The organism is Spirosoma migulaei (assembly GCF_054776855.1).
In genome coordinates this window covers 448,816-503,864 of sequence record NZ_BAAHBG010000010.1, presented here as the reverse complement: position 1 = coordinate 503,864, position 55,049 = coordinate 448,816, and the positions used below count along the sequence as shown (strand labels likewise).

Here is a 55,049-nt window from a genome sequence, read left to right as displayed (position 1 = left end):
CGATTCAATTGGGCGATGGTGGCGTTGGAGTAAGCCTGGAACTTCAGGGCTACGCGTCGATCACAAAAACATTGACGGCTTATGCAAATGGCTTCTACCTGTTCAATCCGCGCGAAACCAATGGGGTGTTGCGGAATCCTACCGCTACTTCAATTGATCTGGTTACGGGTACCTTTTCGGTAGCCGACCAGTTTGCCGCTCGTATTGGTCTTAGCCAGTCGATAAAAGCAATTCCTGGTTTGGCAGTTATGTTGGGTGGTCGCGTTGAGGGTGTTCCAGCCATTGATGCCTTTGGCGGCAGCTCAGGTTTCCGTCGGCCGGGGTACATCGTATCGGTTGAGCCGGGTTTGTCGTACATGCGCCACAAAACCTCAATTGCGGCTTCGGTACCGGTGGCTATTTATCGCAACCGGATCAAGAGCTACGCCGACCGGCTGGACCCACTGGGTGTAAAACAGGGCGACGCGGCCTTCGCCGACTATCTGGTTTCAGTTAGTTTATCGCGTTGGTTTTAAGCCGATCCGGGCACTTTGTAGCACCAGGCTAGCTTCCGTCGATTCTTTGGATTCTTTTGTCTGCACATGATCAGCAAGAGAATCTAAAGAATCGACAGAATCAAAAGAAGCTAATTGGGAAGACTGCTAGTAAGTGTAAATCCCTCTCCAGTCGTCTTATAGGTTGTCTCCGGTCGCGAGATGCCTTATCACGCTGTTTTTAACTCAATTATGAAACGTATTCAATCAGTGCTATGCATGATCGGTTTAACTCTGGGCCTGGCTGGGAATCTGGTTGCCCAAACGCTAAACCAGAAAACAACTTCCAAACAGCAGTTGGTCGACTCGCTGCCAACGCAAACGCTGAATCAGGTAACGGTAAAAGGGGCTCGTTCGGTTATTGTTGAGTCGTTGCCCAACGTATATGGTACGTATCTGATGGGTGGTAAGCGTAGTGAAGCGATTCGATTGTCGGAGATTGATGCCAATGTGGCGGAGAAAACGCCCCGGCAAGTATTTGCTCGAATTCCTGGCGTATTTGTCTATGATATGGATGGTACAGGCAACCAGATCAACATTGCTACCCGTGGGCTTGATCCGCACCGGTCGTGGGAAAACAACATCCGGCAAAATAGCGTCATTACCAATTCGGATATGTACGGGTATCCGGCCAGCCATTACTCACCTCCTATGGAAAGCATCGATCGGGTTGAGCTGGTGCGTGGCACGGCTTCGTTACAATATGGTGCCCAGTTTGGCGGGATGCTCAACTACGTCACCAAACAGGCCGATACCACCCGCAAGTTTGGTTTCGAGACGGTTAACTCGGTAGGAGGGTATGGCTTACGAAGTACCTACAATGCTATTGGTGGTCGGCTGGGTAAGTGGACCTACTATGCCTACTATTATCGTCGGCATTCGGATGGATATCGGGAAAATAGTAATTCAAATGCCGAAGCTCAGTTTGGACGCCTACAGTACCAGGCGACCCAACGATTGAGCTTTACCGCTGAATTTGGCCGGTCAACCTATACATATCAGATCCCTGGTCCGCTCACCGATGCTATGTTTGCTCAGGACCCGCGCCAATCGACCCGAAGCCGCAACTATTTCAACCCGGATATTTACATTCCATCGCTGAAGGCGGACTGGCAACTATCGGATCGGACGCGTTTGCTCTGGACGGTTTCGGCTGTGTTAGGCGCGCGGAATAGTGTACAGCTCGATGCGTTTGCGACCGTTCCCGATACTATCAATCAGGTAACGGGACAGTACAAAGCCCGTCAGGTGGATATTGACAACTTCAATAGCTATACCTCCGAAACCCGCTTACTGCATCGCTATAAACTGGGTAGCATTGGGGGCGCTCTGGCAGCGGGTATCCAACTGATCAGCACCGATTTACACCGCCGTCAGTTGGGCGTTGGCACCACCGCCAGCGATTACGACCTCACTCTGACCAGCCCGTTTAAGCGTGACCTACATTTTCGGACGAACAACATTGCCATTTTTGTCGAGAATCAGTTTCACCTGACCGATCGGTTGATGGTGTCGCCGGGTATTCGGATTGAAAATGGCAAGACCGAAATGCGGGGTACTATTTCGTATTACGATCCAGGTAATCTCCCAACGGATATTAGCCACCATTTTGCGCTGCTGGGCATTAATGGTCAGTTTCGCATTAATGATGCGGTGAAAATCTATGGTGGTTGGTCGCAGGCGTATCGTCCGGTTGTCTTTAAGGACATCATTCCAACATCGGTGTACGAACGGATTGACAAAAGCCTGAAAGATGCGTATGGCTACAATGCGGAGATCGGGGTGGATGGGCACTGGCAGGGTGTACATGTAAACGTTACGGTGTTCGATCTGCTGTACCGAAATCGGCTGGGAACGCTGCTGTTGACCAATTCGGATGGGTCGAACTACGTTTTTCGCACCAACATTGGCGACAGCCGGAGCACGGGGGTAGAAGCCTTAATTGAAACTCAGATTCTGCGGACGGAGAAATTCCTGTTGAGCGGTTTCAGTTCGACGGCCTTCAACAATGCCCGTTATATCAATGGCGTTGTTGCGGCCGGAACGGAGAATCGGAACGTGACGGGGCATCAGGTTGAGTCGGCACCGCGCTGGACTACCCGAAACGGCCTGACAGCTCGTTACGGAACCGCCAGCCTGACGCTACAATACAGCTACGTAAGCCAAACCTTCTCCGACGCGCTTAACACGGCTGTTCCTTCGGCCAATGGTGCTATTGGGCCAGTACCCGCCTATAGCCTGTGGGATCTGAACGGCACCTGGCGAATTAAAAAGTCGCTGACCATCCGGGGCAGTGTCAATAACCTATTGAACCAGCAGTACTTCACCAAACGCCCTACATTTTACCCCGGTCCGGGTGTGTGGCCATCTGATGGCCGAAGCGCCGTGCTGACAGTGGGCCTTACTATTTAAATGTCCATCGTACCAATCTATTTTATAATTAACCAATGAAAACAAGTTTAAAATGCCTGCTCATCGTGTCTCTGCTGTCGCCGTTTGCGGCCCAGGCACAGATGCCGAATGATGCGATCTACATGGGTAAAAACCAGCTATGTACCGCCGTCATGTACGGCCATAGTTCCTGGAATCAGTATTGGGAGAATACGTTGAAGCGTGAGAATTTTAACATTGGCACGCAAACAACGCAGAGTGTCATGATTATGCCTGCCTTTGGGATTAGCAAGCGGGTCAATGTGATTATGAGTCTGCCCTATATCTGGACAAGCAACAGTGCGGGTAATCTGATGGGGCAGCAGGGCATTCAGGACGTATCGGCCTGGCTGAAAGTAAAAGCTGTACAGGCTGGAGGGTTCTCGGTGAATGCCATTGTGGGTGGGTCGATTCCAGTAGGCAACTACGTGGCCAGTTTTATGCCAATGTCTATCGGTATGCAATGCCGCACGTTCACAGGACGGTTACTGGCCAATTATAAAGAGAAAAGAACGGGTCTGTACCTGACAGCCTATGGCAGCTACGGCTGGCGGAGCAATAGTACAATAGACCAGGACGCCTATCAGGCCGACGACCGGGTGTACAACACCAACCAGGTTAAGGTACCTAACACGTACGATGCTGCGATTAAGTTAGGTGTATTGCGTAAGGGATGGCAAACCGAAGTATGGGCCGAGCGTGTAGCCTGCCTGAGTGGCGATAATATTCGCCGGAACGATATGCCTTACCTAACGAACAACATGCAGGCTACGTCGGTGGGTTGGTATGGTAAATTTCAGCCTCACAACATTGGCGTAAATGCACGCGTCGGCTACGTTGTTGATGGGCTAAATGTTGGCCAAAGCACCAGCTATACAGTAGGTGTACTTTATCAGATTAATTTCAAAAAATAGCCGTAACGTCATGAAAAAATACAATCGAATTCTTGCACTTGGTAGTATTGTCGCTGGTCTGACCGTTGCCTTGGTTTCGTGTGATAAAAGCATTTCTGAACCACAACGCGTTGGTTATACGCCCGCGAGTGTCGATGATAAAGCGGGTACCTGGAAAACCTACGTGCTGACCGCGCCTACCGATGTAACAGTGGCTATACCAGCCTCAACATCGTCGGCAGCGTATCAGGCTGAACTAACTGACCTCAAATCGAAATCGGCGAGTTTAACGCAGGATCAGCAGGAAGCCGTTGTGTATTGGGGCACGGGTGCCGTGTATCGCTGGAATGAGATTGCCCGCGAATTATGCGCCCGTTATAACATACCGCCCGCGTCAAACGCCGATGGTAAATACCCGGTACCTGATGCCGCTAACCCACTGGCTGATCCCAAATTCCCGTTTGCGAACCCACCCTATGCCTCCCGTGCGCTCGCTTACCTAAGCGTGGCTCAATACGATGCGCTGGTAGCGGCCTGGAGTTACAAATACAAGTTTAACCGGGTAGCTCCATCGAAAGTAGATGCTACTGTTCGGGTTGCGCTGCCGACGTCTTCGCTGCCTGCTTATCCGTCGGAAGATGCCGTTGTGGCAGCCGCTTCGGCTGTGGTTTTAAAAGCAATGTTCCCCGGCGAAGTTCCCTTCATAGATGCTAAACTGGCTGAACATCAGAACAGCCGCTTATGGGCGGGAATGAATGTAGCGAGCGATCTCAGTGCGGGTGTTGATTTAGGTAATCAGGCTGCTGCTAAAGTAATGGCGCGCGCTAAAACGGATGGTATGAGTGCCGCTAATAACCAGGCCGTAACGGCGGGTATGATTCAGGCTGCTAAAGAACGTGGCCTTACCGAAGTCTGGGTGAGTCAGGAAAGTCCAGCGCGCCCACCAATGTTACCGAATTTTGGTGCCGTATCGACCTGGAATTTTGATAAAGCAACCTTAGTTCAATTGCGCCCCGGTCCGCCACCCGCGCTCAATGATGCTACTTATCAGAAAGACATGGATGAGCTGAAACAAATCAACAAAAGCCAAAGTCGCGAACAGGCCCGTGTTGCCAATTATTGGTCCGATGGCGCTGGTAGCTATACACCACCCGGACACTGGCATCGCACGGCGGCCAATGCTGCCAATGAAGCTAAATACAGCGAGGTGCGCATGGCCCGGACGCTGGCGCTGGTAGGCACTGCCCTGGAGGATGCCGCCGTTGGTTGCTGGGACGCCAAGTACTACTACTACTATCCACGTCCACAACAGTTTGGGATGAAAACATCCGTTGGGTTACCAAATTTCCCGTCTTACCCGTCAGGGCACTCCACTTTTTCAGCCGCAGCCGCTACGGTACTCAGTACTATTTTCCCGGATAAAGCAGCTGATTTTGACGCACAAGCGTCGGAAGCCTCTACCTCAAGGGTATATGGTCTGATTCACTATCGCTTCGACTCGAATGGTGGACTGGAGCATGGCAAGAAGATCGGTGCCTATGCTATCGCACGCGCTAAAGCTGATGGGTCGGGACTATAATTTAATGGTTAATGAATAATGAACAATGGATAATGTAAAATAACCTGTCCCAGCCACTCTACATTATCCATTATTCATTAACCATTGTTCATTATCTATTCAAACTATGCCACATATCCCATTACCAGAGCAGTTACCGGGTATTACAGGTCTGCTCGAATATCGGTTAGATACTGCTGCGCCCATTCGTGAACTCACGCAGATCTTGTTGCGGGGTGAGTCAACGCTGTCGCAGGGCGAACGGGAACTGATTGCTGCCTTGGTATCGTCGCGGAACTGTACCAACTTCTGCGAGGCAGCCCATACGAAAGCGGCAGATATATTATTAGGTGACGATGAAACGGCTCGTGCAGTGAAATACGACATTGAAACGGCACCCGTCAGCGAGAAAATGAAGGCACTCCTCCAGATTGCCGTGCTTACGCAGCAAAATGGCAGAGACGTATCGCCCGAAGCAGTTGCCCGTGCTCGCGAAGCCAGTGCCACTGATCGCGAGATTCACGATACGGTGCTGATTGCTGCCTTGTTCTGCTTATACAATAAGTATGTGGATGGGATGGCAACCGTAGCGCCCACCGATCCGGCATTTTACCAGATGCTGGGCGAGCGAATTACAGGACGAGGGTATGTTCGTCCACCGGGCGGGTATCAAACGCAAACACATTAACCGGCTGACAGGGATTTAATCCATTGATCGTGAGGCTCAAGTGGCCAAACAGCGCATCGAGAAACAAACCAATTTCACCGACTTACGGGAATTTAATTCACCGACTGAAAACAAGCGTTTTTTGGTCGGCCTACCTCATCATTTGCTTTTTTTCTGAACAGATATGAAACTAAGACAACTCATTGCCCTATTCGCAATGATATTTTTAACCGCTCTGACCGTTCAGGCGCAATCGCGCCGGATATCGGGTACGATACGGGATGCTGAAACAGGGCAGCCGCTCACCGGAGCGAGTGTGCTTGTAAAAGGTCAACTGACGGGTACGGTTGCCAACACCAATGGTGGCTTCTCGTTAACAACGAATCAGCGCGGACCTGTTACACTGATGATTTCGATGGTTGGGCACGAAGCGCAGACGGTTGTCTTACCCGATGCGAATCAGGCTATTGACGTAAAGCTCCGGCTGGCTACCAACTCCTTGCAGGATGTTGTTGTGGCTGCCTCGCGGGTGGAAGAAAGCTTACTGCGCGCTCCGGTAACGGTCGAGAAAATGGATTCCAGAGCCATTCGCGAAACACCATCGGCTACATTTTATGAAGGTCTCAATAACCTGAAAGGGGTTGATATGGTCACGAGTGGCCTGACCTACAAGCAGATCAATACACGGGGGTTTGCCAGCACGGGCAACAGCCGGTTTCTGCAATTGATTGATGGCATTGACAATCAACCGGCTGGCTTTGGATTCGCGATGGGCAACCTGTTTGGCCTGAGTGATTTAGATGCCGAAAGTGCCGAATTAGTAGCGGGAGCCGCTTCGGCATTGTACGGTCCTGCTGCCTTCAACGGGGCTTTGTTGATGACCAGTAAAGACCCGTTCCGGTATCAGGGATTGAGTGTTCAGGCCAAATTGGGTGTGAATCACATCAACGATTCGAACACGGGAGTGGCTCTGTATCAGGACTATGGCTTTCGGTATGCCAAAGCGTTCAATAATAAACTGGCGTTCAAACTGGTGGCCTCGTATATGAAAGGACTCGACTGGTTCGCAACGGATTATACGGATGTCGATGCAACTACCTCGCCCGAAAAACGGGGGCCGTCGAATCCAGCTTACAATGGCCTGAATGTCTATGGCGATGAGATAAACCGAACCATTACGGATATTGGCAAAGTGTCTCGCACCGGTTATCAGGAAAAATACCTGACCGATTATAATGTCTATAGCCTGAAACTGAATGGTGCCCTTCATTATCGCATCACGCCAAACCTGGAAGCAATTTACTCGTATAACTTCGCGAAAGGAACGACCAACTATACCGGTAGTAACCGGTTCTCTGTCAATGGCTTTTCTCTTTTGCAGCATCGTATTGAGCTGCGTGGGACGAACTTCTTTGTTCGGGGTTACACTAATCAGGAAGATTCGCATGATTCGTACAATACCCGTTCGCTGGGCCAGCAAATTGACCGGACCTGGGTTCGCGATTTAAATGGGAATGTAGTAGCGCCCAATGTAGCCGATCAAACCTGGTTCGACCGGTATACGGCTGCTTATCAGGGGAAAGTGCAGGGCGTAACGGCCAGCGACCAGGCTACTGCCCGCTCATTTGCCGATCAGGGACGTTTGCTGCCTGGCTCTGCCGAATATGAGCAGCAGAAGGCGCGATTGATTGGTATTCAGGGCTTAGCGGGCGCTGGTATTCTGAGTCAAACCAACATGTACCATGCGGATGCGCAGTATAACCTGACATCGGCCCTGGCAGCGGCCGGACTTACCGGGACGGAGTTGTTGGTAGGTGGTAATTTCCGGCAGTATAGTCTGTTTACAAACGGAACCTTATTTGATGATAAAGGCGGACGAATCCTGTACAGTGAGTTTGGTACGTTTGCCCAACTTAGCAAATCGTTGCTGGCCGACAAGCTGAAACTAACCGTATCGGGTCGGTACGATAAGAACCAGAATTTTGCAGGTTATTTTACGCCCCGTGCTTCGGCCGTGTTTTCTCCTACTGACCGTCACCATTTTCGGGCCTCGTTCCAATCCGGCTTCCGGAATCCTACCCCCAGCGATCAGTTTATTAAACTCAACGTTGGTCCAATCACGATTCTGGGTGGTGCACCGAGTAATAGTGCTGGTATGAACGTCTACGAAAACTCGTTCAATTCTACCAGCATTGGGGGCTTTGTAAACGGCTTCCTGGCCGATGTGAATAAGGTTGGCCCGCAGCAGGCCGTTCTGAATAACAAAGCAAAACTGGTGAAATCGAACGTGCCCTACATTGCGCCTGAGCGGGTACAGAGTTTCGAAGTTGGTTATCGTACACTACTTACGAGCCGCCTGTCGCTCGATGCCAATTATTACTATGGGGCGTACCGCAATTTCATCCTGAACACTGTAGTCATTCGGCCAAACAGTCCCGTGCTGGCTGCCGATGGAAGCATCAACCCCGCTGCTGCACAGGATATTCTGAATTCGACTTATCAGGCATTTCAATTATATACTAACGCCCCCGACCGCGTTACGGCACAAGGAGCCACACTTGGATTGACCTACAGTACACTTGGCGGCTATAACCTAACAGGTAACGGAACTTGGTCGGCCTTCAATTTGCAAAACGCCGATCCAAACAATATTCCGGCTTTCAATACGCCCCGTTTCAAAACGAACGTAACGTTTGGGCATCGGAACATTCTCCCAAATGTTGGCTTCAACATAGCCTGGCATTGGCAGGAAGCCTTCGATTGGGTTGGGTCGTTCAATGACCTGCGACCAGGCCACATCCAGGCGTATAGTCTTCTCGATGCTCAGGTAGCCTTGAAGCTGCCTGCTTACAAAACCCTGTTGAAAATTGGCGCATCGAACCTGACGAATCAGTACGTCGTGCAGGCTTACGGTTCGCCAGCAGTAGGTGGCTTATACTATATATCGCTCACGTTTGATCAGGGGATGTTACGCTAATTCTAACCAAAATAAGCCATGGAAACAATTCAATTGCCTGTGGATCAGGAACAACGTCTAAAGCTACCCTGGGGGAGTTTTATCCTCTGTATAGTGGCCTATCTATTCGGAGGGACGGCCAGTACACTCATGGCAACTTATTTGCCGGTAGCCATTCCTCAACTGCTTGGCGGAACAGCGTCGCCTGATGAGTTGGGCAAAGTTGGTTCGTGGGTCAGTGCCGCGTTTTTGTATGGCTGGATGATTGGCGGATTCCTGTTCGGCCCATTGGCCGATCGCTTCGGCCGAGTTCGGGCCTTGGTTTTTGCAACAGCCCTGTGCGGTGGTGCTATGCTGGCAACAACTACCGTTCCCAATGAGTATGTATTATTCCTGCTTCGGGCGTTGACAGGCGCTGGTGTAGGTGGAATTCTGCTCGTGTCGACCGTGTATATATCGGAGGTATGGCCTGTGCGGTCACGGCCTGTTGTGTTGGGTGTACTGGCAACGGCCTTCCCGGTTGGTATTGTGGCTACGGGTGGACTGGCAAGTGGGTTTAGCGACTGGCGACTGGCTTTCGGGATCGGTTTGGTTCCTCTGTTAGTGGCTGTCCTGATCTGGATACTACTGCCCGAATCGGTTATGTGGCAACAGGGGCGTCCCCAAACTCAGGTACGCCCAGCCAGTTTGTTTAGCGCTGAAAACAAATCCAACGTTATTAGTGGCGCCATCATTTTTGGGTCGGTGCTGATTGGTCTTTGGGGGATTTTCTCGTGGATACCAACCTGGGTGCAATCGTTGCTGCCCTTGGGCCAGACTGGTCAGGCTGAACGGGGCATTACCATGATGCTACTGGGAATGGGGGGCATTTTAGGAGGTATTGCATCAGGCTTTCTGGTGGCCCAGTTTGGTGCTCGCCAAACCTTACTGTTCACCTTTGCGGGTTGTATTCTGGCCTGCAGCTTGCTTTTTCTGACGAATCAGTCTTTTTCGCCCGTCATTTATGGCGAACTGGCGCTCGTATCCCTATTTTTTGGGATTAGTCAGGGGTCATTGTCCAGCTATGTGCCTACCTTATTTTCAGCCTCAATTCGGGCTACGGCCACTGGATTCTGCTTTAATATTGGACGACTGTTTACGGCCACATTAGTGCTATTTGTTGGTTCGTTGACAACCGCCTTGGGCGGTATTGGTAATGCGTTGGTCTTATTCTCAACTGCTTTTCTGATTGCATTTGTTGCGGTTTATCTAAAGAGCGAACGAGCGAAAGAGTGAATGAGTGGGGCCATCCGGTTACTATACACCCTTTCGCTCTTTCACTCTTTCACTCATTTTTCTATGCCACATATCACACTTCCTGATGGCATTCCAGGTATTCGGAGTCTCGTCATGTACCGCCCGGATACCGGTCAACATCTTTACGATCTGGCACAAGCTCTGTTGCGTGCCGGTTCGCCCGATAGTACGCTCACCAATGCCGAACGGGAACTGATTGCTGCGTTCGTTTCGAAGCAGAATCGCACTGATTTTTGTATGAACAGTCACGCGGCTGCGTCCCGGTACCTCTATGCCGATCAGCGCGCACTGGTTGATCAGACCTTACTTAATCCAGACACTGCGCCAATCTCAGCCAAATTGAAAGCCCTGCTCACCATTGCTGATCACGTACAAGCCGACGCGCGTACCGTTTCAGACGATCTGGTAACAGCCGCTCGTGCTGAAGGGGCAACCGATGGAGACATTCACGATACCGTACTAATTGCGGCTTCATTCTGCATGTATAATCGCTATGTAGATGGACTCGCTACGCTGACACCTACCGATCCCACGGCTTATGAAGCAATGGGGGAACGGATGGGAACTGTAGGCTACCAATTACCAAAGGCTGGCCATGTCGCCAGTTCTTCTACTTCTTTATGATAGGTTGGTATAGTCCCTGGCTACTTTGTAGCTGGGGCACTATTGTTGCTAGTATGTTACTATGGAATACATGATAATTGAAGAGAGTTAAATGGGGTAAATAGTTACTTCATATACGTTGCCACCGATACTTAACCCATAGTGTATAAGAAATGGTATGCCGCCAAGTACTCACTATTTTTTACACTAACTATAAAGACAACCATGAATTTTTTTACACATAAGTTAACATGGAAAACCAGTATAACCAGCCGTAACTACAGTATTCGTTACACCTTACTTATTGCTTTTGTGTGGATGTTGGCGGCTTGCCAGCCCAAAACGGATGATGTTGCGCCGGTCCTGACCGCATCTACCACAGATGCCTCAGTGGCAACGCAGTGGATGGATTTATTTCTGAAAGTAGAGCGCTATGCGCCCGGCTATAGGCCCCCGGTGGCGGCTCGGGCTTTAGGCTATATCGGGCTGGCCGCTTACGAAACCGTTGTGCCTGGTTCGGCGAAGTATCAGTCGGTGGCGTCGAAATTTTCGGGCCTCGTGATCCCGAAAGCAGAATCGGGCAAGGTGTATCGCTGGGATGTAGCTGTGAACGAGACCTATTACCTGATGATGAAAGGCTTTTTCCCACACGTCGTTGATGCCGATAAAGCCAAAATCGATAGTTTACATACAAAACTGGCTACGGCTGTCGGATCGACTGATGAGCTGGATCGGTCAAAAAAGTTTGGTCAGGATGTGGCCGCGGCTGTATTCGCGTATTCGAAAACAGATGCCGCTGGTGATGCCGCTTACCTCCGCAACCAACCTGCCGACTATGTGCCACCAACGGGCGTCGGTAAATGGCAGCCAACAGCACCCGACTTCAGCCGGGCACTGTTGCCTTACTGGGGCAAAGTCAGAACGTTTGTAGCCAGCGAAGCTGATAAACTAGCGAAGGCTCCTTTAGACTACAGCACTAATGTGAAATCGACCTTGTTTGCGCAGGGGCTGGAAGTTTATTCCAATACAACTCCGCTATCGAAAGAGCAACAATGGATTGGTGAATTCTGGAGTGATGATATCTACAAACTAACATTCGAACCCGCTGGTCGTTGGCTGGCTGTTGCTCAACAAGTCGTTATCAAAGAAAAGGTAGCGTTAGATAAAGCCGTTTATACGTATACTAAAATCGGCATTGGCCTGAGCGACATTGGCGTAGCGTGCTGGAACTCTAAATACATCTACAACATCGAGCGCCCTATTACGTATATCCGCAAAACGATTGATCCAACCTGGGTTACCCGATTGAACAATCCAATTAGTGTTGCGGTAGGGGTTACACCACCGTTTCCAGCTTATCCGTCCGGGCATTCCTGTTTCGGAGCAGTAGCGGCTGAAGTTCTGACGAATATTTACGGCGCTGAGTACGCTATGACCGACCGCTGCCACGAGGGACGAACCGAGTTTAATGGTACACCCCGGAGCTTCAATAGCTTCTACGAGATGGCCCAGGAAAATGCGTATTCCCGGGTTGTGCTGGGCGTTCATTACCGCATGGATTGTGAAGAAGGATTACGCATGGGATACGCCATCGGACGTAAGGTAAACCAGTTAGCCTGGGAGAAATGACGAGATCCATTAGATTCTATGGATTCTATTGATTTTGACGATACATCTCGAAATTCCAACAGAATCCATAGAATCAAAATGACCAGCTATATATACCTAACCATAATAACCTATGCCACATATCGAACTACCCGCCGGGTTGCCCGGCATCCGGGGGCCAATGGCGTTCAGCCCTGAAACCGCCCGTCCGCTCAACGATTTGGTCAATGTATTACTTCGGACGAATGCAAGCCGACCCGAGTCGGGTTTGTCGGAAGGGGAACGGGAACTCATTGCGACCTATGTGTCATCGCTGAATGATTGCTTTTTCTGTCAGACTATTCACGGAGCAGTTGCCAGCCATCATCTCGGCGATGAAGACTGGAGTCTCGTTCAATCGGTCAAGTGCGATCCCGCAACTGCCGATATCAGCCCTAAACTAAAGGCCCTGCTGGTGATTGCCGGGAGCGTTCAGCAGGGAGGCAAGGCTGTAACACCAGAACAGATAGATGCTGCCCGTGCCGAAGGCGCTACAGATCATGATATTCATGACACGGTGCTGATTGCTGCCGCGTTTTGCATGTTCAATCGCTATGTTGATGGGTTAGCGACCTGGGCCCCCCAAGACCCAGGTCTGTACCGATACCGCGCTCAGAAAGTAGCCGAGTATGGGTACACACACGAAGACCATTATATGCCTCCATCCAAGTTAACTGCCTGACCCCTAATTCGATGAAGCGCTCCCTGTTGCTCTTTCTGATTCCGATTCTCCTGCTGATTGTTCTTGAGGTACTGAGTGTTTATTTCATTATGCCCTTCCCCGGCAGTCAGCTTGGTCTTACTGAGTCCGAAACGGGGCAGGCCGCACTCGGCCGTGTTGAACTGGCGTATTGGTTGCACCAAAACATCACCTGGCTTCGAATAGTTGGGTTGCTGCTATTGGCTTACCCTGCCTTTTTGATCATCATGAAGCCCCGTCGAGTATGGCATCGGTATGTCGCAGGTGGGCTCGTATTATTGTACGGCGTAGTGTTGTATGAGGTCAATAGGGAGATGATGGCCGACCAGATGTTTAAGCAACCTATTCAAAAGCGGGTGGTGCCGATGAGTGAGAATAAAATTCCGCTAAACAAACTCGTGGTCGGTTTTGAGTCGATGGGACAGGCTACGGCTTATCCATTGCAATTGATTGGTTATCACCATCAGGTGCGCGACACAGTGGGTGGCCAGCCCGTTATGATTACCTATTGTACCGTTTGCCGAACAGGTCGCGTATTTAGCCCGATCGTAAAAGGGCAGGCTGATGAATTTCGGCTGGTAGGGATGGACCATTTCAATGCCATGTTCGAGGACAAACGTACCAGTTCCTGGTGGCGGCAGGCAACAGGAGAGGCTATCGTTGGCCCACTCAAGGGACAAAGCCTAAGCGAACTGCCAGGCCGGCAGATGACCATGGGCGAGTGGGCTGCGGAACATCCCAATACGCGTGTGTTGCAGGCAGATCCAGCTTTTGCTGATGAGTTTGAGAATATGGAAAAATACGACCGGGGCCTGTCGAAGGGGAAACTCACCCACCGTGACTCCGCTTCGTGGAAACCCAAATCGTGGGTTATTGGTGTGGAGAAAGCAGGGTTTAGCAAAGCCTACGATTGGAATAAACTGGAAACGAAGCGTATCCTGAGCGACGTAGTAGGCGGGGAACCTATGCTGCTAGCCATGGCTCCCGACAGTATGTCGTTTGGCGTATGGAGCCGACGGGTTGGTGTACAAACGCTCAACTTTCAGTACGCCAATCGCCAACTCACCGACCAGGAAACCAAGTCGGTCTGGACTTGGCGGGGACATTGCGTAGCGGGTCCCTTGCTTGGAAAGCGACTTGCCGCCATCCCCAAAGCGCATCAGGAGTTCTGGCATTCGTGGCGCACATTTCACCCCGATACCAGGCGGGATGATGCTCCATAAGCATGCAAAGCCGGACCGCCAGTCCGGCTTTTTTGGTGACCACTCACGAGGAAAACGTCAATAAATACCAGATGCTGGCGTTGAACCTCTACTTTTGTACCACCTACCATAAGTTTATGCGATTAGTAGCCTACATTGTCAGCATTGGTTTTTTACTGGGTTTGGCCCAGAAAACCCGTGCTCAGGGATCAATTGACGGCTTCATGCGAGGGCAACGAAAGGCCAGTCTGGCCATCTTTGGCGCGCAGGAAACCTACGATACGTATTATATCAACACGACAGAAACAAAGAACCCCAATCTGGGTACGGTTACTACCCAGACCCTAACGGTCGTTGGCACCTACGGCTTAGGCTACGACCTCGATTTGATTGTGTCTGCTCCTTATGTTCGTACCCAGGCCAGCGCGGGTTATTTTCCTAAGCAGGAGGGCTTTCAGGATGTATCGGGTACACTGCGCTGGGAAGCGTACGACTATAAGTTTGGGAAGACCAAGCTCTCCTGGGAATTCGCCGTTGGGTATTCTATGCCCATGCAGAATTATGTCAACGACGCACTCGTAGCTATTGGCCGTGGGTCGCAGAATCTGGATGGCCGAACGTTGCTGCATTTTAAAGCGCCTAACTTTTTCATCACCGGTCAGTACGGCTACATTCGGCGCGGACAGGTCAAGCTTGATCACATCGTGAATACCTACGACCCCAGCCAACTGAATCCAAACAGTGGCTTAAAAGTCAATGTGCCCGATGTTACGGAACTCATTGTCCGGGCGGGCATTGTCACAAAAGTGTTCAATATAGATGCCTGGTTCCAACGTCAAACACCGCATAGCGACGGTACCAACATCGGTCCGGGCATTCCGTTTCCGACCAATGCCGTTGGGTTTACACGAGTTGGAGCAACGGCCTACCTGCGGCTGTTAAAGCAGTTCGGGCTGACGGCAGGCTATAACACGACACTCGATGGCCGGAATATCGGCAAAAGCACACAACTCAATGCAGGCGTAGTCATTGGTCACTGGACCGCAAATAACTAGTTGCCTGCTATATGGAACCATTCATGCTTTTTAAGCACTCCAGGGCATGAAAAAGCCCCTTTTCTAAACTAGGAGAGGGGTTGGGGTGAGGTTTATCTACATGAAAGCGCGTAGTTTTTCGATCCTTTTAAGTGCATTACTGCTGTGGACAGTAGGCTGCAAAGAGCCTATTATCGACGAGGGTGTACTGCCTTTTATTGTCCCTACATCAGTCGATGCCGATGGCGGTACCTGGCGGACCATTATCCTGAAATCGGCCATAGATATAACGATTCCTCAACCCGTAGCCAGTACATCAGATACCTATAAGCAGGAGTTTTCTGATGTGAAAAACGGTGTGCTGGCGGCTACGCCCGAACAGAATACGGCTGTTAATTACTGGGCTGCCGGGGGCGTTATTCGCTGGAACCAGATTGCCCGGCAATTGGTGGCAAAATATAATATAGCGCCGGGTTACGATTACTTAACCGGGCAGACAACATCAGCCGATGCCGGTAATCCATATGCAGGTCCGCCGTTTGCTGCCCGAGTCTATGCGCTGTTAAGTGTGGCTCAATATGATGCACTGGTGGTGGCCTGGCGGGCTAAGTATCAGTACAACCGGCCATCGCTGGAACAACAGGGTATTGTGGCCCGAGTGCCCATACTCAATGTGCCATCCTATCCATCAGAAGATGCAGCCATTGCCGAAGCATCGTGCCAGATGCTGGCCTACTTTTTTCCGAATGAAGCCAGCTGGCTGAAAGCAAAAGCGACCGAACACAAACAAAGCCGATTATGGGCCGGAGGCAATGTACCCAGCGACCTGAAAGCCGGTGAAGACCTGGGGGCTGCATTGGTCACTAAAGTGATTGATCGTGCCAAAAACGACCGCTTTACTGCTGCTACTGACCCAACAAACAGTTGGCAAACAGCGCTGTCTAAAGCACCCTACGACCAGAAATGGAAAAGCATTGAACTGCCAGAGCGAGCGCCTATACTGCCACTGGCGGGTAAGGTAAAAACCTGGTACGACTCAACGGCTATTATCGGGGCATCGCCCGCCATTCCGCCCGCTACCACATCCGCCGAGTTTCAAAAAGCCCTGAGTGAGGTTCGTGATCTGGCTAATGCCCGCACCCGCGATCAGTGGCGAATTGCCAGTTATTGGGATAATGGCCCCAGTACGTACTCGCTGTCTGGACTTTGGAATTTTCTGGTCGAAGATCTTATTCGGCAGGAGGGACAGAATGAACTACGAACAGCCCGGACCTATGCGCTGTTGAATCGGGCGATGCAGGATGCAACAACAGCCAGCTGGCGAACGATGTATACGTATTTTGTGCCGCGCCCGTCGCAAATTGACCCGACTATAAAAACGGCCACGCCTATTCCAAACGCCCCTGGTTACGTAGCTGACCGGGCTGCCGTTTCGACTGCTGCCGTTGCTGTGCTGGCCTATTTGTTTCCTGATGAGGCTACTCGTTTAAACGCACAGGCAACGGAAGCTGCGCTATCGGGGCTGTATAGCGGTACCCACTTTCGGTTCGATGCCGACGCAGGAACGAAGCTAGGTACCGTTATAGGGCAATTGGCGGTTACCGGGGCAAAGGCCGACGGGGCAAAATAAACCTTACTTTAATCCTTTTGGCAAGATTCGCCGGGTTTGATAATCCGGCTTTTTTGTAACATTGCCCTGTTATTCACGATTTATCAATCAAACCTTGATTGCATGAGCGTTCCCTCGACTATTTCCGGTCAATCGCGCGTCGTTATTGAGCGCGTATCGCCAGAACTTGATGGCGGTAAATTTCCTATAAAAGCTATCCCCGGTGATGTGGTGGCGGTTGAAGCCGATATCTTCGCGGATGGTCACGATTATCTGGCGGTCGTTCTAGTGTATAAACATGCTGATGACACCGCCTGGACCGAAACCGGAATGGCACTTCTTGGTAACGATCGATGGGGGGCATCCTTTATCGCCGAAAAGCAAGGCCGATATACCTACACCTTTGAAGCCTGGATAGATCACCCAGCCTCCTGGCAGCACGAAGTTCATTTGAAAGTAGCCGATGGCCAGCGGATCACGAGTGAACTGTTGGCGGGTGCGAATTATGTGGATGGCATGCTCATCCGGGCAGGAGGGAAGATAACCACGGGCACCAAAGCAAAGGGTAAAAAGAAGGCAGAACCGGCTGAAGAACCCGCTGATGTAAAGGTGCTCCGGGAAATGGCAGCCCTATTTCGGGACGAAAGTCGATACGACGAAGCCGTATCTGTTGCCGAAAGCGATCAGTTTACGTTTTACGCTGCCCGCTATCCTGAGCGGCAACACGCAACCCGTTACCACGAGTTAGGCGTAGAGGTAGACCGCGCCCGCGCCGGTTTCAGCACCTGGTATTGCCTGTTCCCCCGTTCGGCGGCACGTGAAGAGGGAAAGCATGGAACATTTAAAGATGTAGAAGCCTTGTTGCCGCGCATTTCGGGTATGGGTTTCGATGTGTTATATCTGCCACCTATTCACCCCATTGGTACCGCTCATCGGAAGGGTAAAAACAATTCGGTGATCTGCCAACCGGGCGAGCCGGGTGTTCCGTACGGAATCGGTTCAGCAGAAGGTGGGCATGATGCCATTCATCCTGAACTCGGCACTGTCGATGATTTCAAACACCTGATTGCCATTGCAGCCAACTACGATATGGAGGTGGCAATGGACCTGGCTATTCAGTGTTCGCCCGACCATCCGTGGGCGAAAGATCACCCCGAGTGGTTCAGGAAACGGCCTGATGGCACGATTCAATACGCCGAAAATCCGCCTAAGAAATACCAGGATATTTACCCGGTTTATTTCGAAACAGAAGATTGGCAAAATCTCTGGGAAGAACTAAAGCGCGTTTTACTGGTGTGGGCATCCTGGGGTGTTCGCATAGTGCGGGTCGATAACCCACACACCAAACCGTTTGCGTTTTGGGAGTGGGTCATTGCCGAAGTCAAAAAGGAGTTTCCAGATATGTTGTTTCTGGCCGAAGCCTTCACCAAGCCTAAAGTGATGCAGGAACTGGCGAAAGGAGGCTTTGCGCATTCATACACCTACTACACCTGGCGCCATACAAAGCAGGAACTGGAAGAGTATATGACTGAGTTAACAAAGGGGGAAATGAGGTATTATTTCCGCCCGAACTTCTGGCCAACCACGCACGACATTAATCCGTACAGCCTACAGGGCGGACACGAACCACAATTCCTGATTCGCTATTTTATGGCGGCCACGCTATCGAGCAACTATGGTATTTATGGCCCCTCGTTCGAGTTAATGGAGCATGTTCCATTCCCCAATAAAGAAGAGTACCTGAACTCCGAGAAGTATGAAATCCGCTATTGGGACTGGGAGAAGACCAATAAGCTGACCTACCTGATTACGCTCGTCAATCGGATTCGACGGGAAAACGTAGCTTTGCAAACGACCAATAATCTGACGTTCTGTGCAGTCAACGACGACGCCATTATGGCTTACCTGAAGATTTCTGGGACGAACAGGCTATTGACTGTGGTCAATACGGATGCGTACAGTCGACGGGCGGGTATCGTGCAAGTGCCCATCTGGCAGTTAGGGATTGCTCCTGATCAGGCCTACACCGTTCATGACTTGTTGACGGGAGCTTATTATACCTGGCAGGGCGAACAGAACTACGTAGAGCTTGACCCCTATGTGCTGCCTATGCACCTGTTCCGCATTGAAGTATAACAGATTGAGAAAAGCCTAGTGTTGTGGCGTTAGCGGACCCGCCCCCGCCACAACACTAGGCTTTTATGAAATAGTCTAGTTTCAACACCAGCATGGATGACCCAAAGCGTATTGTTCAACAGGGATATGACCAGTTGGGCAGTGCCTATCGGTTGCATTATGAAGGAGCAAATCCGAACCGGTATAGCGACTGGCTGACTACGTTGGTTGAGTTACTTCCAGCTAACGGGCGTGTGCTGGAACTGGGATGCGCGGATGGTATTCCTACCGCCCGGTATCTTAGTGAATATGTTCATTATGTAGGGATAGATCTTTCACCTATTCAGATTGAGCAGGCCCGATGTAATGTTCCGCAAGCGCAGTTTGACGTAGCGGATATGACCACACTGGTTTTTCCAGACAGCTCATTTGATGGTGTTATTGCCCTGTACTCGATTATTCACCTTCCGGTAGCGGAACAACATGGTTTATTGACTGCTATACATGGGTGGCTTAAACCAGCTGGCTATTTCCTGTGCGTTGTGGGGGCGGGTAGCTGGACAGGTACCGACGAAGACTGGATCAGTCCTGGTATCCGCATGTATTGGAGTCATGCAGATGCGGCTATATACCAGGCCTGGTTTACCGAACTGGGCTTCACAATTCTTGATAGCCATTTTGTGGCAGAAGGCGAGGCAGGGCATACGTTCTTTCTGCTGAGAAAGTGAGCGACCAGCTTACTTGACTAAGTTGGTGGGTACGCAGAATACGGATTAGACTTTTTTAAACTTTATAAGGGTTACGCCCATTTGTCCAGCGGGCGTGTAATAGTAATACATCACGTTTTTTTCACTACAGGTCATTTTTAGAAGATCTGTCGTTTTTTGGGGAGATAAGTAAATAGCATAACTAATACAGCCTACACTAATTGCGGTTGCCCCCAAAAAAAGTGAACTGTCGAAATTCTGTTCTACAGCTACTTTCTGGTACGTCAAACTGTCCACAGCTTGCCCATTAAGGCTGGAACGCAGTACAATACCAACCGTATTATTGGTTACGGATTGTATGGTTAATGTAAGGTTGTCGCCCTGAATTGGAAGTCTAGCATTCGTAGTCAGGAGCTGGTACGTACCCGCTATAGTTGGTGCTGGTTCTGGTATGTTTAAGTTATTTTTAGTGCAGGATACACTCCCTACCATAACTAAAAGAAAAAGTCTCCCCAATAGTCTAACGTTAGCCATGTTTTTGATGAGTTCGTTTTCTTCTGAAACGAGCAACAGGCCGAATTTGCTACATATTTATAATAAAAAAAACAGGACTATAGTTTACTGAAAAAAGCCAGTGATTATCTCACTGGCTTTTTGGTTTTTTATACTAAAAGATTGAACCTCAGCTAGAGGATTAGCAATCCTCATCGAACTACAACCACCCGGCTCTGTACCCCTGCTGCTGTTTCTACCGTAACCGTATACCGACCCGCCGACAGGCCGCGCAGGCTCAATGTTCGGCTATAATTGCCGGGTGTCAGATTCGACTCATTATTGGCCTTCAACTGTTGACCAAGCAAATTTGCCAGCGCCACTGTAACGGGGCCTGTTGCAGAAACCGAAAAATCAACCATCAGTGTTTCGGTGGTTGGATTTGGATAGATTCGTAAAGCTACTGGAGATGGGTCTTCAACACCCGTTACTAAGTTCGTTGTGGTCGATTCGATGGTTTTTAGAATCCAGTTATTTGGGTCGATAACTACATTGGTAATAGCTCCACGACCGGGTACTGTGAAGGTCTGATCCGCGCGGTCATTGAAGACTGTTACCGTTGTATCGCCCGCAGCCGATTGAACCAGCATTTGCACGGGCATCGTGAACGACGCTGGATTTGTCGACTTCGTGTTGCTCTGTTGCAATCGTACCGTAGCGAATTTACCACCACCCGTGACCGTTGCTTTATAGGTTGGATAGCCTTCGCCGTAAATCCATTGTTTAAAGAAATAAGCCAGATCCTTGCCGGAAACCTGTTGGGCTACGGCCTGGAAATCCTCGGTAACGGCTGTATTATAAGCTAAGGCTGGAGTAGCTACATAGGTACGTAACGTGCGAAAGAACGCACTATCACCCACTACACCCCGGAGCATGTGTAAGACGGTTGCCCCTTTGGCATAACTACGATTGCTGTCAAAAATATTGTTGAAATTACTGATGTTCTGGACATAGACACTCCCAACAGCAAGGCGAGCACTGCTCATGAAATTATTCATATAGGACCGATACCCAGTTTGTCCACCTATGGACTCGGTGTATACGGCTTCGCCATACGAGGCAAAACCTTCGTTGAGCCAGATATTCTGCCAGTCACGGCAGGTAATTTTGTCACCGAACCATTGGTGGGCAAGCTCATGAGCAATCACCGTTGGGGTTAACGACGAAACACCCATTGACGTTATTGTCTGGTGTTCCATCCCCCCATTATTCCGGGCAAACTGAGCATGCCCATATTTCTCCCGCAGAAACGGATAAGGCCCAAATCGATTGGTAAATAGCTGAAGCATGCTGGGAGTCAGGGCCAGATTGGCCTGAACCTGAGGCAAAATTTCAGGATAGATATAGTGGGTTACGGGCATTGTCTGGTTGCCATACGTAAAGGGCGTATCGTACTGGGCGTAGTTTGAGACGGCTATCGAAATCAGGTACTGGGCAATCGGGTAGCTATTTTTCCACAGGTACGTTTTCGTGCCGTCACTATTGGTCGTTGTGCTAATGAGCTTGCCATTGGAAACCGACACAAACTGCGCCGGGGCAGTAATACGTACTGACGATGAATCGGCTTTGTCGGCGGGTGTATCCCGGCATGGAAACCAATCGGGAGCACCGTAAGGCTCGCTTAAACTCCAGATGACAGGATCGTTTGTGGTCTCATGCCGGTCAAATTTGAAACTGCCCTGGGCACTGCTATTGGGTATGCCCTGGTAAAATACCGTTAAGGTTAAGGCTTGCCCGTTGGCCAGGGGTTGAGGAGGTGTAATGGTTAGCTTGTTCTGTGCATGCTGAAAGGTCAGCTTTTGAGCACCCGCTTTTACCGAATCAACCCGTAATCCTTCACCTGTAGTGGCAGAGGTTGAATTAAGATCCAGAAAAAAGCTAGTGAGGGTAGTAGAGGCTGTACTTTTCAAACTAATGGTGGCTGCTCCACGAAGGCTGGCTGGCGTTGCGGTTAGTCGCAGATCCAGACCGTAATACGTAACATCAATAGAGGCATCGCCGGGGTAAGCCAACCGCGCTTTCGGGTTATCGGCCAATTGTCCAAAATAACGTACTTTGCCCGCCTGGCAAACTTGCCAGCCTTCCGTTTCGAGCTGGGCGTAGGAAACGAGCGGGAAGAAAAGAAGGAGGTAGATAGAAAAGTTTTTCATGGAGTTGTCGTCATTAATGACTTAACCGCAAAGTGGCCAATTAGTTAAATGTCATCATCTTCATCTACTTCGGGTGTCAGAAAGGCAGGCAGTTTAGGCGCTTCCTCTGCTTTTGCTTTTATAGCCTCCAGCTTTTTCTGTTCTGCTTCGGGTAGTTGAAGCTGCCAGCCCATTGAACTCGCCAGTTGGTACATCATGTACTGAATCTGGTTGTTGGCAATTTTAGGTAAGTCACTCTGCATGGCCCGTTCATTCATGGCCTGCTTAGCTTCTTCCAGAATTTGTGTATAATCGGCCCCGCTGAAGTGATTAAGAATGCCCGCCTGAATGTCGTAAAACTTGTAATCGGTATCGATTGATAGAATTTCAGGTTGAGGAAAAGACTCAATAATTAACTTTTTGGAATCATTGTCGGGCGCCCGAAACCGAACTTTAGCAAAATCAAAGCCAACCAGCACTTTCGATTTGGCAATGACCATCGCTTTTTTAGGGTCATTCAGGAGGTATAAAATCTTTTTCTGATCCTGATAATTATAAATCTCTGAGAAATAACCTTCGGCCATTACCACCTTGAATACCTTTTCGATGCGTTCAAGCAAGAGTACAGAGTCCCGCTGAACATCAGTAGTGCCAGTTCGTTTACGCAGGGTATTGGCCAGGGCAACGCCCCCGCCCGCGCCGACGAGTAAAAGTAAAACGGTGGTTAAGAAATCCATGTAGCTATTTAGTGCATTACAGCTTGTACAGTAACTGTTTTGGGTGCCCTGCTAATTAAATCAGCTAACTGCTGAATGTAATCTTTTTTTAGATGCTCATATTGCCGGACACTTAGACTATCGCTCACTTGTTGAGAACGCTCAATAGCATCATCAGCATCGCTAATCAACCGAAGAAGGTGGTCGAAAGCTTTCATATAGTTTTGCGTTAGTTCCTGTTCATTCATTGTATTTGAATCATTAGGAAACCTTTCGAATATTGCCTAAAGGTCTCATCTGGTTTAGTCAATGAGTAACGTGTGATCCATAGCTCCGAGTTTCGCTTTGTTTCATGAGTGAAAGCCGGATGATTATCAGGATATACTTTCACAAAATAAGCATCAAGGCCTTCTCGCTCCCACTTATCAGCCCACAGATTATCCAAAACCCGATAATGACGCTCGTAAATTTGATAAGGTATAAAACTGACTAGATCAATGTCTTTTGGGTTTTGTTTTAGAGTTACAAAACTTCCATTCACCCACTGAACAAAGTCCTGACCAATTTCGCTTCGTAGTAACTGGTTATATTTTATCCATTCATTAAAAAGAACAGCGCGAGTTTTTGACGTAGAAAAAGCTTCTACAAACCGATCATAGAAAATGGACGTACTAACTTCTATCGCTTCGTTGGGAGTTAGTAAGCCTCGGTTGGTGAAATTCAGTACTGTTTGCATAAATGCACAAGAAGGTGCCTGACCTTGGCACCTTCTTGACATTAAAACCAATATAAAGTAACTTACTTCGCGTAAGCCACCGCTCGCATCTCCCGAATAACGGTCACTTTAATCTGGCCGGGATACTGCATTTCTTTCTCAATCTTCTGCGAAATTTCGTATGATAACACGCCTGCCCGTTCGTCGGAAACATGATCGGCGTCGACCATAATTCGTAGTTCACGACCGGCCTGAATGGCGTAGCACTTGGTTACACCGGGGAAGTTACCCGCTAATTCTTCAAGTTCTTTTAGGCGTTTAATATACGACTCCATCATTTCGCGACGGGCACCAGGACGTGAACCGGAAACTGCATCACAAACCTGAACAATCGGCGAAATCATACTGGTCATCTCGATTTCGTCATGGTGAGCGCCAATCGCATTGATAACTTCGGGATTCTCCTTATACTTTTTCGCCAGTTCCATGCCCAAAATGGCGTGGGGTAACTCGGCTTCTTCGGGCCATACTTTACCAATATCGTGGAGCAGACCGGCCCGTTTGGCTAACTTAGCGTTCAGACCTAGTTCTGCGGCCATTGTGGCACACAGCTTAGCCACTTCGCGTGAGTGCTGGAGGAGGTTCTGTCCATAACTGGACCGGAAACGCATCCGCCCAACCATTTTAATCAGTTCGGGATGCAGGCCGTGGATACCCAAATCGATAACGGTACGCTCACCAATTTCCACAATTTCGTCCTCAATATTCTTGCGGGTTTTGGCCACGATCTCTTCAATCCGGGCTGGGTGAATACGACCATCCTGCACAAGCCGGTGTAACGACAACCGGGCAATCTCACGACGAACCGGGTCGAACCCTGAAATAATGATGGCTTCCGGGGTATCATCTACAATGATTTCAACACCGGTTGCAGCTTCCAGCGCCCGGATGTTACGCCCTTCCCGACCTATCACTTTGCCCTTAACGTCATCGGATTCAATATTGAAAACGGACACGCAGTTCTCAATAGCATGCTCGGTAGCTGTCCGTTGAATGGTCTCGATTACTACCTTCTTGGCTTCCTTAGTGGCGGTTAATTTGGCTTCTTCAACGATATTTTTGATGTAGGAAGACGCACGGGTTTCAGCTTCAGCTTTCAGTGTCTCGACCAGTTGATCTCTAGCCTGATCGGCAGATAGGCCCGCGATTTTTTCAAGTTGTGCAACCTGATCGGCCAGCATCCGATCGGCTTCCTGTTGCCGTCGGTCTACATCTTCCCGACGTTTATTGAGCGCGTCAATTTGCTGCGAGAGACTGTTTTTCTGTTGATTAATTTCGTTACGCTGCTGATTTAACTCGCCTTCGCGATTGCGTTGTTGATCGGCCTGTTGAGCAAGTTGCTGTTCCCGTTGCTTGAGTTTTGTCTCGTTTTGTAGAAGTAGATTTCGTTTCTGATTCGTTGTTTCTTCAAATTCTGTTTTCAGCCTCAGATATTTCTCTTTAGCCTCCAGCATCCGCTCTTTCTTAATCGTTTCGGCCTGTAGTTCAGCATTTTTTAAAATGGATGCTGCTTTCTCTTCCGCTTCTTTTTCGTGCTTCCCACGAACGCTCGCCATCATCTGGCGGCCAATTACTATGCCAATACCACCCCCTACGAGGGTAGCAAGAATCGTTAACCAAATGTCCATTGGACTATATCGTTAGGGTTGAACAAATATACCATCAACCTGCTGCGATACGAGTGCCCTGAACGCGAACTCGGAGTAATGCGGGGTGGACAGCCCGCCGGTTTTCTATGTTGTAATGGCCGGCGTGACGACCTGATCTAATTGAGTTATTTTGTCAAACACCATTTGTTGTAATCTCTGCATCTGTCGTTCTCCTCTGAGCTTGGTGACCAAGCAGTCGAAGGCTATCATTGCCAGGGCTTCCTGCGTTTCGGCAAAGCCCTTTTCCCGGTATTGCTTCAGTTCTTCCTGAATCAGCTTGGCGGCTTCGCGCACAACGGCTTCCGCATCCGGCTCTACATACAATTTGTAGACACGGTCGGCGATTTTTACGCGAATTGGCAGTTCTTCCATCGCTGCAGTCGGCTCAGATGGGGACTAATCCCCGGAGCCAATTTGGGTTTATGACAAACTACTCAAATGAGCTATGCACCGTTCTAATTCCCGGATATACTCGTCGAGTTGTTGTTTTAATTCAGCATTCGTATCTTTATCAGACGGGTTGTCTTTTACAATTATACCACTATCTTTTGAATTTGGTGTATTTTTTTCTGGGATAGTTGTTTTTTTACGTAGTTCAATCACTAATTTCTGCTCCTCTTTCAGGCTTTCCTGAAGCGCATCGTTTTCCCGCTCTAGCTGCTCTATCTGCTTTTTGGCCTCCGTATACAGGCCAGTGAGCGATACGAGTTTGTGCTCGAATCGCTCCACCAACGCAACGATTTGTTTTTCGCTAACCACGGTTTTAATGAGTGAATGAGCGAATGAGTGAATGAGTGAATCAATGAATGCAGATTGTTTGCTATTCACTAATTCGCTCATTCACTCATTCACTCATTATTTACGGATTACGGCGCCTAGTTCCTGCTCGAAAGCACTCATGAGTCGCTGCATGGTTTTGTCAATAGCTGAGTCGTTAAGGGTTTGCGCTGCGTCCTGTAACATAAAACTTACAGAATAAGCTTTTTTATCCGTACCCAGATTTTCGCCCTCATACACATCAAAAACATTTATAGAACGCAATAACTTCCGCTCCGTTTGGCGTGCCAGTCGGCTAATTTGCTCGAAGCTAACCCCTTTGTCGATAACCAGCGATAAATCGCGCCGGACTTCGGGGAATCGAACCACTTCTTCATACCTAGCCTTACTGGTAGCCAGTTTCAGGAGGGCCTGCCAATCAAAATCAGCGTAAAAAACAGGCTGTTTCAGATCAACCAACTTGGTAAGTTTGGGTTGTACGAGCCCTAAACTGACAATTGGTTTCTTATTCACTAGGTAGGTCAATCCATACTGGAATAAGGTTGAATCGGCAGTTTGCGTCTCGAACGATTTAATCCGGAACAGGTTCAACACGCGTTGCACAGCGGTTGCCAGATCATGGTAAACCACTGTCTGGTTTTTCTGAAGCCAGCTTTCAGGCTGTTGATTACCACTGATGGCTAAACTTAGACGCATACGTTCGATATACTTAGTCGAGCCATCTTCAAGTTTTACTTTATGATAGACCTTGCCAAATTCAAACGTCTTTAAATCCTTTTGCCGACGGTTCAGGTTGTATACCAATGTTTCCAGGGAGGAAAACAGGAGGGTTTGCCGCATTACAGACAGCTCGTCGCTCAGTGGGTTCAGCAAGGTTACATCGGTACCCGGCAATGATGCCCGGATGGCCTCATGATACGCTGGACGCGTGAGCGACAAGGTAAGAATTTCATAAAATCCGTTAGCCGCCATGAGTTGCCCTACGCGACCTTGCCATTGATCAGGATCCGTTTTAGGGAATTCTGATAGTGAATCGGCTGCTAGATGAACTGACAATGGGACGTTGTCCAACCCATAAATCCGAAGGATTTCTTCAATAACATCGGCCTCGCGCGTAACATCAACGCGGTAGGGGGGGACTACAGCCACAAATCCTTCGGTACTGATCGCTTCAGCCTGAATATCCAGTGCTTCCAGAATTCGATGGATTTCAGTATGATCAATCTGAATGCCAATTAACCGGTCAATGTTCCGGTAGCGGACAGATACCTGAAACGGTTCAATAGGATTCGGGTATCTGTCTGTAATCTCGGAACTAATTGTTCCTCCAGCCACCTCTTGAATGAGTAGTACAGCCCGTTTCAGGGCAAATACTGGCATGTTAGGATCGGTCCCCCGCTCGAATCGGAACGAAGCATCGGTTTTCAGGCCATGATGCTGAGCCGTCTTCCGAACGGAAGCAGGAGAGAAGTAAGCGGATTCCAGAAAGATGCTAGTGGTTTGGGCCGACACGCCCGAATACTGACCACCAAATACACCCGCAATACACATAGGCTTTTCAGCATCGCAGATCATCAGATCAGTAGCGCTGAGTTTGCGTTCTACACCATCGAGTGTCACAAAGGGTGTACCTTCGGGTAAGGTTTTTACAATGACTTGCCCCCCAGTAATTTTAGCCGCATCGAACGCATGAAGGGGTTGGCCGAGATCATGGCAAACGAAATTCGTGATGTCAACAATGTTGTTGATCGGATTCAGTCCAATACTCAATAGCCGTTGTTTTAGCCAATCAGGAGATTCGCCTACAGTGAGGCCCGTGATCGTTACGCCTGCATAACGTGGGCAGGCGGCTTCATCTTCGACCCGCACATCGAGGGTTAGATTGGCGTTATCAACCTTGAACGCTTCTACTGAAGGTAACCGCAAAGGCCGATTCAAAACAGCTTTCAAATCCCGGGCTGTGCCAAAGTGGGAGGCCGCATCAATCCGATTGGGGGTTAGACCAATGGCAATCTGGTAATCGGCTTCGAGGTTAAAATAACAGGCAGCGGGCGTGCCATTTGGTAGATCGGTACTAAGTACCATAATACCAGCATGCGACGTTCCAAGTCCAATTTCATCCTCGGCGCAGATCATACCTTCGGAGGCTGCTCCACGAATTTTGGCTTTTTTAATCTGAAAGGGTTGGCCAGAGCTGGGGTGCAACGTGGCTCCTACTAAGGCTACTACTACCTTCTGGCCAGCGGCTACATTGGGAGCTCCGCAAACAATGGGAAGGGGTTGGCCCGTGCCAACATCTACCGTTGTCAGGCTTAGTTTGTCGGCGTCGGGGTGTTTGGCGCAGGTGAGTACTTCACCAATGACAACACCTTCCAAGCCACCTGGTATGGCCTCAATTTTTTCGACTCCTTCCACTTCCAGACCCGTTGACGTTAGCAATTTGCCAACTTCTTCGGGTGACTCAGGCAATTCAATAAACTCTTGTAACCATTTATAGGAAACTTCCATACAGAGGCAATGCAGATAATTACCACAAAGGTAAGGAGAAAGTGATGTAAGTGGAGTGCGTGGAGTCAGTGAAATAGGTGGCGTAAGTAGAACTGAATAGTTACGCCACCTATTTCACTGACTCCACGCACTCCACATAGCCCTACTCATGGGCTATGTATTTCTCTCCTGCTTTAACGGCTATAGGTAGTGTATTTTCGGGTGGAGGAAGGGGACATGAGTACCCTGAATTGTAGACACAGTAAGGGTTATAGGCGGTATTAAAATCCAGGATAGCCCGATTAGTGGTTAGTTTGTCTGGATCAAGTTCCAGGTAACGACCTCCTCCATAAGTTTCTTTTCCTGAAGTTGCATCACGGAACAGAATGGAATAGGTGTTTTCGAGCTTTACAACTAATAATCGGCAGGTCTCTCCATTCAGGCTAAATACCGCATGAGCAAACTTGTCATACACCTCTTCATTACCATCACTCATGCGCACGACAAGTTTCTGGGTTTTATCGGCAAAGGGTTCCAGGCGGGCTATGACACGATAAGCTGGATCGGGAGAAAAATAGCGTAGTCCAGCAAAGGTTGCTTTATCCTTGATGGGTGATTCACTATCGGTTCGAAAAAACTGATCTTTCTTAGTCCGTGCGGCATCTAGCTGCTGGCGGTAGGTTACTGGGTTGACCGACTCGTCCAGACCGTCGGCTGATGTCATATTGCCTCCATCGAAAAAGCTGTAGTACAACACTACTAGGACAATTAAAAATAGACCTGTAAGTAAAAACTTATTTTTTTGCATAACTCCTGTAAGTAAACAATTTGTAAATCCATATCCAGCCAACAGCCAATGGTGATAAGATGAGGATTTCGTAATGGATCAACTATTATAATGTATTTTTGAGCGCTGACGAAATAATTTACATCAAAGGGGATTTTTTGCTTGCCATACAATCTTATTTTGTCGGTAAAGTTGTACGATTTTAGCATATCCTTAGAAGTATAGATAAGTAGCTTTTTAGATACTTCTTACTTTAATGGTATTTTAATATATTTAAGGCCTTAAATGACCTTTCTGGTTTCAAACGTAACTTACTTTGTAAATGGCACAACTTTACGAATTAAAAACATTTACATCGGGCAATGGTAATCTAACCGTTTTTGAAGATATCATTCCGGGTGTAATTCAGCGTGTCTTTTATATTTATGAAGCTGGGAAGGCAGCTCGGGCTGGGCATCGGCACCACAAGGCCTGGAATGCCCTCATTTGCCTGAATGGTAGTTGCCATGTATATTCTCACAATGGGCGTGAAGAACAAACATTTGAGTTGACAAATCCACGCCAATGCCTGGTACTGGAGCCTGAAGACTGGCACCTCATGGATGAGTTTTCAAGCAACGCTATCTTGCTGGTTGTTTCGAACGAACTCTACGACAAAGACGATTACATCTACGAACCTTATCCAAATAGTCGGCGGATTGGTGAGCCGATTATGGCTGATTCAGAATGATTTCCTTTCTGGATCTGAAGCGTGTGAACGAGCCGCATGAAGTAGCTATTCGTACTGCTGTTGAGCGTGTTATTGAGTCTGGATGGTACATTCTTGGTCGAGAAGTTGACGCGTTCGAACAGCAATTTGCCAACTACTGTCAGACGAAACACTGCATTGGGGTTGCCAATGGTCTCGATGCACTGACATTGGTCTTAAAAGCATGGGACTTTCCAATTGGCAGTGAAGTCATCGTAGCGTCAAATGCCTATATAGCATCGGTGTTAAGTATTACTCATGCGGGCCTGACTCCGGTTTTGGTTGAGCCAGATCCTAGAACTTACCTACTAGATACAGCCCGAATTGAGCCTGCCATTACAGAACGTACAAGAGCTATTTTGCCCGTTCATCTCTACGGCCGCTGTTGTGATATGGATCCTATTCATACACTGGCGCAACGTTATAAGCTAAACATACTTGAAGATGCGGCCCAGGCCCATGGAGCGGTTTATGGCGAAAAGCGAGCGGGTAATTTGGGCGATGCCGCAGGCTGGAGTTTTTATCCAAGTAAAAATCTGGGTGCACTAGGAGATGCAGGTGCTATTACGACCAATGATGATGCCTTGGCTAATCAACTTCGGGCGTTGCGAAACTATGGTTCAGCGCAGAAATACATCACTGATTATCGGGGCCATAATTGCCGACTAGATGAGTTACAAGCGGCTATATTAGCCGCGAAATTACCAGCGCTTAACTCAGAAAACAGTCGTAGGCGTGCGCTTGCCCGGATGTATTTAGCAGGTATTCGACATTCTGACGTGACCCTACCGCCAGGCGATCAGATTGAGCAAGATGTCTGGCATTTGTTTGTGATCCGCCATCCCCGGCGCGATGACCTAAAAATTTATTTACGTGAACGGGGCATCGGTACCGATATACATTACCCTATTCCACCCCATCATCAGCGAGCTTACGCATCCTTTGCACATCTTTCGCTACCAATTTCGGAGCAAATACATCGGGAAGTGCTTAGTTTGCCACTCAATCCGTCAATGACAGATGAAGAAGTGGCCTATGTTATTGATACAGTTAATGGGTTTAGTGAGTAGTGAAAGTAAGTGAAAGTGGTTGAGTAAGTGAACTAAGCACCACCATACTCACTCCACCTACTTTCACTTACTTCTACCATTTCACTAACTCCACTTACTTTCACACTATGAATCTGTCTGTTGTCATTCCTGTCTATAATAGTGAACGAACGATCGGTCCGTTGGTTGAACGATTGCAGACGTGTCTGACCGGACGGTCGTTTGAGATTGTTCTGGTGAATGATGGTAGCGCCGACCAATCGGAAGCGGTTTGTCTGCAATTGGAAAGTGAGTTTTCGACTGTTCAGTTTATAGCGCTGCGTCGAAATTTTGGCGAATTCAACGCCGTACTATGCGGCCTTAATCATACGTCTGGCGACTATGTAGTTATTATCGACGATGATTTTCAGAATCCGCCTGAGGCTATCCTAACACTCATCAAGCATGCAGAAACGGGGCAGTATGACGTTGTTTATAGCCGATACGCTCAGAAACAACATCATTGGTTTCGGAATCTGGGGAGCTGGTTGGTCAATACATTGACGACCTACTCAATTGGAAAACCCCGCGATTTATATTTATCAAGCTTCAAACTGATTCGGCGCGAGGTTGTTGAGGAGATTATCCGTTACCGAGGGCCGTATCCATATATCGATGGGCTAATTTTCCGGGTAACGCGAACTGTTGGTAGTGTGGAGGTGCCACATAATAGTCGCGCTGAAGGTCGATCAAACTATACCGCTCGAAAGCTAATAGGCCTGGTCCTGAATGTATTTATTGGGTACTCTCTTTGGCCAATTCGGGTATTTACTATACTTGGTGCAGGCCTGTTCGGGCTAGGCTTACTGATTGGAATTTTGTTAATAATAGGTTGGTTAACCGGACTATTTTTTAGTCCAGGCTGGGGTATTGTACTCTGGGCCATTGGAACGGGTCTAGGATTACAAATGCTCTTTCTAGGTGTTTTAGGCGAATATCTTGGTAAGTTATTCATGGCATACAGTGGTTTGCCAGCGTATGTGGAAAAAAAGGCAGGGAGCGCGGAGCAGGGAGCAGGGGAAGGTTAACTTACTATGTTCATTCGAGTAGAGCAGTCTTCCCTGCTCCGCCCCCCATCCTCTTTACTTCTATACTATGATCGGTCGTTCGGAAGAATATGCGAAAATGTTTCAGTTGGAAGGCCAGCTATGGTGGTATCGTAGTTTGCACGAACGGGTCGAGCAGGCTCTGCAAACTCAGTTTGGCAGTCGACGCGACATTCGAATTTTAGACGCAGGTTGTGGTACCGGTGGTATGCTGGATTTTCTACGTCATAGGGGCTATACGATCCTTCAGGGAATTGATGGATCTGCTGATGCCGTGGAGTTTTGCCACGAACGCGGTTTTTCGGTTACGCTATTGGATTTGACAAAACTCGCTAGCTTTGAACCAGACGTCCAATATGATGTAATTATCTGTAATGATGTGTTCTGTTATTTTACCGAGGCTGATTTGCCACCACTCTTATCTGCTTTGAGGCATCGGTTAAAACCCAATGGTATTTTAGTAAGCAACAATAATGCGTTCAGCGTATTTGAAGGACAACACGATATTGCTGTTGGCATTATTAGGCGGTTTGTTCTGGCTGATTTTGAGCACCTACTACCACAGGCTGGCTTGACTATAAACTACGCCACATATTGGAGTTTTGTTCTTTCGCCCGTGATTTTGCTAATTCGCCAATGGCAACGATTACAATTGAAACTTGGCTGGCAAAAGCCTGAAGATGCGAAGTCAGATGTCTACCTCCCGAGTGCCTGGATCAATGAAACCCTCTATCATATTGCTAAGACTGAACAAAAACTTCTGAGCCGAACCCCGTTCGGCAGTTCTCTGTTTATAATAGTCGGTAAGTCATGACTTACCGACCGCACGGGCGGCCCCGTTATTAACTTATTGACTATTTTATGTTTACTGGTATTGTTGAAACAACTGGCCGGGTATCGGCAATTGAATCAGAAGGAACCAACCTGACGTTTCGGATCGATTCATCGTTGGCTTCTGAGTTGAAAATTGATCAAAGTGTGAGTCATAATGGGGTTTGCCTAACGATTACCAGTGTGAGCGATGGAAGCTACACCGTGACGGCCGTGGATGAAACACTCAAAAAAACCAACCTGGGAAACGTAAAACCTGGGGATCGGATTAACCTTGAGCGCTGTATGCCCGCGAATGGCCGGTTCGATGGCCACATTGTGCAGGGGCATGTTGACCAGACTGGTATTTGTACAGCTATTCAGGATTTAAATGGTAGCTGGTTATTCGATTTTCAGTATCAACCCGATACTTCCGGCAATGTGACCGTCGAAAAAGGGTCTATTTGTATCAATGGCGTCAGTTTAACCGTTTTTAATTCACAAACTGATCGTTTTCGGGTAACTATTATTCCGTATACGTATGAGCACACCACATTTAGCGATCTCAACGTTGGTGATACGGTCAACCTGGAGTTCGATATTATTGGGAAGTATATCAAAAAAATGCTCGGTGGCTATCAATAACCGATTTACTTTGTATTTGGTGGAGTGAGTTGATTATGTGGAGTAAGTAACTAGGTCAATTTGTGAGTTGAGTTTAACCGATTTACTTTTACACTGACTACACCTACTTCACTAACTACCCTTACTCCACCACAAAACTATTTCACCAATTCCGAATGACTAAAATCAGCACCCGCTCCTTTTCTGACCTGCTGATTAATATTGGCATTATCTTAGCCCTGGTGGCTGTTCTATTTCTGGCCTTTTTCTTTGTTTACCTGCCCTTTACAACCAATCACGGGCAGACGATCACTGTACCCGATGTAACAAAGCTTAGTTTCGATGAGATGCAGAATCTTCTGGATGATCGCGACCTTCGGTATGAGGTCAGTGATTGTACGTTTGTAGCTGGAGCACAGCCGCTAACGGTTATTCAGCAGTATCCACGGGCTAATGCGAAAGTGAAAGAAGGTCGTAAAATATATTTGACCATTACAAAACGAGTAGCGCCAATGGTGCCAATGCCTAAGCTCGTGGACCTGACACTTCGTAGTGCCGAGTTAAACCTGAAGTCCTTGGGGCTGGAAATAGGAGAGCCAATTTACGTGCCTGATGTAGCCAAAAATTCGGTGCTTCGGCAGCTTTATAACGGCAAAGAAATTGCCCCTGGAACCCCCGTTCCCAAAGGAGCAAAGATTGATCTGGAAATTGGGGATGGCCTCGGAAGTACGATGTTTGAGATTCCGAACGTTGTAGGATTACCCCTCGACGAAGCCGAAGCCGCTATTCGTGGTTCTAATTTGAAAGTTGGCACGAAAATTTCCGTTGATGACCCGGAGAAGGAAGTCGGCACCGTGACCAAGCAACGACCCGAAGCCAAGTCTGGTGAACGTATTCGCGTTGGCGAAACAATGGATTTGTGGATCGTGGGGCCAATTGAGCCGAACCAATAAAAACACTTTCGGCACGACTGCCAAATGGGAATTGATTTACTTACTCAGCCGTCTACACCTGTTATCCGACGATTTTTGCGCGGCTTATTGTTGATTGTAGGTAGCCTATGGGCTTCGATAGCTGTGGCACAGACATCGTTGCAACTACCATTTTTCGATGATTTTGCTACAGCAGCAGCCCGTGCTGGATCCACTCAGCCCGACCCGGCTCGTTGGGTGACGGGCAGTGGTGTGTACATTAATAACACGATGGCCATCAACCAGCCCACCATCAATGTGGCTACGTTTGATGGACTCCAGGCCAATGGGCGGCCTTACGTAAGCAATAATCCGTTAGAGCAGGGATATACTGATGTGCTTGAGTCGAGGCCAATTAATCTGATTGGTTTATCGGCCGGTAGTGGTGTTTATCTCAGTTTTTATTGGCAGACCAAAGGCCTCGGCGAATTGCCTGATCCTGGCGATACCTTGTCGGCTCCACAGGGAAGTCCCCCCATTCTTCAGGCTGGTGATTCATTAACGCTACAGTTTAAGGATGTAACCGGTATTTGGAAAACTGTGTGGGGGAAAGCCGGTGGTCAGGCAGACAGTACGTTTAATCAGGCGTTTGTTCAGGTTTCCGATGCCCGCTATTTCTATGATGGGTTTGCCTTTCGGTTTCGCGCGTTTGGCCGACGTTCTGGTCCGTTTGATACCTGGCATATTGATTATGTTTATCTGAACAAAGGCCGATCTGCGACGGATAAGTATATGATTGACATAGCTACGCAACGAGCGCTTAGCCCGCTTTTGAAACGTTATACTGCTATGCCGATGTCGCAGTATAAAATAAAAGGAGCCGCTGAACTGGCTGATTCGGTTAGCACGGTTGTTAAGAATTTGATTAATAACCCAAATCCAGTCTCTTCTCGTTTCAGAGTTCAGAATGATGTAACCGGGCTCTCGTTGCAGAATGACGTGACTGGTGATATATACGTAAATGGGTCCCAGCGGAGGAGTGTGAAACCGAATGCGTATGTCTTCGATAATACGGCTACCAAAGCTTTGTTGCGTTACGAAATCGACTTGCAAACAAGTGATAATCAAAACTCGATTTTTCAGCGTGATCCGTCTACTTTACTCAGAAATGATACAATTTCGGCAGTAGCTGCGCTTGATAATTATTACGCTTATGACGATGGTTCCTGGGAATATGCCCAGCAAATAAGGCAGCGAGAGCAAATTGCTGTGCGATTTATTCTGAACAAACCCGATACGATTGGGAGTGTTCGGGCCTGTATTGTGCCCTTTACAACTGACCAGACAGGCCAACCCTTTGTGATTACAGTCTATGCGAATCAAAATGGTAAACCGGGTATAGCGCTTTACCAGCAGTCATTTCCAATGCAATATCCAGATACACGCAACGGGTTTGTTGATTATAAATTTACCCGAAGCGTAATTGTGAAGGATACATTTTACATTGGCTATCAGCAGATTAGTAGCAGCGACACTACCTTTTTACGGTTGGGGTTTGATAAAAATAGCCCCTTTGGCGAGAATATTTTCTACAATGGGGGGACTAATTGGGAACAGAATCTCCAAAAGGGAACGGGAGGGAATTCCGCTCCTCTATTACAGATACAGGGTGCATTTATGCTGAGACCGGTAATGGGTGGTAAACTGGCCGTTGTAACGGCCACAACGGAACCGGACCCAGTAGTCCCGCTTCGAACGTATCCTAATCCAACATCGGGCCGAATTCAGTGGGACGATCCACGCCTAACCCGATTGGAGGTGATAAGCAGTACGGGCAGGTTAGTGCATACAATTGAACCAGAACGCGGCCAGCAAACGTTAGACTTGAGTTATCTGCCCGACGGCTTATATATAATCCGACTTTTTGCTAATCAGCAGACAACCGTACAGAAATTAATCATTCAACATTAGAGTTGGTAAGTCGTGAAATGGGTGGAGTAAGTCTTTAAGTTCCATTTACATATTCCACCCATTCACTACGTACTGACTACCAACTAACACCATGGATATTACCGTACAGGAGCTCAAAGAGCGAATCGACAAAGGCGAGAAACTGAATCTGTTTGACGTTCGCGAACCCGACGAGTACGAAGCCGACAACATCGGCGCAACGCTTATCCCACTTGGCGATTTGTCGTATCGTTTAGATGAACTCGATGGGCTGCAGGATGAAGAAGTAATTGTGCATTGCCGGTCAGGTAAACGCAGCGGTATGGCTCAGCAAATTCTGGAGCAGAATGGATTTAATAACGTCCGCAATGTACTTGGCGGAATGCTGGCCTACAGAGCGCAGTAAAGATGTAGGATATATGATGTAGGATGTATGCCTTTCGCTAGACAATATAGCCTACATCATATATCTAAATACATTGAATAATTCCTTCTACATCGTGCGGACTCACCCACGTATAATTTCCCTGATTGCGGAACCAGGTTAGCTGCCGCTTAGCGTAACGTCGGGAGTTACGTTTCAATAGACGCACCATCTCGTCATAGTCATACAGACCATCCAAATACGGAAAAACTTCCTGATAACCAACTGTTTGAAGAGCTGGTAAATGCCGATAGGGAAGTAGCGACTGGACCTCATCGACCAGGCCTGCCGAGAGCATATCATCCATGCGCGTATCAATCCGGGCGTATAATTCCTCGCGTGGGCGGTCGAGCGCAACCAGCACCGATCGAAAAGGCCGCTCGGCAGATTGCTGCTTACGAAATGACGAGTAAGGCAGCCCCGTTGTCAAACATACTTCCAAGGCTCTGGTTACACGAATAGGATTTTGTAAATCTGCGGACTGAGCATACACAGGGTCTACTTTTCTCAATTCGGCCTGAAGTACAGCTAAGCCTTCCTGCTGAAGTCGGGCAAATAAATGTTCACGAAGTGATGGCTCGACCGATGGGATATCGTCGAGGCCAAAGCAAACCGCATTGATATATAAACCCGTTCCACCCGATAGAATTACTATATCATTTTTCTGGAATAATTCGTTTAACAAATCAAGACATTCCCGCTCGTAGCGCCCAGCATTAACTGGGTCATTTATTGAGTGCGAACTAATGAAATGATGCTGTACACCCTCCATCTCGGCGGGTGTGGGTTTGGCCGTGCCAATACTAAGTTCACGGTATAGTTGTCGCGAATCTGCCGACACTACAGCTGTTTGTAAGATTTGAGCTAGTTGAACGCCTATTGCTGTTTTGCCAACAGCAGTAGGACCGGCAACCACAAGCAATGTTTTCAAAAGCTGACTAGACTAAATTAGAAACTCTGCAAAAGTAAATTATAGCTGGTTGCCCAAAAGCTACTTTATGCAACCAATGCTACAAATTATTTTAATGGAAAGTAGTATGGCACTGAGTTAATTATTGGGTGGTAACGTTGATGAAAGTGCCATTTATGTAAAAATAAGTCACTTACTACTTCACGATTTGAGATTCATAAGTGCCAACAAGTAGTAGGGCAATACTATTCCTAAACGAGCTGTTTTGAATACGTTTTTTTTGGGATTGATTAGCAGATAGTTACGCTGATTTTTTTTATTTGTTTGGTTCGTGAAAATAGTTTGTGTTATAGATTAATCACAAATATCTATATTTGCTCATATTGTTGCAAGTGCCTTTTAATCAATGTGTTACCTACCAAAAGGTTAGTGAAAAACCTCCTCATGAATAAACAATTGACTAGTCAAAAAAACACCGATGCTACGCAATTAGCCCTTAAAAAAACCTTAGATATTATTTGTGGAAAGTGGCGATTATACATTATTTATCAACTAGGTACTGAAGCTCGGCGGTATGGTGAATTAAGACGCATGATCCCTGAAGTAAGTGAAAAAGTTTTAATTCAAGAGCTTAAAGCATTGGTTAACTTAGGTGTTATAGAAAAGAAATCCTATAATGAGGTACCGCCCCGGGTTGAATATAGTCTGACAGTTAAAGGAAATAAAGTGTTGCCTACGTTGCTCAAACTTACGTCAATTGGCGAAACCTTCCTGGAGCCGTAGTTGAATCAACTTTTTTTGATTCCGTGTCGTTAGGTATTGACATACAAAGTAAGCGGAGTCAATGAGTACAAAGGTGTATTGTTTGGTCATGGGCATGCTCGGGTACCTCCAGTTAGTCGAGCCACGCTTGGCTAAGGGGAGCCGACAGTCCACGGATATACATAACCGGATAGCTCAACAATTACGCACCAAATTACCATGGGGTTCTGGACAAGTAGCTCCACACTATTCAAAGGCGTTGCGATTCAATGTGTATAGCTTTAGTGTACTGGCTGCTGACACTGGACGCGTACGCGAGGTGATTGTTAAAGCCTACCGAGGTGAGTTGCTTCTGACCAATTTTCGTGTTCGAATTGATGGCGCTGTTGTAGGCGCTGAAGTGGCCGACTTAGATAACAATCGCTTTCCTGAATTATATGTGTACAGCACCAGCGATGGCAGTGGTTCATTTGGTCATGTACATGCCTGGCAGTTTCTGCCAGAACGAAAAGCTGATATTACAGTACCGAACTGGCGTGTGACCCTTCCGGAAGGCTATATGGGTCATGATAGCCTATGGGTGGAACGAGATATATTCTGCCGCAAATACCCGATTTATCGATCTGGCGATGCCAATGCGGAACCTTCAGGGGGCTTCCAGATGGTGCGCTACCGGCTTAAGCCAGCTGGAGCAGGATTTACGCTTGCGGCAGAATAATAAAAGTCGTTAGCTAACAGACAATAGTACTAGCGCCTGTTAGCTAACGACTCATTAACGATTCCTTAAAACACTTTAAAACCAAGTGAAAGGGTAGCAATACCAAGAAAACCTTTGATGCCCGTGTCTTTATAAACACCACCAACGGGAGCCGCATAGCGTAGATCAACATCTAAAAAGGGAACCGGTGTATAGCCTACTCCCACTTCCAGCGCATAGGTGAAATCTTTAACTTCTAAATTTTGCGCTTCATACTTGTTCAGCAAGTTGGTCTTGCCCGTAGTAGCCGGAATATCCGTTTTTGGAAAAGCAACGCTGGAATTAGCGTTCAGTACACCTGAAGTAGTACGGGTAGCTTCGGCTTTCTGAATAAAAATGAAGTTTGGGCCAGCATACCCACGAAGTTTTCCACCCATCCAGCGTTTCCCAAACAGAACGGGGACATCAACAGCCTCCAAGACAGACTCCGAAACAACATTTAGCGTGGCATTTAGTATACCCGGCTGTACACTAACGGGTAAGGCATTGGCTAGAGCTGCATTCGCATTGACATCGACCGTAATAATGCCTACCTGATTCAGAACAAAGCGATTATAAGTGACTTCTGCCTGAATAAAAAAGTTGCTGAAGTTTTTCCGTGCCCACAAACCGCCTGAGTATCCATACCCAATTCCATTGTTTTTATTTTCCAGGTTGGGAACCTGAACGCTGCCTACTGCCTGGCCTGGAATGGTCGTATAGCCATGGGTAAATGTGCCACCGCCTTTAATACCAAATTCAACAGTTCGGATCGTATTCTGAGCTATAGCTGCCGACGTACTCACCAGGAGTAGCACGGCAAATGAAAGTTGACTAAGTTTCATAAATGAGTTTATTGTTGCAGCAAAACACGACGATAGTTAGCAGGATTAACCTGCGGAATGGTCGCACTATATTTTGCATTGATTCCTTTAATGATTTCGTTGGCCATCAGTGCGTAACCAGCAGGAGTTAGATGAATACCATCGAGGCTGAATACACCCCCCTGAATAAAGCTGGATGTATAGGTAATGCCACCCTGAGAAATCCCCCCCGCTGTGGCTGCCTGATTTAAAACCGTATTCGGATCAACATAAGCTACCCCTTTGGCATCGGCCTGTGCTTTCATAACCCCATCATAAGCTGTAATAGCAGCATTCAACGCAGTTACTTCATCGGCATCCAACACATACTGGGTTGGCAATGGATTTGTTGCGCTTAATCCATAAGGCCCCGCCTTCGTTCCAACTGCGGTACTGCCAATTTTAGCATATTCCAGCGCATTCGGAATCATAAGTAAATCTCCTGTCTTCGTAGCGCGTACTCCCTGCGCTGTTTGAATAACCAGGGCGGTTATTGCGGGCGTAGGATTGTTAAGCGCTAAGTTGATTTGGGCTACAGCCAGCGGTACAGTTAGTGTTGCGAAGTATGGCGTTGTTGTGATATTGGGAATGCCAATGACAACGCCTTTGCGACCGCCTTCTGTCAGTTTGTTCATTGCCGCCGTAAAGTTTGTCGTGAACAGCTCAATAGGTGTAAGTGGTACTGTTCCTCCATTTGTGGCATAACCAAGTGCATCGTTGTTCCCTAACCAGCACGAGAAGAATGTCGCTCCATTCAGGTTATCACTCATGTACTGAAAGTAGGTTGTGGCTGGGTTAGCCACTAACCGTTCGAAGTATTGATTTCCCTGAGTGGAGCCATACCCTACTGTTAATATATCGGATACCCGAATGCCGGGAACGCCTAAATTCTGATTGGCATCTGTAAATTTGGTTAATAAGGGTGAACCGCTGGCTGTAGTTCCTCCTCGGGCGGCCCCTGGAGCTACTTGTGCAATAGACGTAATCAGGCTGGTAGGATCAGCGAGCGAGGGTACGCGGATAAGCTTGAGATAACCCGCACCAGCCGCCTGTGTTTCGGTAAATAAAGGTTGCACAAAGCTACCGCCACCAACGGTGGTGAACTGGCCTGCCAGAATACTGGGATACGAGTTAAGCTGGCTGTCTCGGTAAAGACCGCCGTCGGCATACCCAGCCGTTAGGGAGTTGCCCACTGCCACGTATTTTGTAAAGTCGGCACTGCCTTTGGTTGGCACAACGGTAGTGGTACCCGCATTGGGATCAATGTCATTGTTCGTGCAGGCATTCAGCCCAACCAATATGGTCAGCGCGAATCCCCACCGAAACCTATTCTTGACTTGCATTCGAATGTATAGGTTGGTTGAAAGAAAGATAAAATTGTAAAAAAAGAACGCAAAAGTAAGGTCTTTCTGTTACCCGGCGGCCAATTAATCGTCAAATCCATACCAGAAAGCCGGAAGGAATTAAACAAAGCTTGAACGCAATCTGTTGTTTGTCACATATGAGTTGGCGTTATTGCCAGCCATTATTACATGTTTCATTAAAACTATACTAAGCCAATGGGTCTTTTATCATTTTTTAAGGGAGTAGGCGAAAAGATTTTTCACAAAGACGAGGTAGCTCCCCAACCAGCAGAAGCTGAGAAAGTTGAACCCGTTCGGGCACAGGCGTTACTTGACCATGTGAAACAACTGGGGCTTGCCTACAATAGTTTGACTGTTAAAACAAAAGGAGATACTGTTACCATATCAGGTTCGGTAAAGTCGCAGGAAGATTCTGAGAAAATTGCTCTGGCTGTAGGTAATGTTGAAGGTGTATCAGCCGTAGATAACCAATTGGTTGTTGATGAACCAACACCAGAAGGTAAATATTATACCGTAAAATCGGGTGATTCGCTATCGAAAATTGCTAAAGAGGTATATGGTGACCCCATGAAATATGGCGTTATTTTTGAAGCCAATAAGCCTATGCTGAAAGATCCCGATTTGATCTATCCTGATCAGGTATTACGGATTCCGCAGCTGTAGTTTCGAACAAGAAAGGATAAAGGAATAGGTCTATAGATACATAAAGTTGGCTGGCATATCTCACCAACTTTATGTATCTATAGACCTATTCCTTTATAACCCGAGAGAGAATAATATTAAAACGAACATTCAGGCACAAGGACGGTTTTATTGATCTCAACTCAATGAAAAACTCATGGCCGCTCATTTATTATCATACCTGAAAGAACAGTTCACCCCTGCTGTAGTTGACCAACTTAGCAGCGATCTAAACGAATCATCGGCTACTACTTTAAAAGCCATTAACGGCTCGCTACCGACTCTACTGGGAGGACTTACACGTCATATCCAGAATTCAGGCGGAGCCTCATCACTTATTTCGTTTTTAGATAAAGAAAACTACGGTGCAACGCCTTTAGATGTGAGCCAGTCGATAGGTGAGCACTCGGTTACTAGCGAAACAATTACTGCTGGCCGTGATTTCCTGGATCATATTTTTGGCGATAAACTTACCCGGGTTCTCGAGCTCATTGGCTTGTATAGCGGTGCAAAGCCACAATCGGTACAGGCAATCCTAATACAGGTTGGGTCTGTCTTGATGGGTGTTTTGGGCCGCCAGGAACAGGAAAACGGGTTAACGGCCGAAAGTTTAAAAACCTTGCTATTGGGTCAGGCAACAGAGTTTAGGCAGGCATTGCCTAGTGGGCTGGATGGCGTGGCGAGTTTATTAGGTTTCAATGATCTTGTAACGCCCACTGGCCCGCTGACCGAAGTACAGGCCACCGATAACCTCAGCGGGAACGTTATTAATCCCAATATTCCAAAAAGCGCAGAAGGAGATCGTCGCCATGAAAATGTACGCTGGCTTCGTTGGGCTATGATTGCCATAGCTGTACTGGTATTTGCCCTGCTTGTGCAGAAGTGCAGCGAAAACCAGAATGGGGTTGATGGCATTAGTACCGACTCGACCGCCCGAGTTGAACCAAATTCCGTAGAAGATACGTCGGCTGCAACAAAAGAAAGCGTTCGGGAAGCTCATGGGCAAGCGGCTGATTCAACGGCACCCGGTCCACTTGGTATCCGTGATTCATCTAAGGTTAATCGGTAAGTGTGTTGAGATTGGTTAACTTGCAGCCTTACTTACCTCACTAACCTGCCGACGTTTTATGTTTGTTGACGCCATTGAACGCGTTGATTTGTTTACCAGACCTTTACATTCGATTGTCAGACTCTACGGGCATGATGGAATTGTGCCTGGAACTGCCACTCTATTTTTTGTGAATCAGGAAGGCTATGCCATTACCTGTAAACACGTTGCTGACCTCGTTGCCCAGGCTGACACCATTTATCGTAATTATCAGGAATTTCAGGGGGCACGCCGAAATGTGCTGAAGGAAAAAAATGCGGCTTATCTGGTAAGCCAATTGGAAACGAAGTTTAAATTAGGAATTGACACCATTATTCGGATACGGAATAATTTTGTTGGATGCGTTGACCAATTTCAGCAATTACATATCGAACGTCACCCGACTCAGGATTTGGCTTTGCTACGATTTGAAGGCTATAGCCGTCTACTCTACCGATCGCATGCTACGTTCCTGGGCGATACAACCCGCATCAAGCCGGGTCGTAGTTTATGCCGTTTAGGGTATCCCTTTCCCGAGTTTACTAATTTTCGCTATAATCCTTCGATCGACGATATTGAATGGAATACTGTAGGACGCACTAGTTCACCATCGTTTCCAATTGATGGGATTGTAACTCGTTTATCGGGTGATGCAACTGGCGTTACGGGTATTGAAATGAGTACCCCTGGGTTGCGGGGCCAAAGTGGCGGCCCCCTGTTCGATAGTAATGGACTTATTTACGGAATGCAATCGGCCACGAGTCATTTACATCTTGGCTTTGATATTGAGGATCATGAAGTACTCGTAAATGGTCGTAAAAGGCGAGTTTCGAATTATCCTTTTCTGAACGTTGGAAAGTGTGTTCATGTCGATGTAATTAAAGCCTTTTTACGGGAAAAAGGAGTATCGTTTTATGAAGGATAGTGAGTTAGCCTGAAAGCCGAATAAGTAAAGACTTTGGCGCGTTGGCTGTATCTTTGAGCGGCCAACGCTTTATTTATGTCTCAACTAGACGAACAATCAACGCAAATCGCCCTTACTACTGATGCATTTGCGTTGCTAAAACGCCTGATTTCGATACCATCATTCAGTCGGCAGGAAGAGCAAACCGCAACGCAAATCGAATCGTTTTTTCAGAAAAAGCAAATTCCGTTTAAGCGGCTTAAAAATAATGTCTGGGCACAGAATAAGCACTTCGATTCGTCTAAACCAACACTGTTGCTGAATTCGCATCATGACACCGTTAAGCCAAATCCGTCCTGGACACTTGATCCGTTTGAGCCTCTTGAGCGTGACGATAAATTGTACGGACTGGGTAGTAATGATGCAGGGGGCTGTCTGGTGTCGTTACTAGCCACATTTGCCTATTTCTACGACCGGCCCAACATGGCCTATAATATGGTTATGGCAGCTACTGCCGAAGAAGAAATTTCGGGTCGCGATGGGCTGGAGCTGCTTTTACCCGAATTGCCACCCCTTAGTTTTGCTATTGTAGGCGAACCTACCGAAATGCAGTTGGCCATTGCCGAAAAAGGATTACTTGTACTTGACTGTACGGCCCATGGTGTGAGTGGCCATGCCGCCCGCGATGAGGGCGATAATGCCATTTACAAGGCTATTCGGGATATAAACTGGCTTACAACGTATCAATTCCCAAAGGTGTCGCCAACCCTTGGTCCCATAAAACTTTCCGTAACCATTATTAATGCAGGTACTCAACATAACGTTGTGCCAGATACCTGTACATTCACAATCGATGTGCGGGTCACGGAACAGTACACGCTCGAAGAAGTCATTGATACGATCCAGGCAAATATCAACGCCACGGTAAAGCCCCGATCCATTCGGCTCAAACCATCCTCTATTCCAATCAATCATCCAATTGTGCAGGCTGGTCTGGCACTGGGCCGTTATACATATGGCTCCCCCACAACCTCAGATCAGGCTGTACTGAACTGCCCGTCGCTCAAATGCGGACCGGGCCATTCGGCCCGGTCGCACTCGGCAGACGAGTTTATTTATAGCAAAGAGATAGCTGAGGGTATAACGGGCTATATCCAGATGCTGGAACAAATAATTTGATTAGTTATCATACACAGTGGTACACATAGTCTGAAGCTTATCACGAGTTCGTAATAATCTCATCTTAATAGCGCTTTCCGACAAGTGAAACTGCTCACTAATTGCTTTAATCGATAAGCCCTGCTCATATTTGAGCCGTAACAGTGTTACTTCCTGAGCTGGTAAATCATTCATCATACACTCCATAATATGCCATTGACTTGCGGTAGACTGATCTGATTCTGCTACTGAATTTATTGTTGAATCGGAGAGTAGCTCTACTTGCATCCGTTTGCGCAGCCTAAGTTGGTCGAGACAGTGATTATGCGCAACGGAGTAAAGCCAGGTAGAAAATGATGAGCGATTTTGGAAGGTCTTTAACTTGACAAATACTTTGATAAAAATATCCTGGGTAAAATCTTTAGATGTTTCAGGATCTTTAGTCATTGAAAGACATTTCTGGTAAACTTTACCAACATAGCGATTGTAAATGGCTTCGAAACTGTTTTTGTCCTTTGTGCTCTGACAAAAAGTAGTGACTTTGTTGTCAGCTGAATAAGCTTTTTCCATGATGTAGTGGATGGTTTTAAGTAGCGCAAGAGAGCATCAGCTCGCTGGTAGTCGATTTGCTCATTTGCTTTTAAGTTACGGTAGATGGTAAACGCACTGCGGGTACTGAAAAAGGACTTTAATGCATAAGTTAGATTTGTTAATTTAGGATTGTCAATAAAGATATAATGAACACTCAAAGGTCACTTACCTATTTAACAAATGCGGGTAGTTTTGTATCAAAAACCGGTACTTACATCCCAAGTAACTGATTTTTACCTACTATGTATATTATTGTATTCTATAAGTATACATAAAAGTGGTTGATGGCTAATTGTTTCGGGAAAAGGTAGAGGGGGGCATTTGATACACTTTCCGGAAAGAACGGGCAAAATAAGAGGGATCTTCGAAGCCGACCAGATAAGCTGTTTCGGATACAGAATGGCCTTGGCGTAGAAACTGGGCCGCTCGTTTTAATCGATAATTACGGATGAATTCGCCTGTTGATGTATCGGCCAGTGCTCTCAACTTCCGGTGTAAATTCATTCGACTCATGCCACTGGCTACCGTGAGTTCTTCGGCACCGAACGTTGCTTCGTCAAGATGGTCTTCTACTATCTGACACAATTTTTCAATGAGTGGATCCGTAGGAACAGGGGTATGGACTGGAGGGTCGGCACTCGTGATACTGGCCAATACCCATTGTTGCAATTGACGACGCTGCTCCAACAGATTGCGTATCCGTAATTGAAGTTCCTGAATATGGAATGGCTTGGCAATATAATCGTCGGCTCCTAATGATAGGCCTTCCAGTCGGTCATCGACAGATGCTCTGGCTGTCAATAAAACAACCGGGATATGGCTGGTACGTAGATCTTCTTTTAACTTTTGGCAAAGTGTATAACCATCCATAACAGGCATCATAACATCACTGATCACTAAGTCTGGAATCAGGTTGATGGCTTGGTGCCAGCCTTCAGATCCGTTCTTAGCTTGATGGACTGTATACAAATCCGATAAATTTTCGAAGATAAACTCACGTAAAATTTCGTTATCTTCAACAAGTAATATCAACGAGGTTTTGTCAGATCGGTTTTCGTTCTGGCTAACCACGGGTATAGTTGCCGGTTCGATAGCTATGCCTGAGTGAGGGGCTGAAACGCTAGTAGCTGGGCGATAGGGTAAATAAATGGTAAAAGTGGTTCCTAGACCTGCCTTGCTGGTCACCAGAATTGTTCCTGATTGAATTTCTACCAGTTCTTTAACTAAGGCTAACCTGATTCCTGGACTTTCCTGTTCAATGGGTTGACTATTTTCTCCCTGATAAAACCGGTCGAAGATGCGAGGGAGTTCCTCTGGCCTAATGCCAGCACCATTGTCAGAAACGGTTATCTGTATCCAGGAACTGTGAGCAGGATGTTTACCAGTTGATTTATTGGATTCAGGAGCGGAGACATTTAAACCGACATTGACTTTTCCGCCTATGGGTGAAAATTTCAGCGCATGAACGATCAGATTAGTTATAATCTTTGCCAGTTTTTCTGAGTCGAACCAATACTGCGTATGCAGAGTGCCTGCCTGAAAAATTAATTGGATGTTTTTTGTTTTTGCCTGGTAATCAAATGAGTATACTAGTTTTTTGATAAATGTCTTCAGGTCTCCCAAGCTTTCATTTAGCCGAAGTACATTGGTTTCTGCTTTCGACAGATCTATTAATTGATTGACCAACTCCAGAATTTGAGCTGCATTTGTATTGATTAAGTTCAGTTGATACTGGTCCTCATTACTATGTAAGCGTTTCTTCAATGTTTCTACCGGCCCTAAAATTAAGGTTAATGGAGTTCTGAATTCATGGGCAATATTGGTGAAGAAACGCACTTTCATGGCATCAACTTCCTTGAGTTGCCTGGCTTCTTGCTGGTGTAGGTAGGAACGAACCAATATATACCCTACTGCCAACAGGCCAACGAGATAGATGAGAATAGCCCACCAGGTAGCCCACCAAGGCGGGCTAATCACTAAAGTTAGCACCCGGATATTCTTGCTCCAGATCCCCGATGTATTCGATGCATTTAACTTCAGGCTATAGCGTCCCCACCGCAAATCGGTATATTGTACAATAGGTTCATTGCTTTCAACCCATTGCTGATTTAAACCAACCAATTGATAACGATACCGGGTTTTTCCCTGCCGATTGTATTGCAAAGCAGCGTACCTAATGGTTATAAAATTTTGGTTATAGGGTAGGTCCAGATGGCTTATAGCCTGAACAGGTAGCGAGTCGGTGAGTGGGCCGGGTAAAATTGACTGGTTATTGAGTTGAATATCGGTGATTTGTGTGCGTGGCTGATAGGTATCATCCTGTAACTGATTGGGATAAAAAGATGTAATTCCTTCCAATCCTCCCAGTAGAATACGGTCATCAGGCAGATGTAGAAAATGAAAATGATTGAATTCATCTTCCAAAAGCCCATCGTCATGTGTATAAGTGCGAGTCTGAAAAGACCGGCGATCCATACGGCAAAGTCCCTGATTGGTGCCGATCCACAAAAAGCCCTGTTTGTCGGGAATAGCGGAGTAGATTACATTATTGGGTAAACCTGTTTTGGTAGAAAATCGACGACAGGTACCGGTTCGTTTATCAAAACGACACAGGCCATTGCCGAATGTACCCACCCACAAGATGGTTTGGTCAAGGGGATCATCGAATACACAAAATAATTGGTTGCTACTCAGCGAAGCCGGATTCTTGGGCTGATTTTTATAGGAGCGAATCTGTCCAGTACGACGATCTATCCGATAAAGCCCCTGTGTTCGTGTTGCCAGCCATAAAGCCTGATTATCAACTACGAAATGAAGTATCTGCCCATCTACACCGGTTGGCAACGGAGCGTTTGATTTAAATCCATCCAATCGCTTTTTTGCCCGGATCGGATATTGAAAGCGACGCCATTCACCATCTTCGTACCACGTTGCCACCGAATCTGTTACGACCCACACGTGACCTGTAGGATCGGTTGCCATCGGCGCAATTGGGTAAGTCCAGCTATGTTGAGCAAGTAAAGAAACAGGGAAGGGAATTGGCGTAATTTTCTTTGTGTTCAGATCAACCTGATAAAAGTGCTTGTCGCCCATATTGAACCAAAGTTTCCCGAACTTATCGAGCGTATGCCTGAAAATATAGGGCGATGCGTTTGCTGCTCCAGCAGGTACCTGATTAGCAGGTATCCCCAATTCCCGTTTGAATAGATCATTGTAGAAGTTGCGCTCGTAGGGCACAGCCTTAAACATACTGGGTTTGAGATTGTATTTAAGAATGCCCGTTTTGTTGGTGCCTGCCCACAGCACATCTGAACGGTCGATAAGCAAGCTGCGAAATACTGACTCTCCAGTCAATGTCGCCAGTACGCTTATTCCTTTTGATTCACTGAACCGACACAGCGTGTTGTATTGATTAAAGTACACATCGCCCTGAGTAGCCACCACCATACAAGCCTGATTCCATTGCCCAGTAGGGCTAGTATGGACAGGTAATGCAAATGACCGAATACGGCCAGACTGGGGAGCCAACATCATGATAGAGTTGCTTAATAGGATAAACATCTCACCATCTGGCCGCAATTTGATCCCTCTTATATCATTATACGGAAGAACATACTGATTGAAACGGGCCGTTCGCGGGTCTAAACGATATAGTCCGGTTCTATTCGACATCCAGATAGTTCCTTGTTTGTCTTTAACGAAAGTGCCGAATTCTGAAAAAGAATCTGGGCTAGCCTGATACGTATAGTGTCGTAAGTGATAGGTATCTGGATCGATACTGGCAACCCTGTTTGAAATAAAACTAAGCCATAAACGGCCCTGTCCATCGAAGTAATGTGCATGGACGATATCCCGACCGAACTGTCGTTTGAAGACAGGTTGCCTGGAAATATTGATGAATTTTTCCGTTACCGGGTCTATAATATCAATGTCATTGTATTCACTGAATACCCATATTCGCCCCCGCTTATCAAGACTCAAACCAGAAAGGCTTAATGATGAAATACCTGGATTACCATCTGTAGTTGGCTGAAACACTTTAAAATGGTTGCCGTCATAGCGGCATAGGCCATCACGAGTAGCCATCCAGATAAAACCCTGACGATCCTGCACAATGGCGGGCACAAAGGCCTGAGGTAAACCTTGTTTGCCGGTAATAAGCTCAGGTTGTGGTAAGGCAACAATCTGGCCATATACTGATAGTCCGCTTATAGGAATAAACGTCAGTAAAAATAGAATTGATAATAAGACTATTTGCCGATAATAAATCAAAACCGGATGCATTTGTCAGATCTGGCAAAAAATATCAAGTATCTGGCTGGGAATTATCCAGTAAAGCAACCAGATAGCTCTAACTTGTTGATAAGTTGATTAGCTTCTCAATAAGGGTATGCAATATAAACATAATCTAAAAATCAGTTTACTATATTTTAGCAGTCTTTAACGGCTTGACTCTTAGACCAATAATGATACACATTCGTCTGATAAGAATAGCTAATTTTCGTATTAACATTTGGCATTTGCTGTAGAGGTATACTAAATAAAATTTTATATTATGTTTAATGATTTGATAATCAATCTGTTGAAGATACTTTTAGTTGCGGGAAGGTGGCTGATAACTAGGTTGCAATAGGTGTTTCGATGCATAGGTGCCACACCGTTTGCGCTTTTCACTTGCCCAATCCCGACAGGGAGGCTACTTTTTAGTTACTTTTAACAGCGAAAACATGCCTTAGTTACCCACTTTTGAAGTCCCTATTCCCTTATGCGTTGCTATTCTGCCTTCCCAGGATTACTGATTTTACTAACTGCAACCTGCCTTATAGCCCAGCCAATAGCTAAACCGACCCCCCGTCAACTGGCCTGGCAACCTCTTGAAACTACGGCTTTTCTACACTTCACCGTCAATACATTTACCGATAAAGAATGGGGCGATGGCACCGAAAGTCCAGCTATTTTTAATCCAACCAAACTGGATGCCCGACAGTGGATTAAGGCACTGAAAGATGCAGGTTTTAAAATGGCCATTATTACAGCTAAGCACCACGATGGTTTCTGTTTATGGCCATCCAAACTAACTGAGCATTCCGTTAAAAATAGCCCATGGAAAAATGGAAAGGGCGATGTCGTGCGTGAGGTAGCTGATGCCTGCCGTGAGTTTGGTTTGAAATTCGGCGTGTATCTGTCGCCCTGGGATCGTCATGAACCACGCTATGGCACAGCCGCTTACAACGATTACTATAAAAGCCAGTTGCGCGAATTACTGACTAATTACGGGCCGGTTTCTGAGGTTTGGTTCGATGGGGCGAAGGGTGAAAACGCCAAGGATATGACCTATGATTTCGCGGGTTACTGGGCACTGGTTCGAGAATTACAACCCAATGCGGTCATGTTTTCGGATGCTGGACCCGATGTTCGTTGGGTGGGTAACGAAGCTGGTAACGCGGGCGAAACCTGCTGGTCGACCATCAATACCGACGGCCTGGCTCCGGGCGTAGCCGATTCCAAATACCTGAACCGGGGCGATGCAACGGGTAAACAGTGGGTTCCGGCTGAAACCGACGTATCGATACGGCCGGGTTGGTTTTATCATGCTACGGAGGATGCGAAAGTACGGTCTGGCAAAAATCTGGTGAATCTTTATTATCAGTCGGTGGGGCGAAATAGTTTGCTGCTGCTGAATGTGCCGCCTAATCGTGAGGGCCTTTTTTCAGAGCCAGATCTGGCGAGTTTGAAAGAGTTTCGGAGTATTCTGGACGAAACATTTAAGCAGAATCTGGTGGCAAAACAGCCAAAGTTGACTGATAAACAGCTCGGTACATTCACGGTGCTGGCTGCCAATCAACCGCTTTCGATTGATCTGAATGGTGAGCAATCGTTTGATCGTATGTCAATTCAGGAAAACATTGCTACGGGTCAGCGCATTGCCAGTGGGCGCGTGGAGTACTGGGATGGTGCGGGCTGGAAACCGCTCCAAACATTCACAACGGTAGGGTATAAACGGCTGCTACGCTTCCCGGCAGTGAAAGCATCGAAGCTACGTTTGTTTATCACAAATGCGAATGGCCCGGTGGAACTGGCTGAAGTAGGGGTGTATAAAGCGTCAGCGCGGGAAGGTGAGTGAAAATTTCCTGGACTATTTCCTAGGCCTGTGGGGACACCATAGTCGTCAGGTTAAGCTCGTTGTGGTGTCAGTTTTAAGAAACTGACACCACGCCAACAGCCCATCAAGTCCTTAACCTGATGGCTATGGTGTCCCCACAGGCAACTCCGCCGGATGGAAACGCTGGCTGCTGGATTCTTTCTAAATTAGCCTTGTTTGTTCGTGCAAATAAACTTTCAGAAATACTTTGCGTTAAGCACGTAAAGAGAAGAGTTTCATGAAATCAATTGTTGCGTTTTTGCTGGCGGGGCTAATTCTGGGGAGCAGTTTGCTGCCTGGCTTTGGCGTTGAGCAGTCGACCAAACTGGTCGAACTGATCCAGCATTACCAGCAACATGAAAAAGCGAGCCCTGGTTTGAGTTTTACCGACTTCATGGTGATGCACTATGGCGAAAACTCAGAGCATCAGAAGCACCCTAATCACAGCCATCACAACCTGCCGTCGGTAGGCCACATGGTTACTGGCTTTACCTCAAACGGCCTTCGGTTGAGTATGTCATCGTACATACCGGTAGTGCTTGCTTCTCAGAAAGCGTTCTCACGCTACACAAATCTCTATTCGTTCCTCTCCGTTTTTTCGCTGATCAATCCGCCCAGACGCTAGTTCTCGCGTACCTGTAGGCCAAATTGTGCCCATTCGGTTGTCCTATTCTGGCTTTATAAGTTCACTTACCTGTTTTCCAGTTGCTGTGTTGCGTTCAGTCGGTTCAAAGCCGATTGGATAACGACGTAAAATCTTGTCGCAAGCGTTACGATCTTCCACGTAACGATTCTCTCTTAGTTACTAAGCTATTCTAACCTTCCCTGGGGAGGGATACTTCGTTGACTTATCTCTGAAGTCATTATGCTGAACGCCATTATCCATTTTTCAATTCATAACAAACTCATCATTGGGTTTCTGACGCTGGCACTGGTTGCCTGGGGTGGCTGGTCGGCTACGCAACTGCCGATTGATGCAGTGCCTGATATTACCAACAACCAGGTGCAGGTCATTACCAGCAGCCCATCGCTGGCGGCCGAAGATATCGAACGACTCGTAACGTTTCCAGTCGAAGTGGGGCTTTCGAACATACCTGGTCTCATTGAAATCAGGTCGTTTTCGCGCTTTGGCCTGTCTATCGTAACGGTCGTTTTCAGCGATGCCACGGATGTGTACTGGGCACGGCAGCAGATTGCCGAGCGGCTACAGAACGTAACGACCCAGATTCCACCGGGGGTGGGTACGCCCGCGATGGCCCCCGTAACAACCGGCCTGGGCGAAATTTTCCAATACACCGTTGTACCTAAAAAGGGGTACGAAAGCAAGTATTCACTCGCCGACCTGCGCACGATTCAGGACTGGATTATCCGCCGGGGACTGCTTGGTACGCCCGGTGTGGCCGATGTTAGTGGGTTCGGTGGCTTGCTTAAACAATACGAAATTGCGGTTGACCCCGACCGACTGCGCAGTATGGGCGTCACCATCAACGATCTGTTCACGGCCCTGCAACAGAACAACCAGAATACGGGCGGTGCCTATATCGACAAGAAACCCAATGCTTTCTTTATCCGCTCTGATGGCCTGATTGGCTCCACCGATGACATTGCCAACATCATGGTGCGGCTGAATGACCAGCACTTGCCCGTTCGGGTGCGCGATGTGGCTCAGGTGCGGATGGGGTCGGCGGTGCGCTATGGGGCCGTTACCCGAAACGGACAGGGCGAAACCGTTGGGGCAATTGTGATGATGATCAAAGGCGGAAACTCGTCGGAAGTGATCAAGGATGTAAAAAACAAGATCGCTGAAATCAGAAAAACACTACCTGAAGGCGTCCAGATTATACCGTTTCTGGATCGAACCAAAATGGTCAACAGCGCAATCGGTACGGTTGAACGCAACCTGCTGGAAGGGGCCATTATCGTCATTTTCGTGCTGGTACTACTGCTGGGAAATTGGCGGGCGGGCGTGGTGGTGGCATCGGTTATTCCGCTGGCGTTGCTCTTCGCTATTTCAATGATGAATCTCTTTGGCGTATCGGGCAACTTGATGAGCCTTGGCGCTATCGACTTCGGCCTGATTGTCGATGGGGCCGTTATTATTGTAGAAGCCACCCTGCACCACATTCTCCTGCGCAATAAGGACCAGACCCTCACGCAGGAGCAAATGGATGATGAAGTGTTCGGAGCTGCCAGCCGGATTCGGTCGTCGGCCGCTTTTGGAGAAATTATTATTCTGATTGTGTACCTGCCTATTCTGGCATTATCGGGCGTGGAAGGGAAAATGTTCCGGCCGATGGCGCTGACAGTAGCGTTTGCGATTCTCGGCGCGTTTATTCTGTCCCTGACTTACGTGCCCATGATCTCATCGTTGCTGCTGGACAAAAAAGTCGCCCACAAAAACACGATTTCAGATAAGCTGATGAAGCGA

General features: G+C 47.6%; 46 protein-coding genes and 1 pseudogene (1 of these 47 running past the window's edge). 32 read left to right on the top strand and 15 right to left on the bottom strand.

Going from position 1 to position 55,049, the window contains the following annotated elements:
• The 15 genes and pseudogenes from ACYVGO_RS12665 to ACYVGO_RS12595 form a co-directional block, all read left to right on the top strand.
• Positions 1 to 515, top strand: a pseudogene (locus ACYVGO_RS12665) (hypothetical protein); the annotation flags it as partial.
• A gap of 210 nt (positions 516 to 725) precedes the next feature.
• Positions 726 to 2,945, top strand: coding sequence for a TonB-dependent receptor family protein (locus ACYVGO_RS12660; protein ID WP_460969579.1), 2,220 nt, complete (start codon positions 726 to 728; stop codon positions 2,943 to 2,945).
• A 35-nt stretch (positions 2,946 to 2,980) separates the two neighbouring features.
• Entirely contained in the window at positions 2,981 to 3,877 is an 897-nt protein-coding gene (locus ACYVGO_RS12655) for a hypothetical protein (RefSeq protein ID WP_460969578.1), read from the top strand.
• Between the two features lie 10 nt (positions 3,878 to 3,887).
• Complete coding sequence (locus tag ACYVGO_RS12650) at positions 3,888 to 5,435, top strand: vanadium-dependent haloperoxidase (protein ID WP_460969577.1); 1,548 nt, start codon at positions 3,888 to 3,890, stop codon at positions 5,433 to 5,435.
• A gap of 106 nt (positions 5,436 to 5,541) precedes the next feature.
• Positions 5,542 to 6,102: a carboxymuconolactone decarboxylase family protein gene (locus tag ACYVGO_RS12645; protein WP_460969576.1), complete on the top strand. Its 561-nt coding sequence runs from the start codon at positions 5,542 to 5,544 to the stop codon at positions 6,100 to 6,102.
• Between the two features lie 163 nt (positions 6,103 to 6,265).
• Positions 6,266 to 9,058 (top strand): TonB-dependent receptor, encoded by a 2,793-nt coding sequence (locus tag ACYVGO_RS12640; RefSeq protein WP_460969575.1) that lies wholly within the window; start codon positions 6,266 to 6,268, stop codon positions 9,056 to 9,058.
• An 18-nt stretch (positions 9,059 to 9,076) separates the two neighbouring features.
• Positions 9,077 to 10,312, top strand: a complete 1,236-nt coding sequence (locus ACYVGO_RS12635; protein ID WP_460969574.1) for an MFS transporter — start codon at positions 9,077 to 9,079, stop codon at positions 10,310 to 10,312.
• Between the two features lie 63 nt (positions 10,313 to 10,375).
• Entirely contained in the window at positions 10,376 to 10,957 is a 582-nt protein-coding gene (locus ACYVGO_RS12630; protein ID WP_460969573.1) for a carboxymuconolactone decarboxylase family protein, read from the top strand.
• 204 nt (positions 10,958 to 11,161) lie between these two features.
• Positions 11,162 to 12,565 carry a vanadium-dependent haloperoxidase gene (locus ACYVGO_RS12625; protein ID WP_460969572.1) on the top strand — a complete coding sequence of 468 codons (1,404 nt, stop codon included), beginning with the start codon at positions 11,162 to 11,164 and terminating at the stop codon, positions 12,563 to 12,565.
• A gap of 112 nt (positions 12,566 to 12,677) precedes the next feature.
• Positions 12,678 to 13,265 carry a carboxymuconolactone decarboxylase family protein gene (locus ACYVGO_RS12620; RefSeq protein ID WP_460969571.1) on the top strand — a complete coding sequence of 196 codons (588 nt, stop codon included), beginning with the start codon at positions 12,678 to 12,680 and terminating at the stop codon, positions 13,263 to 13,265.
• Positions 13,266 to 13,276: 11 nt separating this feature from the next.
• Entirely contained in the window at positions 13,277 to 14,506 is a 1,230-nt protein-coding gene (locus ACYVGO_RS12615) for a DUF3179 domain-containing (seleno)protein (RefSeq protein WP_460969570.1), read from the top strand.
• A 2-nt stretch (positions 14,507 to 14,508) separates the two neighbouring features.
• Complete coding sequence (locus ACYVGO_RS12610) at positions 14,509 to 15,540, top strand: hypothetical protein (RefSeq protein ID WP_246859443.1); 1,032 nt, start codon at positions 14,509 to 14,511, stop codon at positions 15,538 to 15,540.
• A gap of 100 nt (positions 15,541 to 15,640) precedes the next feature.
• Positions 15,641 to 17,149, top strand: a complete 1,509-nt coding sequence (locus tag ACYVGO_RS12605) for a PA-phosphatase (protein WP_460969569.1) — start codon at positions 15,641 to 15,643, stop codon at positions 17,147 to 17,149.
• A gap of 102 nt (positions 17,150 to 17,251) precedes the next feature.
• Positions 17,252 to 19,264, top strand: a complete 2,013-nt coding sequence (locus ACYVGO_RS12600) for an alpha-1,4-glucan--maltose-1-phosphate maltosyltransferase (RefSeq protein ID WP_460969568.1) — start codon at positions 17,252 to 17,254, stop codon at positions 19,262 to 19,264.
• Positions 19,265 to 19,356: 92 nt separating this feature from the next.
• A complete protein-coding gene (locus ACYVGO_RS12595) occupies positions 19,357 to 19,971 on the top strand; it encodes a class I SAM-dependent methyltransferase (RefSeq protein WP_460969567.1) in 615 nt (204 codons plus the stop codon).
• Between the two features lie 45 nt (positions 19,972 to 20,016).
• Here the strand turns inward: ACYVGO_RS12595 and ACYVGO_RS12590 are convergent, their stop codons facing one another.
• The 10 genes from ACYVGO_RS12590 to ACYVGO_RS12545 form a co-directional block, all read right to left on the bottom strand.
• The gene (locus ACYVGO_RS12590) at positions 20,017 to 20,484 is read right to left on the bottom strand and encodes a hypothetical protein (protein ID WP_460969566.1); all 468 of its coding nucleotides are present in this window, start codon (positions 20,482 to 20,484) and stop codon (positions 20,017 to 20,019) included.
• 170 nt (positions 20,485 to 20,654) lie between these two features.
• Entirely contained in the window at positions 20,655 to 22,652 is a 1,998-nt protein-coding gene (locus ACYVGO_RS12585; protein WP_460969565.1) for a M1 family aminopeptidase, read from the bottom strand.
• A 44-nt stretch (positions 22,653 to 22,696) separates the two neighbouring features.
• Entirely contained in the window at positions 22,697 to 23,368 is a 672-nt protein-coding gene (locus ACYVGO_RS12580) for a DUF4230 domain-containing protein (protein WP_142771229.1), read from the bottom strand.
• An 8-nt stretch (positions 23,369 to 23,376) separates the two neighbouring features.
• Positions 23,377 to 23,565, bottom strand: a complete 189-nt coding sequence (locus ACYVGO_RS12575; protein ID WP_460969564.1) for a hypothetical protein — start codon at positions 23,563 to 23,565, stop codon at positions 23,377 to 23,379.
• Between the two features lie 26 nt (positions 23,566 to 23,591).
• Entirely contained in the window at positions 23,592 to 24,083 is a 492-nt protein-coding gene (locus ACYVGO_RS12570) for a DUF6932 family protein (RefSeq protein WP_460969563.1), read from the bottom strand.
• Between the two features lie 62 nt (positions 24,084 to 24,145).
• Entirely contained in the window at positions 24,146 to 25,750 is a 1,605-nt protein-coding gene (gene rny, locus ACYVGO_RS12565; protein ID WP_142771230.1) for a ribonuclease Y, read from the bottom strand.
• Between the two features lie 105 nt (positions 25,751 to 25,855).
• Positions 25,856 to 26,143, bottom strand: coding sequence for a cell division protein ZapA (locus ACYVGO_RS12560; RefSeq protein ID WP_142771231.1), 288 nt, complete (start codon positions 26,141 to 26,143; stop codon positions 25,856 to 25,858).
• Between the two features lie 48 nt (positions 26,144 to 26,191).
• Complete coding sequence (locus ACYVGO_RS12555) at positions 26,192 to 26,611, bottom strand: hypothetical protein (protein WP_460969562.1); 420 nt, start codon at positions 26,609 to 26,611, stop codon at positions 26,192 to 26,194.
• Positions 26,612 to 26,626: 15 nt separating this feature from the next.
• The gene (pheT, locus tag ACYVGO_RS12550) at positions 26,627 to 29,056 is read right to left on the bottom strand and encodes a phenylalanine--tRNA ligase subunit beta (protein ID WP_460969561.1); all 2,430 of its coding nucleotides are present in this window, start codon (positions 29,054 to 29,056) and stop codon (positions 26,627 to 26,629) included.
• A gap of 142 nt (positions 29,057 to 29,198) precedes the next feature.
• Positions 29,199 to 29,843 carry a DUF1684 domain-containing protein gene (locus tag ACYVGO_RS12545; protein WP_460969559.1) on the bottom strand — a complete coding sequence of 215 codons (645 nt, stop codon included), beginning with the start codon at positions 29,841 to 29,843 and terminating at the stop codon, positions 29,199 to 29,201.
• A gap of 301 nt (positions 29,844 to 30,144) precedes the next feature.
• On the opposite strand from ACYVGO_RS12545, the gene ACYVGO_RS12540 reads away from it, so the two are divergent.
• The 8 genes from ACYVGO_RS12540 (at position 30,145) to ACYVGO_RS12505 (ending at position 37,405) form a co-directional block, all read left to right on the top strand.
• The gene (locus tag ACYVGO_RS12540; protein WP_142771235.1) at positions 30,145 to 30,552 is read left to right on the top strand and encodes a sugar 3,4-ketoisomerase; all 408 of its coding nucleotides are present in this window, start codon (positions 30,145 to 30,147) and stop codon (positions 30,550 to 30,552) included.
• Positions 30,549 to 31,640 carry a DegT/DnrJ/EryC1/StrS family aminotransferase gene (locus tag ACYVGO_RS12535; protein WP_460969558.1) on the top strand — a complete coding sequence of 364 codons (1,092 nt, stop codon included), beginning with the start codon at positions 30,549 to 30,551 and terminating at the stop codon, positions 31,638 to 31,640. The genes ACYVGO_RS12540 and ACYVGO_RS12535 overlap by 4 nt, the downstream gene beginning before the upstream one ends.
• Before the next feature lie 107 nt (positions 31,641 to 31,747).
• Positions 31,748 to 32,686, top strand: a complete 939-nt coding sequence (locus tag ACYVGO_RS12530) for a glycosyltransferase family 2 protein (protein WP_460969557.1) — start codon at positions 31,748 to 31,750, stop codon at positions 32,684 to 32,686.
• Positions 32,687 to 32,753: 67 nt separating this feature from the next.
• A complete protein-coding gene (locus ACYVGO_RS12525) occupies positions 32,754 to 33,518 on the top strand; it encodes a class I SAM-dependent DNA methyltransferase (protein WP_460969556.1) in 765 nt (254 codons plus the stop codon).
• Between the two features lie 47 nt (positions 33,519 to 33,565).
• Positions 33,566 to 34,159 carry a riboflavin synthase gene (locus ACYVGO_RS12520; protein WP_460969555.1) on the top strand — a complete coding sequence of 198 codons (594 nt, stop codon included), beginning with the start codon at positions 33,566 to 33,568 and terminating at the stop codon, positions 34,157 to 34,159.
• Positions 34,160 to 34,314: 155 nt separating this feature from the next.
• Positions 34,315 to 35,091: a PASTA domain-containing protein gene (locus ACYVGO_RS12515; protein WP_142771240.1), complete on the top strand. Its 777-nt coding sequence runs from the start codon at positions 34,315 to 34,317 to the stop codon at positions 35,089 to 35,091.
• A gap of 24 nt (positions 35,092 to 35,115) precedes the next feature.
• Positions 35,116 to 37,020 (top strand): T9SS type A sorting domain-containing protein, encoded by a 1,905-nt coding sequence (locus tag ACYVGO_RS12510; RefSeq protein ID WP_460969554.1) that lies wholly within the window; start codon positions 35,116 to 35,118, stop codon positions 37,018 to 37,020.
• A gap of 91 nt (positions 37,021 to 37,111) precedes the next feature.
• Positions 37,112 to 37,405, top strand: coding sequence for a rhodanese-like domain-containing protein (locus tag ACYVGO_RS12505; RefSeq protein WP_142771242.1), 294 nt, complete (start codon positions 37,112 to 37,114; stop codon positions 37,403 to 37,405).
• Between the two features lie 64 nt (positions 37,406 to 37,469).
• Here the strand turns inward: ACYVGO_RS12505 and miaA are convergent, their stop codons facing one another.
• A complete protein-coding gene (gene miaA / locus ACYVGO_RS12500; protein WP_460969553.1) occupies positions 37,470 to 38,354 on the bottom strand; it encodes a tRNA (adenosine(37)-N6)-dimethylallyltransferase MiaA in 885 nt (294 codons plus the stop codon).
• A 423-nt stretch (positions 38,355 to 38,777) separates the two neighbouring features.
• Between miaA and ACYVGO_RS12495 the strand changes: the two genes are divergently transcribed.
• Positions 38,778 to 39,116 carry a winged helix-turn-helix transcriptional regulator gene (locus tag ACYVGO_RS12495; RefSeq protein WP_142771244.1) on the top strand — a complete coding sequence of 113 codons (339 nt, stop codon included), beginning with the start codon at positions 38,778 to 38,780 and terminating at the stop codon, positions 39,114 to 39,116.
• A 61-nt stretch (positions 39,117 to 39,177) separates the two neighbouring features.
• Positions 39,178 to 39,813 (top strand): hypothetical protein, encoded by a 636-nt coding sequence (locus ACYVGO_RS12490; RefSeq protein ID WP_460969551.1) that lies wholly within the window; start codon positions 39,178 to 39,180, stop codon positions 39,811 to 39,813.
• Between the two features lie 65 nt (positions 39,814 to 39,878).
• On the opposite strand, the gene ACYVGO_RS12485 is transcribed toward ACYVGO_RS12490, so the two are convergent.
• Both ACYVGO_RS12485 and ACYVGO_RS12480 read right to left on the bottom strand, forming a co-directional pair.
• Positions 39,879 to 40,676, bottom strand: coding sequence for an outer membrane beta-barrel protein (locus ACYVGO_RS12485; protein ID WP_142771246.1), 798 nt, complete (start codon positions 40,674 to 40,676; stop codon positions 39,879 to 39,881).
• An 8-nt stretch (positions 40,677 to 40,684) separates the two neighbouring features.
• Positions 40,685 to 42,037 (bottom strand): SGNH/GDSL hydrolase family protein, encoded by a 1,353-nt coding sequence (locus tag ACYVGO_RS12480; RefSeq protein WP_460969550.1) that lies wholly within the window; start codon positions 42,035 to 42,037, stop codon positions 40,685 to 40,687.
• Positions 42,038 to 42,253: 216 nt separating this feature from the next.
• On the opposite strand from ACYVGO_RS12480, the gene lysM reads away from it, so the two are divergent.
• The 4 genes from lysM (at position 42,254) to ACYVGO_RS12460 (ending at position 45,909) form a co-directional block, all read left to right on the top strand.
• On the top strand, positions 42,254 to 42,721 hold the full coding sequence (gene lysM, locus ACYVGO_RS12475) for a peptidoglycan-binding protein LysM (RefSeq protein WP_142771248.1): 468 nt from the start codon (positions 42,254 to 42,256) through the stop codon (positions 42,719 to 42,721).
• Between the two features lie 175 nt (positions 42,722 to 42,896).
• The gene (locus ACYVGO_RS12470; protein ID WP_460969549.1) at positions 42,897 to 43,808 is read left to right on the top strand and encodes a DUF937 domain-containing protein; all 912 of its coding nucleotides are present in this window, start codon (positions 42,897 to 42,899) and stop codon (positions 43,806 to 43,808) included.
• A gap of 58 nt (positions 43,809 to 43,866) precedes the next feature.
• A complete protein-coding gene (locus ACYVGO_RS12465; RefSeq protein ID WP_142771250.1) occupies positions 43,867 to 44,751 on the top strand; it encodes a S1 family peptidase in 885 nt (294 codons plus the stop codon).
• Positions 44,752 to 44,826: 75 nt separating this feature from the next.
• Positions 44,827 to 45,909, top strand: coding sequence for a M20 family metallo-hydrolase (locus tag ACYVGO_RS12460; RefSeq protein WP_460969548.1), 1,083 nt, complete (start codon positions 44,827 to 44,829; stop codon positions 45,907 to 45,909).
• On the opposite strand, the gene ACYVGO_RS12455 is transcribed toward ACYVGO_RS12460, so the two are convergent.
• Together ACYVGO_RS12455 and ACYVGO_RS12450 are read right to left on the bottom strand one after the other, a co-directional pair.
• Positions 45,910 to 46,458 (bottom strand): RNA polymerase sigma factor, encoded by a 549-nt coding sequence (locus ACYVGO_RS12455; protein WP_142771252.1) that lies wholly within the window; start codon positions 46,456 to 46,458, stop codon positions 45,910 to 45,912.
• A 309-nt stretch (positions 46,459 to 46,767) separates the two neighbouring features.
• Entirely contained in the window at positions 46,768 to 50,763 is a 3,996-nt protein-coding gene (locus tag ACYVGO_RS12450; protein WP_460969547.1) for a hybrid sensor histidine kinase/response regulator transcription factor, read from the bottom strand.
• 481 nt (positions 50,764 to 51,244) lie between these two features.
• Between ACYVGO_RS12450 and ACYVGO_RS12445 the strand changes: the two genes are divergently transcribed.
• From ACYVGO_RS12445 to ACYVGO_RS12435, 3 genes are all read left to right on the top strand, one after another.
• Positions 51,245 to 52,603 carry an alpha-L-fucosidase gene (locus ACYVGO_RS12445; protein ID WP_460969546.1) on the top strand — a complete coding sequence of 453 codons (1,359 nt, stop codon included), beginning with the start codon at positions 51,245 to 51,247 and terminating at the stop codon, positions 52,601 to 52,603.
• A gap of 256 nt (positions 52,604 to 52,859) precedes the next feature.
• Positions 52,860 to 53,246 carry a hypothetical protein gene (locus tag ACYVGO_RS12440; protein WP_142771255.1) on the top strand — a complete coding sequence of 129 codons (387 nt, stop codon included), beginning with the start codon at positions 52,860 to 52,862 and terminating at the stop codon, positions 53,244 to 53,246.
• 240 nt (positions 53,247 to 53,486) lie between these two features.
• Positions 53,487 to 55,049, top strand: partial view of a CusA/CzcA family heavy metal efflux RND transporter gene (locus tag ACYVGO_RS12435; protein WP_460969545.1) — the start only. Its footprint extends 2,838 nt past the window's final position; only the first 1,563 of its 4,401 coding nucleotides appear in the window; it begins with the start codon at positions 53,487 to 53,489; its stop codon lies beyond the right edge, outside the window.

Coding starts and splice junctions, on each gene's coding strand:
- ACYVGO_RS12485 (WP_142771246.1), bottom strand. CDS start 40,676: ATGAAACTTAGTCAACTTTCATTTGCCGTGCTACTCCTGGTGAGTACG.
- ACYVGO_RS12530 (WP_460969557.1), top strand. CDS start 31,748: ATGAATCTGTCTGTTGTCATTCCTGTCTATAATAGTGAACGAACGATC.
- ACYVGO_RS12570 (WP_460969563.1), bottom strand. CDS start 24,083: ATGCAAACAGTACTGAATTTCACCAACCGAGGCTTACTAACTCCCAAC.
- ACYVGO_RS12490 (WP_460969551.1), top strand. CDS start 39,178: ATGAGTACAAAGGTGTATTGTTTGGTCATGGGCATGCTCGGGTACCTC.
- ACYVGO_RS12505 (WP_142771242.1), top strand. CDS start 37,112: ATGGATATTACCGTACAGGAGCTCAAAGAGCGAATCGACAAAGGCGAG.
- ACYVGO_RS12580 (WP_142771229.1), bottom strand. CDS start 23,368: ATGGATTTCTTAACCACCGTTTTACTTTTACTCGTCGGCGCGGGCGGG.
- ACYVGO_RS12560 (WP_142771231.1), bottom strand. CDS start 26,143: ATGGAAGAACTGCCAATTCGCGTAAAAATCGCCGACCGTGTCTACAAA.
- ACYVGO_RS12440 (WP_142771255.1), top strand. CDS start 52,860: ATGAAATCAATTGTTGCGTTTTTGCTGGCGGGGCTAATTCTGGGGAGC.
- ACYVGO_RS12575 (WP_460969564.1), bottom strand. CDS start 23,565: ATGAAAGCTTTCGACCACCTTCTTCGGTTGATTAGCGATGCTGATGAT.
- ACYVGO_RS12585 (WP_460969565.1), bottom strand. CDS start 22,652: ATGAAAAACTTTTCTATCTACCTCCTTCTTTTCTTCCCGCTCGTTTCC.
- ACYVGO_RS12545 (WP_460969559.1), bottom strand. CDS start 29,843: ATGCAAAAAAATAAGTTTTTACTTACAGGTCTATTTTTAATTGTCCTA.
- ACYVGO_RS12515 (WP_142771240.1), top strand. CDS start 34,315: ATGACTAAAATCAGCACCCGCTCCTTTTCTGACCTGCTGATTAATATT.
- ACYVGO_RS12525 (WP_460969556.1), top strand. CDS start 32,754: ATGATCGGTCGTTCGGAAGAATATGCGAAAATGTTTCAGTTGGAAGGC.
- ACYVGO_RS12660 (WP_460969579.1), top strand. CDS start 726: ATGAAACGTATTCAATCAGTGCTATGCATGATCGGTTTAACTCTGGGC.
- ACYVGO_RS12600 (WP_460969568.1), top strand. CDS start 17,252: ATGAGCGTTCCCTCGACTATTTCCGGTCAATCGCGCGTCGTTATTGAG.
- ACYVGO_RS12450 (WP_460969547.1), bottom strand. CDS start 50,763: ATGCATCCGGTTTTGATTTATTATCGGCAAATAGTCTTATTATCAATT.
- ACYVGO_RS12460 (WP_460969548.1), top strand. CDS start 44,827: ATGTCTCAACTAGACGAACAATCAACGCAAATCGCCCTTACTACTGAT.
- ACYVGO_RS12605 (WP_460969569.1), top strand. CDS start 15,641: ATGAAAGCGCGTAGTTTTTCGATCCTTTTAAGTGCATTACTGCTGTGG.
- ACYVGO_RS12520 (WP_460969555.1), top strand. CDS start 33,566: ATGTTTACTGGTATTGTTGAAACAACTGGCCGGGTATCGGCAATTGAA.
- ACYVGO_RS12510 (WP_460969554.1), top strand. CDS start 35,116: ATGGGAATTGATTTACTTACTCAGCCGTCTACACCTGTTATCCGACGA.
- ACYVGO_RS12590 (WP_460969566.1), bottom strand. CDS start 20,484: ATGGCTAACGTTAGACTATTGGGGAGACTTTTTCTTTTAGTTATGGTA.
- ACYVGO_RS12535 (WP_460969558.1), top strand. CDS start 30,549: ATGATTTCCTTTCTGGATCTGAAGCGTGTGAACGAGCCGCATGAAGTA.
- ACYVGO_RS12540 (WP_142771235.1), top strand. CDS start 30,145: ATGGCACAACTTTACGAATTAAAAACATTTACATCGGGCAATGGTAAT.
- pheT (WP_460969561.1), bottom strand. CDS start 29,056: ATGGAAGTTTCCTATAAATGGTTACAAGAGTTTATTGAATTGCCTGAG.
- ACYVGO_RS12445 (WP_460969546.1), top strand. CDS start 51,245: ATGCGTTGCTATTCTGCCTTCCCAGGATTACTGATTTTACTAACTGCA.
- ACYVGO_RS12645 (WP_460969576.1), top strand. CDS start 5,542: ATGCCACATATCCCATTACCAGAGCAGTTACCGGGTATTACAGGTCTG.
- ACYVGO_RS12455 (WP_142771252.1), bottom strand. CDS start 46,458: ATGGAAAAAGCTTATTCAGCTGACAACAAAGTCACTACTTTTTGTCAG.
- ACYVGO_RS12480 (WP_460969550.1), bottom strand. CDS start 42,037: ATGCAAGTCAAGAATAGGTTTCGGTGGGGATTCGCGCTGACCATATTG.
- ACYVGO_RS12620 (WP_460969571.1), top strand. CDS start 12,678: ATGCCACATATCGAACTACCCGCCGGGTTGCCCGGCATCCGGGGGCCA.
- ACYVGO_RS12470 (WP_460969549.1), top strand. CDS start 42,897: ATGGCCGCTCATTTATTATCATACCTGAAAGAACAGTTCACCCCTGCT.
- ACYVGO_RS12495 (WP_142771244.1), top strand. CDS start 38,778: ATGAATAAACAATTGACTAGTCAAAAAAACACCGATGCTACGCAATTA.
- ACYVGO_RS12595 (WP_460969567.1), top strand. CDS start 19,357: ATGGATGACCCAAAGCGTATTGTTCAACAGGGATATGACCAGTTGGGC.
- ACYVGO_RS12630 (WP_460969573.1), top strand. CDS start 10,376: ATGCCACATATCACACTTCCTGATGGCATTCCAGGTATTCGGAGTCTC.
- ACYVGO_RS12465 (WP_142771250.1), top strand. CDS start 43,867: ATGTTTGTTGACGCCATTGAACGCGTTGATTTGTTTACCAGACCTTTA.
- ACYVGO_RS12640 (WP_460969575.1), top strand. CDS start 6,266: ATGAAACTAAGACAACTCATTGCCCTATTCGCAATGATATTTTTAACC.
- ACYVGO_RS12635 (WP_460969574.1), top strand. CDS start 9,077: ATGGAAACAATTCAATTGCCTGTGGATCAGGAACAACGTCTAAAGCTA.
- rny (WP_142771230.1), bottom strand. CDS start 25,750: ATGGACATTTGGTTAACGATTCTTGCTACCCTCGTAGGGGGTGGTATT.
- ACYVGO_RS12655 (WP_460969578.1), top strand. CDS start 2,981: ATGAAAACAAGTTTAAAATGCCTGCTCATCGTGTCTCTGCTGTCGCCG.
- lysM (WP_142771248.1), top strand. CDS start 42,254: ATGGGTCTTTTATCATTTTTTAAGGGAGTAGGCGAAAAGATTTTTCAC.
- ACYVGO_RS12555 (WP_460969562.1), bottom strand. CDS start 26,611: ATGAGCGAATTAGTGAATAGCAAACAATCTGCATTCATTGATTCACTC.
- ACYVGO_RS12650 (WP_460969577.1), top strand. CDS start 3,888: ATGAAAAAATACAATCGAATTCTTGCACTTGGTAGTATTGTCGCTGGT.
- ACYVGO_RS12610 (WP_246859443.1), top strand. CDS start 14,509: ATGCAAAGCCGGACCGCCAGTCCGGCTTTTTTGGTGACCACTCACGAG.
- ACYVGO_RS12625 (WP_460969572.1), top strand. CDS start 11,162: ATGAATTTTTTTACACATAAGTTAACATGGAAAACCAGTATAACCAGC.
- ACYVGO_RS12615 (WP_460969570.1), top strand. CDS start 13,277: ATGAAGCGCTCCCTGTTGCTCTTTCTGATTCCGATTCTCCTGCTGATT.